Genomic DNA, 51,485 nt, shown 5'->3' on the forward strand with positions numbered 1-51,485 from the left:
CCGGCATAGACGCCCGCCTGCACCATCGACGGCGGTGCGCCGTTTTTCATCCGCGCCGCGAACTTCTTGGAGAAGGCGCGGGTCTGGTCGTTGAGATCCCAGTAGAAGGTCTCGGTGAAGCTCAGGCCCTGCGCGGTCTCGAGGCCGCTCGCCTTGTCGTCAGTAATGAAGACCAGCAGCGCCGCGAGCTTCTGGCCGCCCTTGGTGATGCCGAATTCGGCCGCCTGCTTGATCGAGTTGGTGGTGTCGCCGCCGGCGTTGGCCAGACCGATCACCTTGGCCTTGGATGACTGCGCCTGCAGCAGGAACGACGAAAAGTCCGCAGTGTTGAGCGGGGTCTTGACGCCGCCGACCACCTTGCCGCCGTTCGCCTTAATCACTTCCGTCGTGTCGCGCTCGAGCGCGGCGCCAAAGGCATAGTCGGCCGTCATGAAGAACCAGCTGTCCCCGCCGGACTTGACCATCGCCTGCCCGGTCGAATGGGCGAGCATGTAAGTGTCGTAAGTCCAGTGCACGGTGTTGGGCGTGCACTGCGCGTTGGTCAGGTCGGAGGTCGCGGCACCGGAATTGATGTAGACGCCGTTCTTTTCCTTAACGATGTTATTGACCGCCAGCGCCACGCCGGAATTCGGTACGTCGACGATGGTATCGACCTTGTCGATGTCGAACCACTGCCGCGCAATGTTGGAGCCGACGTCGGGCTTGTTCTGATGATCGCCGGAAATAATATCGATCGTCCAGCCCTTTGCCTTCAGGCCAGAATCCTCGGCCGCCATCTGCGCAGCCAGCGTCGAGCCGGGTCCGCCAAGGTCGGAGTAAAGCCCGGACTGGTCGCTCAGCGCGCCGATCTTGATGGTCTTGTCCTGCGCGGACGCGATGCCCGCTGTCGCCAGCGTCAGCGCGGTTCCGAGCAGTAATGCTGCGATTTTGCTTTTCATGATTAGTCCCCCTCCGGTTTTCTGGTGCGCCTGTCAGACGCCGAGATAGGTGTGCAGCTTGTCCATGTTCGCCGATAGTTCGGAATTGGCGAAGCCGTCAATGATCTTGCCGTGCTCAACAATGTAGTAGCGATCCGCCACGGTGGCGGCGAAACGGAAATTCTGCTCGACCAGCAGGATCGTGAAACCTTCCGATTTCAGCCGGGCGATGGTGTGCCCGATCTGCTGGATGATCACCGGCGCGAGACCTTCGGTCGGCTCGTCCAGCATCAGGAAGCGCGCGCCGGTGCGCAGGATGCGGCCGATCGCAAGCATCTGCTGCTCGCCGCCGGATAGTTTCGTGCCCTGGCTGTTAAGCCGCTCCTTGAGATTGGGAAACAGCTCGAAGATCGCATCGAGCGACAATCCGCCAGGCCGTACGATCGGCGGCAGCAGCAGGTTTTCCCGCACGTCGAGGCTTGCGAAGATGCCACGCTCTTCCGGGCAGAAGGCGATACCGAGCCGGGCAATCCTGTCCGACGTCGCCTTCGAGATGTCATGGCCGTCGAACTTGATCGAACCGGTACGCTTGCCGATGATACCCATGATCGACTTCAGCGTCGTGGTCTTGCCGGCGCCGTTACGGCCCAGCAAGGTCACCACTTCGCCCGGCTTCACGTTGAAATTGATGCCATGCAGGATGTGCGACTCGCCATACCACGCCTGGAGATTGTTGATCTCGAGTACCGGCTTTTCGGCCGTGGCTGACGTCGCGGGATCGACCATTGTCAACTCAGTCATGGCCTGCTCCCAGGTACGCTTCCTTGACGCGCGGGTCCTTGGTCAGATCGGCATAGCTGCCTTCGGCCAGCACCTTGCCGCGCGTCAAAACTGTAATGATGTCGGACAGATTGGACACCACGCTGAGGTTATGCTCGACCATCAGGATGGTATATTTCGCCGAAATCCGCTTGATCAGCGCGGCGATCTTGTCAATGTCCTCATGGCCCATGCCGGCCATCGGTTCGTCGAGCAGCATCATCTCCGGATCGAGTGCCAGCGTGGTGGCGATCTCCAAAGCGCGCTTGCGGCCGTAGGGCATCTCCACTGCGGGCGTCTGCGTGAACTCGCTCAGGCCGACATCTTCAAGCAGTTCCTCGGCGCGCCGGTTATACTGGTCGAGCACGTTCTTGGAGCGCCAGAAATCGAACGACGCACCATGCTGGCGCTGCAGTGCAACACGGACATTCTCCAGCGCGGTCAGGTGCGGAAACACCGCCGATATCTGGAACGAGCGCACCAGCCCCTGCCGAGCCACATCGGCCGGCGCCAACGCGGTGATATCACGGCCATTGTACAGGATCTGCCCTGCTGACGGACTCAGGAACTTGGTCAGCAGGTTGAAACACGTCGTCTTGCCGGCCCCGTTGGGACCGATCAGCGCGTGAATGGTACCGCGTTTGACCTTGAGATTGACATCGCGGACGGCGAAGAAGCCCGCGAATTCCTTGGTCAATCCGTGGGTTTCAAGAATGAACTCATCGGCCAAGCAAATTTCCCCCAGAAGCCTTTCCGTGCGTGTCGTCACGGGTGGCTATTTTTTCGGGCGGCCTGTTCCGGGTGCTTTCGCGCCCGTCCGGCTGCCTCAATCGGGAATATGCCGTCAACGACATGGTGAACGCAAGGTGCAATGCACCAGATTTTGTGGGCCGTTAGCCCCGGCAGCTTGGCCCTTAGTCGAATGGCGCCGTCGCCTTGCATGGTACATGCGGGTCACGCCCGCGCGACGGTCGGCGGAAAGCCGCTATTAATTGTATTATGATTGCTTACGGTATCGTAATGGATTGTTCGTCTCGAACGTCCACAGTACGGTATCCGACAGCACAACCGGATTGCAGCCGTGGATTTCCTGAGCGCCGATCCCTCCGTCGTGAAATCGATCCGGCAGCGCGATCTGCTGAATTGCTGGCTGCGGCTCTACGCCCGGCAGCAGTCCCTGCCGCGCATCGACGACTATCAACCGGAGCGTCTCGCAGAGGAATTGCCGGATCTGGTGAACTACATCGTCGATTCCGCCTCGCAGCCGCCACGCTTGATCATCGACAGCAGCGGCACGCGGATGTCGAACGCCTATGGCACCACCGGCAAGGGCCGTTATCTCGACGACTATGTCGGCCCGATTCTCGGCCCCTTGGTGCTGCCGATCTATGACGAATGCATGCGCCGCATGTTGCCGGTCTACACCGTCGCGATGGTTGACGACGTCAACGGCCGTGCCGTCGCCTATGAGCGCCTGCTGATGCCGTTCTCTGACGGCCACGGCGTCACGCACATCATGGCCTCGCTGAAAACTATCAGCGAGGACGGCGGCTTCGAAATCAAGAACCTGATGCGCGGCCACAAGATCCTTCCCACCCCCAAGATCCGCGCCGTGATCGACTGCAACCTGTTCCACCGCGCGCCGAGCCGCATTGTCGCCGACGATGTGGTGGAGATCGATTGAGACCTCAGCCGCAGCATCCGGCTACTTCACTTCCTTTTCGTAGATCTCCGGCCTGAAGCCGACCAGCAGCCGGCCGCCGAGGTCGAGCACCGGCCGCTTGATCATCGAGGGCTGCGCCAGCATCAACGCGATGGCGCGGGCTTCGGTGATGTCCTGCCTGTCGACCTCCTCGAGCTTGCGGAAGGTGGTGCCGGCGCGGTTCAGCAGCACCTCCCAGCCGACCGCCCTGGCCCAGCCGACGAGCCTGGCCTTGTCGATGCCTTCCGCCTTGTAGTCGTGAAACTGATAGGCGACGCCGTGGCTGTCGAGCCAGTTACGCGCCTTCTTCATCGTGTCGCAGTTCTTGATGCCGTAGATGGTGATCGCCTTGGCCATACCGTCCGCCTTGTTGAGAGCTTCGCCATCCATCGGACGCCGCCGGCCGCCGGGCAAGCCCTATCTGCCGCTGAACGACATTTCAGCGCGCTGCCTATCCTATGAGCTTGCCTGTTTTTGCGAACTTTGGTGAGGTCTGGGCGAGTAGAAGCAGTCAGGACCACCTTCAGGGGTTTGGGACATTGCTCGGCAGGGATCGATATTTCGTTCTGAAGCCGGCATCGCGCGATCTACCAGCCCTCTATCCAGGCGCGATATCCGGTTCGGTCCCTGACGGGGGAACGTCGAGTCGTTCGACGCCTCCGGCTATCCGGCGTGACGGCCACAAGCCGCCCTGCCAATCACCGGGAGTAGAAGCAGTCCTCGCACAAGCGGGACATTGCTCCTCTAACCTGCGGCATCAGCCGCGTTCGACGTTGGAGAACCACCATGACGGCTCAGAGCAACGCAGCCTACTCACTGGCCGAACTCAACCAGGAAACCAAATTCGGCGGCATCGGCAGCATCAAGCAGCGCGAAATCCGCAAGATCGACCTCGGCAATTTCGAGGCGCGCAGGCAGGAGATCGCCGACCAGCTATGGGAAGCCTCGACGCAGATCGGCTTCTTCCAACTCATCAACCACGGCATCCCGCAGGCGCAGGTCGACGAAGCCTTCGACATGACCGCGCGCTTTTTCGACCTGCCGAACGAGGAGAAGGCCAAAATGCCGCTCGGCCGCGGTACCAATGCCGGCTGGGAATACAAGAGCCAGGTCCGCCCCTCCACCGGGACCGCGGACAACAAGGAATCCTATCAGATCACGGTGCCGCGGATGGCCAAGCTTTGGCCCGACAGCGACGCCCTGCCCGGCTTCAAGGCCGCGATGCTGGCCTTCGAGCGCGCCAACTGGGCGGTCGGCATGAAGGTGCTGTCCTGCTTTGCCTTGAAGCTGGGTTTCAAGCCCGACTTCTTCACTGAAGCCCACGATCCGCAATCGACAGAATACCAGAGCACGCTGCGACTGCTGCATTATCTGCCGATGACCAACGCCAAGCCGGAAGACTTCACCGGCTGGCGCGCCGGCGCCCATACCGATTACGACTGCCTGACGCTGCTGCACCAGCGCACCGGCCAGGGCGGCCTGCAGCTTTGCCCCGGCAAGGAATCCACAGATCTGGAATGGACCGATGTCGAGCCGGCGCCAGGCGTCATCACCTGCAACATCGGCGACATGCTGCGACGCTGGAGCGACGACCAGTTGCTCTCGACGCTGCACCGCGTCCGGATGCCCGCGGCGGACGAATATCAGGGCCCGCGCTACTCATTGCCGTTCTTCTGCCAGGCCAACAGGGACTTCATGATCCAGGGTCCGGGCAAGGTCTACGAGCCGATCTCGGCGCATGACTACCTGCAGCAACGCATCGCCGCGAATTTCGCGGGATAACCCAGAGGTCCCGGATACAACGAAAAAGCCCCGCGGCTCGCGCCGCGGGGCTTTTGATTCATACGCCGCTCAATGCGCCATGATCGCCAGCAGCAAGAGCGCCACGATGTTGGTGATCTTGATCATCGGGTTGACCGCCGGGCCCGCCGTGTCCTTGTAGGGATCGCCAACGGTGTCGCCGGTCACCGCGGCCTTGTGGGCGTCCGAGCCCTTGCCGCCGAAGTGACCGTCCTCGATGTACTTCTTGGCGTTGTCCCAGGCGCCGCCGCCCGAGGTCATCGAGATCGCCACGAACAGGCCGGTGACGATAACTCCGAGCAGCATCGCTCCGACCGCCGAGAACGCCGCCGACTTGCCCTCCGCGCCGCCGCCGGCGATCGCGTAGATCAGGAAGTACACCACGATCGGCGACAGCACCGGCAGCAGCGACGGGATGATCATCTCCTTGATCGCCGCCTTGGTCAGCAGATCGACCGCCTTTTTGTAATCCGGCTTGTCAGTGCCCTGCATGATGCCCGGCTTTTCGCGGAACTGACGTCGCACTTCTTCCACGATGGCAGAGGCCGCGCGCCCCACCGCGGTCATGCCCATCGCGCCGAACAGGTATGGCAGCAAGCCGCCAAACAGCAGGCCGACCACCACATAGGGATTGTTCAGCGAGAAGTCCGGCAGCACGCCCTGGAAGTAAGGATACTTTGCGGCATTGGCGATGAAGAACTTGAGATCCTCATTATATGCCGCGAACAGCACCAGTGCGCCGAGACCGGCAGAGCCAATCGCGTACCCCTTGGTGACCGCCTTGGTGGTGTTGCCGACGGCGTCCAGCGCGTCGGTGGCCTTGCGGACTTCCTTCGGCAGCCCGGCCATTTCGGCAATGCCGCCGGCATTGTCGGTAACGGGGCCGAAGGCGTCGAGCGCCACGATCATGCCGGCCAGCGCCAGCATTGTGGTGGTGGCGATGGCGATGCCGAACAGGCCGGCCAGGCTGTAGGTGACCAGAATGCCGGCGATGATGACGAGCGCGGGACCCGCGGTCGACTCCATCGAGATCGCGAGGCCCTGGATCACGTTAGTGCCGTGGCCGGTGACGGATGACGCGGCGATCGACTTCACCGGGCGATACTGTGTGCCGGTGTAGTATTCGGTGATCACGATGATCAGCGCAGTGACGACGAGGCCAGCGACGCCGCATTCGAACAATGCGAGCCCGGTGTACTTCACGCCGGCCAGCGGGCCAAAGCCAATCAGCCACCAGATCACCAGAGCGACGCCGAATAGCGACAGCACGCCGGTGGCGATCAGGCCCTTGTACAAGGCGCCCATAATCGACTGGCTCGGCCCGAGCTTGACGAAGAAGGTACCGGCAATCGAGGTCAGAATGCAGATGCCACCAATCGCCAGCGGCAGCGTCATCATGTTGACCAGCAGCGGCGAACTCGCAAAGAAGATCGCGGCCAGCACCATCGTGGCGACCGCGGTCACCGCATAGGTCTCGAACAGGTCGGCCGCCATGCCGGCGCAGTCACCGACATTGTCGCCGACGTTGTCCGCGATGGTCGCAGGGTTGCGCGGATCGTCCTCGGGAATCCCGGCCTCGACCTTGCCGACCAGATCGCCGCCGACATCGGCACCCTTGGTGAAGATGCCGCCGCCGAGACGCGCGAAGATCGAGATCAGCGACGCGCCGAAGCCCAGCGCCACCAGCGCATCGACGACGATGCGGCTGTTGGCGGCGTGGCCGAGTACATGGGTGAGATAGGCGAAGTAGATGGTGACGCCGAGCAACGCCAGACCCGCCACCAGCATGCCGGTGATAGCGCCGGCCTTGAAGGCCAGTTCAAGGCCGCCTGCCAGCGAAATCGTCGCCGCCTGTGCGGTGCGAACGTTGGCGCGCACCGACACATTCATGCCGATGAAACCGGCGGCGCCCGACAGCACCGCACCGATCAGGAAGCCGAACGCGACCAGCATGCCGAGGAAGTACGCCAGCAACAAGAAGATCACGACGCCGACGATGCCGATGGTGAGATACTGACGCTTCAAGTACGCCTGCGCGCCCTCGCGCACCGCTTCTGCGATTTCCTGCATCCGCGCATTTCCGGCATCCGCCTTCATCACCGACGCCGTCGCCCAGATCGCGTATACGATCGAAAGTGCCCCGCAGAGCACGATCACCCACAATGCTGTCATGGAATGCCTCAGTCCTTCCTGCCCCGCGCCCGATTTTCGGACGCATAAAAAGGAGGCCTGCCCACACGTGAGGACGGCCTCTCGTAAGCCGAGCATGGCAAAATCGCCCACAGGGTGCAACGCTGCGAAAGGCTTAACCTTGGTATTTTTGAGAGGATGTAACGACTTCCTGACGGCTGGATGACAGCGTCAGAAGTGACTGTAGGACAGCCGTGTCAGCGCCATCGCCCCACCCTGCGCATCGAGGAAGCGCGGCCCGGAGGATCCCTCGACAATCCGGCCGATCGTGGTCACCGCGACGCCGGCCTGCCAGGCATCAGCCGCGAAAGCGGCGAAGCGCTCCTCGGGAACAGTGCATAGGATTTCATAGTCGTCGCCGCCGGACAGGATGGATTCTATGCTGGCCAGTCCGCGCTCCGCCAGAAACATGACCGGCGCCGACAGCGGCACCGCGGCCGCATCGATGTCGGCCGAGACGCGGGACACGTCGCACAATTTGGCAAGATCGCCGGCAAGGCCATCCGAGACATCCATTGCCGCACTGGCATGGTCGCGCACGACCCAGGCCAGCGCGCTGCGCGGCTGCGGCACGCGATAGCGCGACACCAGCAAGTCCCGCAGCGCGGGCTGATCCACCAATGCCGTCGCCACAGCGCCGCCGCGCAGCGCCGCAAGCCCAAGCGCGGCGTCGCCGATCGTGCCAGTGACCACCACACGGTCGCCGGCCGCGGCACCCGCGCGTCGCACCATTTTTCCCGTGGGCACGCGGCCGAAGGCGGTGACCGAGATCATCAGCGGGCCAGGCGTCGAGACCGTGTCACCGCCGAGCAGCGCGCAGCCAAACTGTGCCACGTCCTCGCCGAGGCCGCGCGCGAATTCGGCCAACCACGCCTCATCGGTGTCGCGCAACGCCAGCGTCAGCACGAAGCCGGCCGGCACGGCGCCCTTGGCGGCGAGATCGGACAGGTTCACGCGCAACGCTTTTCGCGCGATACTGTCGGCGGGATCGTCGGGCAGGAAATGCACGCCTTCGACGATGGCGTCGGTGTTAACGACGATATCCTCACCGGCCGACTTCAGCACCGCCGCGTCGTCGGTCAGCCCGAAGGCGCCGGGGTCGGTGGCAAGCGGCTTGAAGTAGCGGGCGATGAGGGAGTCTTCGCCGGAAGCCATGCTTCAGCTCCGCGAAAACTCGTCGTTGCGAAATTGCCGGGCGATCTGGTCGAGCACGGCATTGACCATGCCGGTCTCGTCACCCTCAACGAAGGCATGCGCGACATCGACATATTCGGAGACGATCACGCGCGCCGGGATATCCTTGCGATGCTCCAGCTCATAGGCGCCGGCCCGCATCACCGCGCGCAGGATCGCCTCGATGCGCTGCAACGGCCAGCCGCGCGACAGCGCGTCATCGATCAAGGGATCAAGCTTGTTCTGGTCGCGCACAACGCCCGCGACGATATCGCGGAAGAACGCTTCTTCGGCGGGCAGGTACTGGTCGCCCTCGACCTCGTTGCCGAGCCAATGGCTCTCGAACTCGGCGAAGATGTCGTTGATGCCGGCGCCGCCGATATCCATCTGGTACAGCGCCTGCACAGCTGCCAGCCGCGCCGCGCCGCGCTTGTTGGCCTTCTTTTCAGCCGGCTTGGCATCGACTGATTTCTTGTCGGACTTCTTGACGGTCGCCTTCTTGATCTCTGCCATGTCTCAGCTCTTCGCCAGACGGCGTTTGATCCGCAGCATCGCCAGCGCCGCCCGCGCCGCGTCGCCGCCCTTGTTGAGCTCGGAAGCGCGTGCCCGCGCCCAAGCCTGCTCGTCGGTGTTCACCGTGATGATGCCGTTTCCGAGCGGGATGCGGCGCTGCACCGCGAGGTCCATCAGCGCGCGCGAGGATTCCATCGAAACGATCTCGAAGTGGATGGTGTCGCCGCGCACCACGCAGCCCAGCGCGATCGCCGCGTCATAGGGCTCGTCGTTCTTCTCGGCGGCATCGAGCGCGATCGCGATCGCTGCCGGAATTTCCAGCGCGCCGGGCACGGTGAGGACCGTGTGGGTGACGCCGGCCGCGGTCAGTTCGGCGACCGCGCCTTCCATCATCGCGTCCTGGATATCGTCATAGAAACGGGCCTCGACAATCAGCACCCGGGCGCCGGAAATGTCGGTTTGGTCCTGCAACTGGGCGCGTCGCGCGTCTGCCATTATCTACCTGTTGTCATCATCTGAATTGGCATGCGTTTTAGGCGCAGCAGCCGGCAAAGCCAAGCTTTGCGGCTATTTCATTTCCGAAAGCCGCGCCGCGTAGCGCGCCATCAGGTCGACTTCGAGATTGACCTCATGGCCGGCCTGCCAGTCGCCGACAGTCGTCACGGACAGCGTATGCGGGATGATCAGCACCGAAAACGTCACGTCATCGACGGTATTCACCGTCAGCGACGCACCATCCAGCGTCACCGAGCCCTTGGTGGCGATGAACCGAGCCAATTCGCGGCTGGTGCGCAGCGTGAAGCGCGCCATGTCCGGCAGGTTATCTCGCGCCAAAATGCTGGCGATGCCGTCGACATGGCCGGCGACGATGTGGCCGCCGAGTTCGTCGCCGATCTTCAGCGCGCGCTCCAAATTGAGGCGGGTTCCGACCTTCCAGTGCCGGGCGGTCGTCATGCCCAGCGTTTCCGCGCCGGCATCGACCTCGAACCAGGTGCGATCGCCAGTCGTGCCGGAGCCGACCACCGTGAGACAGACGCCGTTGCAGGCGATCGAGGCGCCGTCGGCAATTCCCGTCTGGTCATAGCGGCACAGGATGCGCAGCCGGTGCAGCTGGCCCTGCGCCGTCGGCGTCAGGGTCTCGATTTCGCCGATGTCGGTGACAATGCCGGTAAACATCTATGCACGCTCGTAAATGGTCAGGGTGTCGTTTTCGATCGCTTCGCTAGCACGGGCCTTGAGGCAGGGCGACCCGGTGATCACCGATAGCGGCAATGCGTCCAGCGCCGGGACGCCGCCCCCGCCGATGTCATTCGCACCGCGAAACAGCCAGACCTCGTCGACCAGATCGGCCGCCACGAACGACGCCGCGACCTTCGAGCCGCCCTCGACCAAAAGCCGCGTGATGCCCTTCTCCGCCAGCGTCTTCAGCACGGCGGACAGATCCAGCCCCGGCGGCGGCGAGGTCGTCACCGGCACGCGCAGCACATGCCCGCCCGCCGCGCCGAGCTTCATCGCGGCAGGCGCTTCGGAGAGGCTGGAAGTCATCACCCACAAGGGATGGGCACGCGCCGAATGCACGAGCTTCGTGGTGCCCGGCAACCGCAGCGCGCGGTCGAGCACCACCCGCACCGGCGAGCGCGCCGCCATGCCGGGCAGCCGGCAGGTAAGTTCGGGGTCGTCCGAAAGCACCGTGCCGATGCCGACCAGCACGGCATCGCACTGCGCGCGCAATAGATGCACGCGCGACCGCACCATTTCGCCGGTCACCGCGACGGGCTTCCGCCCGGCAGCGCCGATCATGCCGTCCGGCGACACCGCGAGCTTAAGAACCACATGCGGGCGCTTGTCGCGGATGCGGCGGAAATGACCGGCGTGATCGTGTGCGGCATCTTCCGCACACAGCCCGACATCGACCTTGATGCCGACGGCGCGCAGGCGTGCATGGCCCTGCCCCGCGACTTCCGGATTGGGATCCTCGATGGCCGACACCACCCGGGCGATGCCCGCTTTGATAATCGCGTCCGCGCAAGGCGGCGATTTGCCGACATGCGAGCACGGCTCCAGCGTGACATAGAGCGTAGCGCCGCGCGCGGCGTCGCCGGCCTGCGCCAGCGCCACCGGCTCGCCGTGCGGCCGGCCGCCGGGCTGAGTCCAGCCGCGGCCGACAACGACGCCGTCCTTGACGATCACAGCGCCAACGGCGGGATTGGGCCAGGTACGACCCTGCCCGCGGCGGCCGAGCGTCAGCGCCAGTTGCATGAAGCGGCGGTCGGTCGCCTTCGCTTCAGCAGATTTTTCGGCATGCTGGTCTTCCAGGATGCGGAAGATCATTTTCGCAACGGGATTGGCTTCGGGTCGTCTTCGCCGGACAGTTCGCCAAGCACCGCCTCGAAATCCTTGGCCTCGCGAAAATTGCGATACACCGAGGCAAAGCGGACATAAGCGACGTCGTCGAGCTGGCGCAGATGCTCCATCACGATCTCGCCGATTGTCTCCGAGGAAATCTCGGCCTCGCCGCCGCTTTCCAGCTCGCGCACGATCGCCGACACCATCTTTTCGACCCGCTCCGGATCGACGGGCCGCTTGCGCAGGGAGATCTGCAGCGAGCGCACCAGCTTGTCGCGATCGAACGGCACCCGGCGGCCGGCGCGCTTGATCACCGTCAATTCCCGCAACTGCACCCGCTCGAAGGTGGTGAAGCGGAAATTGCAGGTAATGCAGACACGCCGCCGTCGGATGACCGCGGAATCTTCCGTGGGACGCGAGTCCTTGACCTGCGTATCCAGGCTATTGCAGTTCGGACATCGCATTCCAAAGACCCTTACTGATAGATCGGGAAACGGTCGGTCAGCGCTCTGACCCGCTCCTTGATGGCGGCCTCGACCAGCGGCGCGCTGCCGTCGCCGGACTGCGCCACCGCGCTCAGCACCTCGGCGATCATCTCGCCGGTCTGCTTGAACTCCGCGATGCCGAAGCCGCGCGTGGTCGCCGCAGGCGTGCCGAGACGGATGCCCGAAGTGATCCACGGCTTCTCGGGATCGTAGGGCACACCGTTCTTGTTGCAGGTGATGCCGGCGCGAACCAGCGCCTTCTCCGAAACGTTGCCCTTCAGGCCCTTCGGCCGGAGGTCGACGAGCATCAGATGATTGTCGGTGCCGCCCGAGACGATGTCGTAGCCCTGCGCGCGCAGCGTTTCGGCCAGCGCCTTGGCGTTCTCGACGACGTTCTTGGCGTAGACCTTGAAGTCGGGCTGCAGTGCTTCCTTGAACGCCACCGCCTTGGCGGCGATGACATGCATCAGCGGGCCACCCTGCAGGCCGGGGAAGATCGCCGAGTTCAGCTTCTTGGCGAGCGCCTCGTCATTGGTGAGGATCAGGCCGCCACGCGGGCCGCGCAGCGACTTGTGCGTCGTGGTGGTGGTAACGTGGGCGTACGGCACCGGCGAAGCATGCTGACCACCGGCGACGAGGCCGGCGAAATGCGCCATGTCGACCAGCAGGTAGGCGCCGACGCTGTCGGCGATCTCGCGGAAGCGCTTGAAGTCCCAGGCGCGTGAATAGGCGGAGCCGCCGGCGATGATCAGCTTCGGCTTCACTTCCTCGGCCTGCTTGGCCAGCGCGTCCATGTCGATCAACTGGTCGTCCTGGCGCACAGTATAGTGCGCCGGCTTGAACCACTTGCCGGACATGTTGACCGGCGAACCGTGGGTGAGATGGCCGCCGGCGGCCAGATCGAGGCCCATGAAGGTGTCGCCGGGCTGCAGCAGCGCCAGGAACACCGCCTGGTTCATCTGGCTGCCGGAATTCGGCTGCACGTTGGCGAAGGCAGCGCCGAACAACTTCTTGGCGCGCTCGATCGCCAAATTCTCAGCGATATCGACGAATTCGCAGCCGCCGTAATAGCGCGCGCCAGGATAGCCCTCGGCGTATTTGTTGGTCATCACCGAGCCCTGCGCTTCCATCACGGCGCGGCTGACGATGTTCTCCGAGGCAATCAGTTCGATCTCGTGACGCTGCCGGCCGAGTTCGCCCTGGATCGCGGCGGCGATCTCCGGATCGGACTCAGCGAGCGGAGCAGTGAAGAACGAGTCGGGCGCGGAAGCGGTCTTTGCGCTGGAATTGGCCGGGGACGTCATGGTGGCAATATCTCCACCGCCGCAGCCTGTTGCAGGGTGCGGGCGGTCACGGGTGGCGATCATAAGCGGCGCGCGCCAGATACCACATCTGGCCCGTTTGGCCAAGGTTTTGAGCCTAAAGGGCAATATTCAGGCAGCTGGAATGGTGCAATAGGGCAGATGCCACGCCTCAGGCGCGGTGCGGCATGTTCATGCCGCGCCGCAACCTGCTTTTGTCGCCCTCGCTTGCGATACCGCCGTCGGAATCAGCGCCCGGCAGGGGCCGAGATCGCCTCGCCCTCAAAACGGCCGTCATAGCCGCCGCCGTAGGACGGACCGCGGTTGAAGCCCCATTGATTGAGCGATTCGCGTGAATCGGCGGTAGTGCCGGTGTTCTGTTGCGGCGCCGGATTGCGCACATGGTGGCGTTGCGCCGCACTGGCGGCCGTCGCGAAGGACAGCAGGATCAAGGCCGAACCGGCCGCAGCCAAAATGATCTTCTTCATGACTTTCTCCGATGATCGTCGGCGCATTCGCGTCGGCCGTTTAACGCCAACCGCCGCGCATGCAGCCGTTGGTCGGACCATCAGATAAAGCTGCATCAGAAAAAGTTTAGCTCGCCTGCTATCACAAGCAGGCGAGCTAATTTGTTAGCCCGAGATGGCCTCTGGCTACATATTCAGCACCTGGCCATAGGCATCCAGCACGGCTTCCTTCATCGTCTCCGAGATGGTCGGATGCGGGAAGATGGTGTGGAACAGTTCCTCTTCCGTGGTCTCGAGATTCATCGCGACGACAAACCCCTGAATCAGTTCGGTGACTTCGGCCCCGACCAGATGCGCGCCGAGCAATTGCCCGGTCTTCTTGTCGAACACCACCTTGCACATGCCCTGATCCTCGCCCATCGCGATCGCCTTGCCGTTCGCGGTGAACGGGAAACGGCCGACGCGGATTTCGCGGCCGCTCTCCTTGGCCTTGGCTTCGGTGAGACCGACGGAGGCCACCTGCGGATGGCAATAGGTGCAGCCGGGAATGAGAAGCTTGTCCATCGGATGCGGGCTCATGCCCTTGATCTTCTCGACGCAGATCACACCTTCATGCTCGGCCTTGTGCGCCAGCATCGGGGGGCCGGCAACGTCACCGATGGCGTAGATGCCGGGCACGTTGGTGCGGCCGTAAGCGTCGATCACGATGCAGCCGCGCTCGGTCTTGACGCCGAGCTTCTCGAGACCAAAGCCTTCGATGTTGCCCACCACACCGACCGCGGAAATCACGCGGTCGAATTCCTGGGTCACCGGCTTCTTGCCGTCATCGATGGTGGCGACAACGCTGTCGGCCTTCTTGTCGAGCTTCGTCACCTTGGTGTTGGCGAGGATCTTGATGCCCTGCTTCTCGAACTGTTTTCGCGCGAACGCTGCGATCTCGGCGTCCTCGACCGGCAGGATCTGCGGCAGCACCTCGACCACCGTGACCTCGGCGCCCATTGTCCGGTAGAACGATGCGAACTCGATGCCGATGGCGCCGGAGCCGACCACCAGCAGCGACTTCGGCATCTTGTCCGGATTCATCGCCTCGAAATAGGTCCAGACCAGCTTCTTGTCGGGCTCGAGGCCCGGCAGCGCGCGCGGCCGTGCGCCGGTGGCGACGATGATGTGCTTGGCGGTATAGGCGCCCTCGCCCAGCGCGCCCTTGGGCGCGGCGGCATCCGTCTTCGCCACCGTGAACTTGCCAGCGGCCTCCAGCGTCGCCTCACCCCAGATGATGGCGATCTTGTTCTTGTTCATCAGATATTCGACGCCGCCATTGAGACGCTTCACGACGCCGCGCGAGCGGGCGATCACTGCCTTGATATCAAATGAGATGTTGTCTGCGGACAGGCCGTAGTCCTTGGCGTGCTGCATGTAGTGGTAGATCTCGGCCGAGCGCAGCAGCGCCTTGGTCGGAATGCAGCCCCAGTTGTTGCAGATACCGCCGAGATAGGCCTTCTCGACGATCGCCGTCTTGAAGCCGAGCTGCGCGGCACGGATCGCGGTCACGTATCCGCCGGGACCGGAACCGATCACGACGACGTCGAAGGATGTATCAGCCATGGGTATTTGCCTGTTTGTCGTTAGGTAATCGCACTGCTGTTTCAGCCGTCATTGCGAGGATCGAAGCGACGAAGCAATCCAGGAGGCCATGCACGCAAGGAAGACTGGATTGCTTCGCTGCGCTCGCAATGACGGTGGAGACGCCGGAGCGCATCACACCACCATCATGACCGGATTTTCAATCAGCATACGGAATGCGCTGACAAGCTCTGCGCCGAGCGCACCGTCAACGGCGCGATGGTCGCAGGACATCGTCACGCTCATGACATTGGCGATCTCGATCTTGCCGTTCTTCACGACGGCGCGCTGTTCGCCGGCACCGACCGCGAGGATGGTCGACTGCGGCGGATTGATCACCGCGGTGAAGTCCTTGATGCCATACATACCGAGGTTCGACACCGATGACGTGCCGCCCTGATATTCTTCGGGCTTCAGCTTGCGGGCGCGCGCGCGCGCCGCGAGGTCTTTCATCTCTGCCGAAATCGCGGACACCGTCTTGATGTGCGCGTTGCGAATAACCGGCGTGATGAGCCCGCTCGGGACCGAGACTGCGACACTGACATCCGACACCTTGTGCTTCAGCATCGCACCATCGGTCCAGGTCACGTTGGCATCTGGCACGCGCTGAAGCGCGACAGCCAGCGCCTTGATGACGAAGTCGTTGACCGAGAGCTTGTAGGCAGGCTTGCCTTCCTTGTTCTTCGGCGCCGATGCGTTGATCTCTTCACGCGCGACGAGAAGCTTGTCGATGTTGCAATCCACCGTGAGGAAGAAGTGCGGAATGTCGCGCGCTGATGTGGTGAGGCGCTGCGCGATGGTTTTGCGCATGCCGTCATGCGGGATGACCTCGTAGTCAGCTTCCTTGTAGAGCGCGCGGATCTGCTGATCGCTGGGCCCGGCTGGTGCGGATGGCGATGCCGCAAGCGCCTTCAGGCCGACGCCGGACTTCGCCGTTTCGACATCCTTGGCGATGACGCGGCCATGCGGGCCGGAGCCGTTGATGCGGCCGATCTCGATGCCGGCGTCCTTGGCGAGACGCTTGGCCAACGGCGATGCGAATACACGGGCACCATTGCTGGCAGGCGCGGCGGGGGCCGGCGCTGCAACGGGTGCTGGCGTCTTCGCGGCAGTTGCGGCCGGCGCTGCAGCAGCCTTCGGCGCTTCCTTGGTAACTTCCCTGGGCGCTTCAGCAGCAGCCGGCTTCGGCTTATCAGCCGCTGCCCCTGCCGCCTTCACATCCTCGCCGTCGCCGGCAAGCACCGCGATGATGGCGTTGACCGCAACGTCCTGGGTGCCTTCCGGCACCAGGATTTTGGCGATCGTGCCCTCATCGACGGCCTCGACTTCCATCGTCGCCTTGTCAGTCTCGATCTCGGCGATCACGTCGCCGGACTTGACCTTGTCGCCCTCTTTCTTGAGCCACTTGGCAAGGTTGCCTTTTTCCATCGTAGGCGACAGCGCGGGCATCAGAATGTTGATTGGCATTGTCAGTGACCTTGTTGCGACCGCGGCGTGGTGTTGCCCACGTCGGTCGGGCGCGCGATTTCGGCTTCAAACATTTCGACGATGCGGTTCAGCGCCTCGTCTTCGGAATATTCGCTATCGCGCGCATAAGCGCGCGCGGCATGGCGGGCGATGTCGACTAGCAGCATGCCCCACATATCGGGCTCCTCGAACGCGCGGGTGAACGCGATCGACAACCCGCCGTCGAGCACGAAGGCGCGCAGCACCTCGGTGGCGTCGTCGCGACCCATCACATCCGGCGGCAGTGGCTGTTCCTTCGGCCCGGCCATCAGATCACCGATAGCAAACGGCTTTGGCGGCCGCGACCACGTCGGCCACCGAAGGCAGCGCCAGCTTTTCGAGATTGGCGGCGTAAGGCATCGGCACGTCCTTGCCGGACACCCGGCCGACCGGCGCGTCGAGATAGTCGAACGCCTGCTCCATGATGCGGGCGGCGACTTCGGCGCCGACGCCGGACTGCTGCCAGCCTTCTTCCACCGTGACCGCGCGGCCGGTCTTCTTGACCGAGGCGATGATGGTCTCGGTGTCCAGCGGACGCAACGTGCGCAGGTCGATGACCTCAGCCTCGATGCCCTCTTTCGCCAGTTCCTCGGCAGCCTTCAGCGCGTAGTTCATGCCGTTCGACCACGACACCAGCGTGACGTCCTTGCCGGTGCGGGCGACCTTGGCCTTGCCGATCGGCACGATGTAGTCGTCGAGCTTCGGCACTTCGCCGGTGTGCCCGTAGAGCATTTCGTTCTCGAGGAAGATGACCGGATTGGGATCGCGGATCGCGGCCTTAAGCAGGCCCTTGTAGTCCGCGGCGGAATGCGGCGCGACGACCTTGAGGCCAGGGATCTGCGAGTACCAGGCCGAATAGTCCTGGCTGTGCTGCGCGCCGACGCGGGCGGCAGCGCCGTTCGGGCCGCGGAACACGATCTGACAGGTCATCTGGCCGCCCGACATGTACAACGTCTTGGCGGCAGAGTTGATGATCTGGTCGATCGCCTGCATGGCGAAATTGAAGGTCATGAACTCGACGATCGGCTTCAGCCCGGACATCGCCGCACCGACGCCGACACCGGCAAAGCCGTGCTCGGTGATCGGGGTGTCGATGACGCGGCGCGCGCCGAATTCCTGCAGCAGGCCCTGGGTCACCTTGTAGGCGCCCTGATATTCCGCGACTTCCTCACCCATGATGAAGACGTCTTCATCGCGGCGCATTTCTTCGGCCATCGCGTCGCGCAAGGCTTCGCGGATGGTCATGGTCACCATCTCGGTGCCCTCCGGAATTTCCGGGTCGAGCTCGACGGCTTTCACCGGCGCGACAGGCGCGGTGTCGACAGACTTGGCTTCAGCAACGGGGGCTGAAGATTCCGCGGCCTTCTCGTGCCTGGCCGGCGTCGGCTCAGCGGAGGCATCCTCGCCATCGGCCAGAATGGTGGCGATCGGCGTGTTCACCGCAACGTCGTTGGTGCCTTCAGCGACCAGGATCTTGCCGAGGGTGCCCTCGTCGGTCGCTTCGACTTCCATCGTGGCTTTATCGGTCTCGATCTCGGCGATCACGTCGCCGGACTTGATGACATCGCCTTCCTTCTTCAGCCACTTGGAGAGGTTGCCCTTCTCCATGGTCGGGGACAGCGCGGGCATCAGCACTTGAATGGCCATAGTAACTCCAGGTCGACTTTAAGCTGCGCGCTTAGCGATAGACATCGGTGTAAAGCTCGGACGCGTCAGGCTCGGGATCCTGCTGCGCGAATTCCGCGGATGCATTGACGATGTCGCGCACCTCGGCATCGATCGCCTTGAGGTCCTGTTCGCTCACGCCGGCAGCCAGCAGGCGGTTGCGGACCTGCTCGATCGGATCCTGATCGTGGCGGACTTTGTCGACCTCTTCGCGGGTGCGATACTTGGCGGGATCCGACATCGAATGGCCGCGGTAGCGATAGGTCTGCATCTCCAGAATGTACGGCCCCTTGCCGGCGCGGCACCATGCCACAGCCTTGTCGCCGGCTGCCTTGACGGCGCGGACGTCCATGCCGTCGACCTGCTCGCCGGGAATGTTGAAGGAGATGCCGCGCTTGGAGAAGTCGGTCTGCGCCGAGGAGCGCGTCACCGAGGTGCCCATCGCATAGCGGTTGTTCTCGATGATGTAGATCACGGGAAGCTTCCACAGCTCCGCCATGTTGAAGCTTTCGTAGACCTGGCCCTGGTTCGACGCGCCATCGCCGAAGTAAGCGAGGCTGACGAGGTCGTTACCGCGGTAGCGGTTGGCGAAGGCGAGGCCCGTGCCGAGCGACACCTGGGCGCCGACGATGCCGTGGCCGCCGTAGAAATTCTTGTCCTTGCTGAACATGTGCATGGAGCCACCCTTGCCCTTGGAGTAGCCTCCGCGGCGTCCGGTCAGCTCGGCCATGACGCCATTGGCATCCATGCCGCAAGCAAGCATATGGCCGTGGTCGCGATAGCCGGTGATCACCTGATCACCTTCCTTCAGCGCCATCTGCATGCCGACGACAATGGCTTCCTGGCCGATGTAGAGATGGCAGAAACCGCCGATCGCACCCATGCCGTAAAGCTGGCCCGCCTTTTCCTCGAAGCGCCGGATCAGCAGCATGTCGCGCAACGCGCGCAGCTCCTGCTCGCGGTTGAGATCGGGCAGCGACGGCTGGGTTACGCCATTGCCCGTTGCCTGCCCTGCGGGAGCGCTTTTCTTCGGTGCGGCCATAAGAATTCCGATGCGAGAGTGAATGGCCCTCTCTACTCCAACTCCAAACGGCTTGAAAGGGATTGCGCCCCACGGAAAGCGACAGCTGCCATGTTCAAGCCCTACAAATTGATATCGCACTGCAACAAGCGCAACTTTCGAAAGCGAATGGAAGGCGTTTTGAAATTTGCGGAAATGCAGCTGCGACAACTTCGCCGCGTGCGGAGCAAGGCTAGCCCGATCGACCGGCGAGTCTGGATTACTTTGTCGCAAAGGCTCCTCGCCTATACGACGCGGCGGTCCATTCGCTGACGAAAGCGGCGTCTCAGTTCTGCTGCTTGATGACTTTGACGAGATCGCGCGGGTGGGCGTAATCGAGCTGGAAACGAGCGCGCTCGTCGAGCATGTCGGGATCGAGGCCGCTGGAGCGCAGCGCCGAGACGCGCTGCTCGCCTTCGGCGCGCTCCTGCTTCAGCCGCACCAGCTCCGAGGTCAGTGCGACGATTTCCTGGTCGAGTTCCTGTCGAGCCGTGAGGCCGTATTTGCCGGTATAGGCATTGACGCCGAAATAGCCGATCATCATCGCCGCCAGCGCATAGAGCGCGAGCCCGGTGAGCAGGGATTTCAGGCGGGTGTGCTTGACCATCCCAGAACATGCGACGACCCGGTTAAGGCGAGCCTAACAACCGGGCCGAAGCGATGGCTGAAAAGCCTATTTCTTCTGCTTTTCGACCCAGGCGGCGAAGGCGTCGATGTAAGCCTGCAGCACCGGACGGATCGATTCCTTGATGATCGCGCCGTTCTCGTCGAACGCGTCGCCTATGCCGTTCAGGTAAATTTCCGGCTGCTGCATGATCGGACCGCTGATGCCCGGCAGGATCTGCTTCAGGCCCATCGCGGCCGCGACGCCGCCGAGCGGGCCCGGCGAGCTGGAGATGATTCCGGCCGGCTTGCCGAGGAACGAGCTCTTGCCATAGGGCCGCGACGCCACGTCGATGGCGTTCTTCAGTACGCCCGAAATCGCACGGTTATATTCCGGGGTCACGAACAGCACCGCGTCGGACGCCTGGATGGTCTCGCGCAGTTTCAGCCAGTCGGCCGGCGGCGTGGCTTCGAGGTCCTGGTTGAAGAACGAGATACCTTCCAGCGTCACGATGTTCAGCTTCAACGAAGCCGGCGCCAGCGTGCTGAGCGCCTTGGCGATGCGGAGCGAGAACGACTGCTTGCGCAGGCTGCCGACGATGACGGCAACAGAATAGGTGGTCATGAAAATTCCTTCGGTGGAGGCGCAACGCGCGGGATAGACGCCGCCAGCTGTCCCGCATCCCGCAACACGATGCAAGTGCATGGATGCACCGCCAATCGGCGCTGGGGCGAAAAGCGCGAAACCCCGCGGCCTGGATAACAACCGACCAAAACTTCTTCCAGTGCGAGGATAGAGCGCCCTACTCCAGCCGCTCCAGATTGCGCAGCGTCGGAAACAGCTTCATCCAGAGCAGCGCCACCGCGACCGTCCCGAGACCGCCCAGCAGCGCCGCGGGCATGGTGCCGAACAAAGCCGCGGTCAGGCCGCTTTCGAACTGGCCTAGCTGGTTGGAGGCGTTGATGAACAGGTAGTTCACCGCGCCGACCCGACCACGCATCTCGTCCGGAGTGGACAACTGCACCAGCGACACTCGGATCACCACGCTGATCGTATCGGCCGCGCCCATCACCGCGAGCGCGATCAGCGACAGCCACACAAGCTCCGACACCGCGAACACGGATGTCGCGAGGCCGAAGACGATGACCGCTTGGAACATCCGCATGCCGACCCGGCGCTTGATCGAGGTGCGCGCCAGCACGACCGTCATCAGCAGCGCGCCGACAGCGGGTGCGGCGCGCAGGAGGCCAAGGCCCCACGGGCCAGTCTGCAGGATATCGCGGGCGTAGATCGGCAGCAGCGCGGTGGCGCCGCCGAGCAGCACCGCGAACAGATCGAGCGAGATGGTGCCGAAGATCGCCGGATTGCGGCGCACGAAGCCGACGCCGGCAAACAGAGCGCCGAAGCTCGGCGGCTCCTTCGTGATGATCTGGCGCTCCAAGAGGATCGCACCGTTGAGCAATCCGCCGATCACCCAGAAACCGGCCATCAGCGCATAGGGCACGCCGGGCGACAGTGCGAAAGCGACACCACCCAGAGCCGGGCCGCCGATCGTCGCCAGTTGATAGATGCCGGTGGTCAGCGCCGTGGCCTTCTGCATGGTGCCTTCGGGCGCCACGCCGGGCAGCAGCGCCGCACCGGCCGGGCTCTCGAACGCGGTCGCCGCGCCGAACACGGCAACGGCGGCGAAGATTTCCGGCACGGTGATCCAGCCGGCGAAGCTGCCCCAAGCCAGATAGGCCGCGGCCAGCCCCTGCGCGATCTGGCAAATCTGCACGACCCGGCGGCGATCATAGCGATCCGCGGCGTGGCCGCCGGCAAAAACCAGCAGCAGCATCGGCAGGAACTGGACCAGCCCGACCATGCCGAGCTGAAACGCGCTGCCGGTCAGGTCATAGATCTGCCAGCCCACCGCGACCGCGGCGATCTGCGAGGAGAACCGCGAGAAGCTGCGCGACGCCACATAGAACATGAACGGCGGATGGCGCAGCAGCACGCTGGAGCCATCCGACACGATCGAAGAAATAGGAGGAGTAGCGGAGGTCATCCCGCCTTGTTCGGATTGATCAGGAACTTGGCGCCGGTGGCTCGCTTGGCATAGGCGTGCAGGTTGTCGATCTGCAGCACTTCCTGCAGCGAGATCACCTTGCTGTAGTGGCTGGCGAAGGTGGTCTTCAGCTCGCTGGCGACGCGCGCGCGTAGCCGCGCCGCGTCAACCTGGCCGATCTTCTGCAGGAACGGAAACAGCAGCCAGCCGCCCATGCCCCAGGCCATGCCGAAGGTCGGCGAGAACTCGATCGGCTTCGACTCCAGACGGCCGTAGACATAGACTTGCTTGTGGGTGGTCGAACCGTAGCGGCTGTATTCCTTCATCGCCTTGACGGCCATCACCTCCATTGCGGTCAGGATCTGGCCCTGCAGCTTGCCGCCACCGGTGGCGTCGAAGGCCAGCGTCGCGCCGGTGGCGACCAATGCCGCGACGAGATCGTCCATGAAGGTCGGCGACGCCGAATTGCAGATATATTTGGCGCCGAGGTCGCGCAGCAGCGCGACCTGTTCCTCGCTGCGCACGATGTTGACGAGATCGATGCCGTCCTTGAGGCAGATCTTGTTGAGCATCTGACCGAGATTCGAGGCCGCCGCGGTATGGATCAGCGCGGTGTGGCCCTCGCGGCGCATGGTCTCGACCATGCCGAGCGATGTCAGCGGATTGACGAAGCAGGATGCGCCTTCGGCCGCCGTGGTGCCGTCCGGCAGCGGCAGGCAGGCGGCGACCTTCATGGTGCGATACTGCGCGTACATCGCGCCGCCGATCATGGCCACCATCTTGCCCAGCAGCGCCTGCGCCTCGGGCGAAGCGCCCGCTTTGACAACGACGCCAGCGCCTTCATTGCCGACCGGCATCGATTCATCGAGCCGGCCGCCCATTGCCTTCATCGCGGTGGCCGGCACGGTCGCCTTCACCACCGGGGCGGCAGCGGTGCCGGAAGCTTTGGCGGTGGCGGGATCGGCGGCCCCGAGCAGCAGGCCGAGGTCGGAGGGATTGATCGGCGAGGCTTCGACGCGCACCACGACCTCGTCGGGACCGGGCTCCGGCAGCGTTACCGGCAGCAGCGACAATTCGAGTTCGCCGGCCGAGGTGATCAATGAACGCAGCTGCAGTCCGGTGGTGCCTTCGACGCCCATGGAAGTCTCCCCTTAATCTTTTCTGACCGGCGCTAGTAAATGCCCGGGATGATACGTTTTGTCTCTCGCATATAGGTACGATAATCCTCGCCGAAAGCCTCGGTGAGCATGCGTTCCTCGAAATCGATCCGGGTGAAGAACAGGATCGCGATCGCCACCAGCCCGCTCAACGCGGCAAAGGCGTTCGGCAGCAGGAACGCCTGCGCCAGCGCCCACAGCCAGAACGAGGCATACATCGGATGCCGTATCCGGCGATAGACGCCGCCGCGTACGATCTGATGGCTTTCGCGGATTTCGAGGCTCGCCGACCACTGCCGTCCCAGATCCTTGTGCGAGCGTCGAAACAGCCACAGCGACGCCAGGTAGACCACCGCACCGATCACCACCGCTGCATAGTTCAGATCATAGTCCAGCGCGCCCGGCCAGCCGGTGGCGAGCCACACCGCCGGCAGCACGACCAGCCCGATCGCCGCCACCGTCAGCAGGATGCGCTCGCGGCTCCAGCCGTGAACGCGCACCGTCGCGGTGCGGCGAGCTTTCCGCGCATAGGGAAAGCGGATCACGAACCAGGCGACGACGCCGATGGCCCAAATATAAATTCCGAGATGTGAAGCAGTCATGTGTTTCCGTTCAGGCCTTCAGGCGGCATGGACGGGTGCCCCGGCCGCCACTTTCTCTACGCCGGGCGCGAGCGGCACGTGATCGAACAGCAGCGCACCGTCCGCCCCGAAGCGGCCGACGCCGCCGTCCGGCGCGGTGATTTCGTCGAACGGCAGCGGGCCGCAGATCACCATGCAGTAGTCGTATTGCGAGCGCTGATCGTTGCCCATCACCATCTGGTAGTGCATCCGCATGAAATTGAAACGGTGCCGCTTGAACGATGCCGGACTCATCATCGTATGCATCTGCACGCGACGGATGTTCGGGCGTCCGTTGCCGCGCTCATGGCCGACGCGCTTCAGCGTGACGGGGTCGAAGCGGTAGAAGCTGATCGCGTCGTCACGGGCGTGGTACTCCGCCCAGCGGATGTCGCTGGCCGCCGCAACGTCCTGCGTCGCCGTGCGGACGCGGGCGCCGGCCGGATGCAGCGCGAATTTCGGAATCGTCGCGCCGACCGTGAGCACGCAGATCGTCGGGCCGTGCCGCGCCAGGTCGGGATCGAGTTTCAGCGCGCGCGAGACCGTTTCCATCACCAGCGCTGCACCGAGGCAATGGCCGACGATCACGATCTCCTCGGCATCGTTGGCGCGGGCGCGGGCGACCAGCACCTTGGCGAACTCATCGACGCGCGCATCCATCAGCGGCCGCTGGCCATAGACGTACTGTCGCGAAAAGATCCAGTCGTCGAACACATGGTTGATCGGCTTCTTCCAGCCGAGCCAGCGCAGCATGCCCGCGAATACCGCCAGCGTGATCACCGCACCAGCAATCCACGCCCCTGCCCCGTGCAGGCCGGCCAGCCGCGTCACACCGAAGCCGAGGCCGGCGCCAACAAGCGCAAAGCCCGTCACCCACAAATAGGGAAACAGGAAAAAGCCGGCATATTTCCAGCTCGACTTGATGAAGCGAAACAGCGTGCCGGTGATGATCCAGTCGATCAACGTCATCATCGACGCCGCCAGCCGTGACACCGGGTGCCGCAAATGGTCCGCGAGGATCAGGTCGTCCCAGCGCAGCATCTCGTAGCGCGTCTCGGTCGACCAGTTCGGGCCGGAACTGTGCGCCGACCACGACGAACTCACCTCGGTCGATTCGGGCACGCCCGGCGCCTGCGCGGAAACGCCCCAAGTCTTGGCAAAGCTCGACAGCGACCGCCGCAACCGCGCCAGTTGAGTCTCAGGCACAATCGGATCGTAACCGCCGATGTGGAAGACATGTCGACGACCGACCATAGCGCGCAAATTCCCAGTTACCGCAAGCGCCGAGATTAACTCGCCCTGTTTAGCAAATTCCAAGGCCATAACAAACCGGCCTCGGTCAAAACCGCGATACCGCGTGGCTGTCGCACGCGAGTCACATGCGAAGGTTTAATAGCGCCGGATTATCACAAAGCGCAGATTGCAGTACCGCGATGATTGACGGCCCTGCATGATGTCTGAACATGTCGGCGACTTTTTCAAATGAGAGTTCGTCATGCTACCTGCCCGTTCCCGTACCAGCTTGTTCCAAAGTTCCATTTCCGGCGCATTGTTGATGCTGTTCACGCTGCTGGCTTCGGTTGCCGGCAGCCATGACGCCAATGCCGCTCCCGCGCGTCGAGCGGGGCACGTTTACCTGATGCGCGGCATCTTCAACGTGTTTTCGCTCGGCATGGATCAGATCGCCTATAAGTTGCAGGATACCGGAATTGCCACCACGGTGGCCAATCATACGTCTTGGCGCGGACTGGCCGACGACATGATCACAAACTACCGTTCGGGCAATCGCGAGCCGATCATCCTGATGGGTCACTCGGCCGGCGCCGATGCCACGATCTCGATCGCGCGCAGGCTGCAGCAGGGCGGCGTACCGGTGGCGCTGATCGTCAACTTCGATCCGGTGAGCCCCGACCCCGTGCCACCGAACGTGAAGCAGGTCGTGAACTACTATGTGCCGGCCGGCTGGGGCGCCGCGGTTACCGCCGACAAGCAGTTCAAGGGCAAACTCGCCAACGTCAACGAAAACGCCACCACCAACCATTTCTCGATCGACAAGGATGACGGTCTGCAGCGCCAGGCTATCGCGCGCGTGCTGGCTGTAACAGGCGGCAACGCTCGCCGCGGGCCGGCGAAGAAGAATGCCGCGCAGCAAATATCGGCCGTGCCCGCGCAATAACAATCTCGATCATTACGAGTAACTTTTGCAACGCTGTCGTTCCGGGATGTGCTTCAGGCGGCGAAGCCGTTGAAGCATAGACCCGGAATCCAGAGTTGTTCATGCCATCTCGATGTTCCGGGTTCGCTCGCAGCTATCGCTGCTCGCGCCCGGAACGACAGCCGTTTTACGCCAGCGCCTTCAGCGCCGCTTTGCCGGCGTATTTCGCCTGCGTGCCCAGCTCCTGCTCGATGCGCAGCAGCTGGTTGTACTTGGCGGTGCGATCGGCACGCGCCAGCGAACCGGTCTTGATCTGCCCGCAATTCGTCGCCACCGCGAGATCGGCAATCGTCGAATCCTCGGTCTCGCCGGAGCGATGCGACATCACCGCAGTGTAGCCGGCCTTGTAAGCCATCTCGACCGCGGACAGCGTCTCGGTCAGCGTGCCGATCTGGTTGACCTTGATCAGGATCGAATTGGCGCGACCGTTCTTGATGCCGTCGGCCAGCCGCGTGACGTTGGTGACGAACAGATCGTCGCCAACCAGCTGGCACTTGCTGCCGATCAGATCGGTGAGCTGCTTCCAGCCGTCCATGTCGTCTTCCGACATGCCGTCCTCGATCGAGACGATCGGATAGGCCGACACGAGCGACGCTAGATACCTGGCCTGCTCGGAGATGCTGCGGGTCTTGTTCTCGCCGCCATAAACATAGGCGCCGTCCTTGAAGAACTCGGTGGCAGCGCAGTCCATCGCCAGCATGACGTCCTTGCCGGCGGAATAGCCGGCCTTGTTGATCGCAGCCATCACGAAATCAAGCGCGGCCTCGGCCGAGCCGATGTTCGGGGCGAAGCCGCCCTCGTCGCCGACATTGGTATTGTGGCCGGCCTTTTTCAGTTCGCCCTTGAGTGTGTGGAAGATCTCCGCGCCACAGCGCAGCGCCTCGGAAAACGATGACGCGCCGACCGGCATGATCATGAATTCCTGGAAGTCGATCGGATTGTCGGCATGCATGCCGCCGTTGATGATGTTCATCATCGGCACCGGCAGGGTGCGCGCCGAGGTGCCGCCAACATAGCGGTACAGCGGCATGTCGAAGGAATCTGCGGCGGCCTTGGCGAGCGCCAGCGAGACGCCGAGGATGGCGTTGGCGCCGAGCCGGCTCTTGTTGGCGGTGCCGTCGAGACCAATCATGATCTCGTCGATCTGGATCTGCTGCTCGGCATCCATGCCGCCGATCGCATCAAAGATCTCGCCGTTGACGGCCTCGACCGCCTTCAGCACACCCTTGCCGAGATAGCGGGCCTTGTCGCCATCGCGCAGCTCGACTGCCTCATGGGCGCCGGTGGAAGCGCCGGACGGCACCGCGGCGCGGCCCATTGAGCCATCTTCCAGGATAACGTCGACTTCGACCGTGGGATTGCCGCGGCTGTCGAGGATTTCGCGGCCGATGATGTCGACGATGGCAGTCATGAGAGCCCTCTTGGTGTTGAGTGGGTTGGCTGCCGCAGCTTCTACAGCATGGCCCCCGGCGGGAAAACCCCGCGCGAGGTGACGAGGGCCCGGAGATTGGGTAAGAACCACCGCAACGGAGACCTCAATGTCGAAAACGCCCCGCAAATCACCTAAATCCGCGCCCCTGCCCCCGGACCTGCAGCTCGGCCGCGCCGTGGAATGGCCGACCTCGCCCGAGACCGCCCAGATCGACCGGGTACCGAATCCGCAGGCCGACACCAATTATCTGGTGCGCTTCACGGCGCCAGAATTCACGTCGCTGTGCCCGATGACCGGCCAGCCGGACTTCGCGCATCTGATGATCGATTACGTGCCCGGCCAGTGGCTGCTTGAATCGAAGTCGCTGAAGCTTTACGTCGCCTCGTTCCGCAACCACGGCGCCTTCCACGAGGATTGCACCGTCTCGATCGGCAAACGCATCGCCGCCGAGATCAAGCCGAAATGGCTGCGCATTGGCGGCTACTGGTACCCGCGCGGCGGCATCCCGATCGACGTGTTCTGGCAGACCGGCCGCCTGCCCAAGGGCATGTGGGTTCCGGAACAGGGCGTCGCGCCCTACCGGGGCCGGGGTTAGCCCTTTTGCAGGATGGGTTGAGCATCTTCGCGAAACCCGTCCTGCGCACGATTGTTCCGGACCGGATTCAGCGCATGCACTCTCGCGGGCGGGGACGAGGCTGCCGCCGCTTCGTCAGGCCAAATCGCTCATCATCACGATCGAGACCTGTGCAAAGCCGTTGCGTGCGAAGAAATGATGCGCGTCGTGATTGTCCTTGCCGCTCTCGAGGAAGCACCGTTTGACGCCGTGCGCCCTGGCCTGCCCGAAAATCCAGTCGAGAAAGTTCTGTCCGACCTGCCTACCACGCAATTTGCTGTCGACGACAATGTCCTCCAGCACCACGAACGGAATTCGCGCCGTGAGCTCCCAGCTCACGATCGCAACGGCGACGATGTCTGAGCCAAGAAAGCCGCAGGCAACGCGTGCGCCGGAATTCCTGTCGCGCGGCACCAGCCCGGCGATTTCCTCGCGCAGCACGACTGCGAGATCAGGCGCCCATTCCGACGGCGACAGGGCCCGCCCCGACTGCAATTCCGAATGCGAGATGTAGGACGGGCCGACCTCGGCGGCGAACATCCGTGCCGCGTCATCGATGCGCGTCTCGTCGTCGAGCCAGTCAAAACGGATATCCAAGGCTTCCTCCGTCCTGCGACTCGCGCGGCGCCGGCCCATGCCGGCCGACTCTCATACAGGACAGTGGAGCTGTTCGCGAAACCCGTCCGGCGAAGCCGCTTCAGGCGGCCGGTACCTGGTTCTCGCGCAGGCCCGCGACCACCGCGTTATCGACATCGTAATCGTAAAGCGATTTGCGGAATGCCGCCGAACTGGCGATCTCGCGATCGCGCTGCTCGAGACTGGCATATTTCGAATCGTAGCGCAGTCCGTTCTGCCGCGCTTCGGCCTGGATCATGTCGGTGCGGACGCGGCGGAACGCTTCGTATTGCTGCAGCAGACGAACCACGTCGCCGGAGCCGCGGCCCTCGAGGAACCTGGCCAGCGCCACGCCGTCCTCCATCGCCTGGTTGGCGCCCTGGCCGAGATGCGGCAACATCGGATGCGCCGCGTCGCCGAGCAGCACGAGGCGTCCGCTGGTCCATGTCGGCAGCGGCTTGCGATCGTACAATCCCCACCAGAAGCAGCTCTCCACCTTGCCGAGCAGTTCGGTCACGCGGGGATCCCAGCCGGCGAACGAGGCCGCGAGTTCATCGCGGTCCCCGGCCGCCGACCACGATTCGACGGTTTCGCTCTTGGTCGGCACGAAGCCGACATAATTGAGCAACTGCCCACCGCGCACCGGAAACACCATGAAGTGCTTGCCGTCGCCCATCCACACCTGATGCGCCTCGTCACGCCACTGCGGAAGCTTGTCGCGGGAGATCAGGCCGCGATAGGCGCGTGACCCCGAATATTCCGGCGGCTGCGGATCGACCACATGCTTCTGCAAGGTGGAGTGAATGCCGTCCGCCGCGATGACGACGTCGGCTTCGAACACCTCGCCATTGGCGAAGCTCAGCCGCGCCGCATCGTCGCGCTGCGCGAAGCCGGTGCAGCGATGCCCGGTGCGGATCGCGTCGGGCGGCAGCGCCGCCGCGAGCGCATTCAGCAGGTCCGCGCGGTGCATGCCGTACATGCCGTTCCAGCCGCTGGAGTCGGTGGTGAGGATCGACCCGACGACGGTGCCGTCCATGCGGTAGTATTGCGACCCCGGCCCCACCCTGGCGCCGACATTTGCAAGGGCGTCGCGAAACCCCATTCGCTCCAGTTGCCGCAGGCTGTTCGGATAGACGAACACGCCGGCGCCGACTTCGCCTAGCCGTTCGGCCTGTTCGAACACCGTGACGTCGATGCCGCGGAAACGCAGCGAGTTCGCGGCGGCGAGACCGCCGATGCCGCCGCCGACGACGGCGGCGCGAAGCGGTCTGGATTTGGCAATCTGGTTCATAGGGTTCTCGTCAGTCGGTGAGCAGCAAGGTGTCGATCAGCGGGTGCGCGGCGGATAGCGGTAGGCGCCAAGCGAGGCGACAAGCACCACCGCGACCATCAGCGCGACGCCAAGACCGATCAGGCCGGCGGCGTAGGTGTGATAGAGGTCGTAGGCATGGGCCATCAGCCAGGGGCCGAGCCCCGAACCGAGCGTGAAGAAGGCCAGCACGCATCCATAGATCAGGCCGTAATGCTTCATGCCGAAGTAGCGTCCGGTCAGATAGGCCATGATGTCGCCCTCGGCGCCGATCCCCAGCCCGAGCAGCACCGCCGCCACGATGGCCATCGGTCCGATCGCGCCGAACCCGAGAATGCCCATACCGACCAGCGGGATGAGGAAGAAGAACGACGCCACCAGGGGACCCTGGTAGCGATCCAGCGCGAAGCCCGACAGCATGCGCCCGATGATCAGCGACAATCCCGATGCAGCGACCGCGGTGGTGGCGACGCCTGCCGAGATGCCGCGATCCGACAGCACCGGCACGATGTGCGCGATGGTGCCGTTGATCGCGGCGGCTGCCAGCATCATGGCGACGGACGCAAACCAGAACCGGTAGCCACTGATCGCCTCGCGCAGCGTCAGGCCGTCGGTGAGGACGGCTTCCGCCGCCCTGTCGCGCACCGGCCGGTCCCTGACGAACAGCGCCACCGCGGTGAAGCCGACCACGAACAGCAATGCGCCAAGGGCAAAGTAGGCCTCGCGCCAGCCATAGTTCGCCACGAAATAATGGGTGTACTTCGGCACCGTTGCGGCACCGATGCCGATGCCGGCCAGCGTGATGCCAAGCGCCAGGCCGCGCCGCGCATCGAACCAGGTGGAGACGGCGCGGGCATAGATCAGCGTCGAGTGGCCGGCGCCAAACAGTCCCAGAAAGCCGTACAGCACAATGAACGCCGTGAGATTGTTGCCGAGCAGACCAGCATAGGCCGTGGTCGCCGCGAAAAGTGCGATCGCCGGCAGCGCGATCCGCTTGACGCCGAACCGGTCCACCAGCATGCCGACGAACGGCATCATCACCGCGCCGGTGATATGCGAGACCACCACCGCCGTGGCCAGCGACCCGCGCGGCCAGCCGAACTCGGCGCTGATCGGCTGCAGCAGGACGCCGAACGTGAACAGGATGATCGGGCCGTTGCCCACAATCAGCGCCAGCGTCGAGCCGAACACCACGAGCCAGCCGGCGGAAGCACGCTCCTGATAGGCGGGTGTGGCGAGATGGTCCTCAACGGTCGAGCTTGTCATTTATCCTCCCAGTGCGCCTTTTTTGATCGGCGCTGGCGGCACGATAGGACGGGAGTATTTATTTGACAATTCAGCTTCGATTAATAAAGTAATATGAAATTCATATGAATGACGGACCCACATGAGCGTGACCTTCCGACAGTTGAGCGCGCTCCTGGCCGTCGCCGAAACCCGCAACTTCACGCGGGCCGCCGAACGGCTGCGCATGGCGCAACCGATGGTCTCCGGGCTTGTTCGCGAACTGGAAACCGAGCTCGGCTTTCGGCTGTTCGACCGTTCGACGCGCCGCGTCGAGCTGACCGAGGCAGCAACCGAATTCCTGCACGACGCCAGCCGCTTGATCGCCGATATGGAAGGCGCCGTCGGCCGCGCGCGCGACGTGGCAACGCGCCGTCGCGGCCGCATCACCGTCGGCGCGCCGCCGCTGCTCGCCGCGGGACTTCTACCACAAGTGATCGCCGAGTTTGCGAGGTCGTCGCCCGGCGTGTCGGTGACGGTGATCGATCGCTCGGTGTCGGTGATCTACCAGTTGCTGCGCGACGGCGAGATCGATCTCGCCGTCGGCACCTTTCGCCACAACGAGGACGGCATCGCGCGCATTCCGCTGGTCAGCTATCTGTTTGCCCTGCTCTGCCGTTCCGATCACCCGCTCGCAGGCAACGCGAGGCCACGCTGGAGCGACCTTGCCGGCGTTCCCCTCGTGGCGCTGCGTCGCGGCAACGGCATTCGCGAGCAACTCGAACGCGGTTATGCCGCGGCAGGACTGGACGCCGAACCGGCGTTCGAACTCGACCAGTTGACGACGATCATGGCCATGGTCGAGGCCGGCTTCGGCATCACCGTGCTTCCGCTCTACGCCATCAACGTGCTCGCCACGTCATCGCTGGTCGCGCGCCCGCTCGCCGACCCGCCGGTGACGCGCCAGATCGAGGTGGCGCATCGCGACGACCGTTCGCTGTCGCCGGGCGCGCAGGATTTCGTTCGCCTGCTGCGGACCGGCGCATTGAAGCTGCAGTCGCAAAGCGACGGCCTGCTCGGCGAGGCGTAACCGACCTGCCCGCAGCGGAACGGATCGGGGCAGCCCTCCGCCCGCTAGGCTGCCGCCGTCACCGACCGGATCGGCTTCAGCCATCTCGCGCAGGCAAAGCCCAGAGCGAAGATGATCGCCGCGCTGGTTAGCAGCGTCGGCAGTTTGCCGAGGTGCAGGATACCGAAGCCGTAGGCGATCGGTCCGACGGTCTGTCCGATGAAGAAGCAGCACGCGTGCAGCGACATCGCGCTGGCGCGGGCTTCCTCGGATAGTTCGCTGGAAAACACCTGCAACGAGCCGTGGATCATGTAGAAGCCCCAGCCCATGAACAGCAGGCTGACCGCCTGGACCTGCCAGGGCGGGCCGAAAGCGACGACCACGAGCTGGATCGCGATAACGATGCCACCCGAGATCATCATGCCGTTAACACCGAGCCGCGGCAGCATTTGCGGGACCGAGGCCGTGTAAAACAATCCGCCGACGGCGAAGCATGCCAGCACCAGCCCGGCGATCGACAGGCTGGTAACGCCGAGGTCGAACAGAAACGAAGCGACAAACGGAAACAGCCCGAGAATGCAGCAGCCCTCGATGAACACCGCGCCGTAGACGAAGCGCGTATTGGGGTGGCGGAAGATGCTGCGATAGCCGCTGCGCAGCACCGCGAGATCGACCTTGCCCGGCGGCTTCGGCAGCGTGGCCTTCTTGAAGCCGATCGACACGGCCGCCGAAGCCAGGATCGCCAGCGTGCCCAACACCGCCAGCACGCCGCGCCAGCCGAACATATCGCCAATCAGGCCGGACACGGTGGCGCCGAGCAGATTGCCGGTCATCGAGCCCGCCAGCACGCGGCTGATCGCCACCTGCCGCTTGAGCGGGCCGACGAGATCGGCGGTCAGGCTGAGCGTCACCGGGAATACCCCACCGGTGCCGATGCCGGCGAGCACGCGGGTGACCAGCAGCATCGGATAGGAAGTCGTCATGGCGCCAAGGATATTGGCGACGCCGAGCAGCACCAGGCAGGCCACCATCAGCCGCGCCTTGCCGAACATGTCGGCGGCGGCGCCGAGCGCCGGCTGCGTGATGGCAAAGGTGAAAGCCAGCGCCGACGACAGACCGGCGGCGATAGCGATGGTCACCGCCAGTTCGTCGGCGACGTGCGGTAACACCGGATCGAGCGCCCGCATCGACAGGGCGGCGGCGAAGGACGCCAGCGCGATGATGTTGAGAACCGGCGGCAGTCGCCCGCCGGCTTCGCTACTGGTCTCGGTCACATCAAACCGGCCGGGCTTTGGTCGTCGCCTTGGTCGTCTCTTTGGCGAGCGCGTCGAACGCCATCAGGTTGCGGATCAGCGCCTCGAAATCGCGCAGCGGCACCATGTTGGGGCCGTCGGACGGTGCATGGTCGGGATCGGGATGGGTCTCGATAAACACGCCGGCGACGCCGACCGCGACCGCAGCACGCGCCAACACCGGAACGAATTCGCGCTCGCCGCCGGACGACGTGCCCTTGCCGCCGGGCTGCTGCACCGAATGGGTGGCGTCGAAAATGACTGGCGCGCCGGTGGTGCGCGCCAAAATCGGCAAGGCGCGCATGTCGGACACCAGCGTGTTGTAGCCGAACGAGGCGCCGCGCTCGGTGACCAGCACCTGGTCGTTGCCGCCGCTCGTGAGCTTCGACACGACATTGGTCATGTCCCACGGCGCCAGGAATTGGCCCTTCTTGACGTTGACGACCTTTCCAGTAGCGGCCGCCGCCAGCAGCAGGTCGGTCTGCCGGCACAGGAATGCCGGAATCTGCAGCACGTCCACTGCTTCCGCCGCGCGGGCGCACTGCTCGATCTCGTGGACGTCGGTCAGCACCGGCAGGCCAAAGGTCTCGCGGATCTCGGCAAAGATGGGCAGCGCCTGATCGAGGCCGATACCGCGCGCGGCCGACGCGCTAGTGCGGTTGGCCTTGTCGAATGAGGTCTTGTAAACGAGGCCGATATTAAGCCGCGTCGCGATCTCCTTCAGCGCACTCGCCACTTCCAGCGCATGCGCCCTGCTTTCCAGCTGGCACGGCCCCGCGATGATCGACAGCGGCAGCGCATTGCCGAATTGCACGGAGCCAGCGGAAACGACCGCGGCGGCTGAGGTGATGGCGTTCAAGAGGTCTTCCTTTGTCGATGGCGACGGCTGCCGGATGGAGGGCGCGGGCTCACCCCATCCGGCGATGGCTGGTTACTTCAGCGCCGAGAAGGCGGTTGGCGCCAGCAACTGGCTGACGATGTTGCCGACGATCTGGCCGCTCTCCTCGGTCTTGGCGCGTGCCGAAATCCAGTCCGGATCGGACTGGAACGCATTCCACTTCGTCTCTCGCTCGGCCATCGATTCCCAAGCCAGAAAGTAAGTCAGTTCCTGGTTGGATTCGCCGATCAGCGTGGTGAAGAAGCCAGCCTGCTTGATGCCATGCTTGTCCCACAGTTTCAGCGTGACGTTCTGGAAACGATTCAACAATGCCGGCAGGCGGCCGGGCAGACAGCGATAGACGCGCATTTCGTAGATCATCGGTTTCCTCCGGTTTTGTGCAGGCGTTATAGCCGAGGGTTTTGGAACTGTCTTGCCGCTAACGCCTCATGGCCCTCTGCGTGGCTTGGCCAACGACCCATCAAATCGTATATACGATAAATGCGGGATTTTGGTCCGGCCAAGGAAGCGATCCATCTGGAGAAGCATCAGATCTCGCTGGCGCTGGGTCGATCTCACCGTTCGCGACATCATCGCCGGGTGATGCCAAGCGATCAACCTTGGGCGCGCGCGCGAAAGGGAGATGAGATGTCATGTCCCGTAAATTGAAACAGCCGGTGTTCGAAGACGACCACCCGGAGTGGACCGAGCAGGATTTTGCCAAAGCAAGATCGCCTACCGAGTTCAAAGCGAGACGCGGCCCGTAAAAAGCGCCGACCAAGGTTGCCGTGTCGATCCGGCTCAGCCCCGATGTGGTCGCGCACTTCAAGGCCAAGGGTCCGGGCTGGCAGTCGCGCATCGACGACGCCTTGCGCAAGATCGCGAAACTGAGAGCGAGCTAAGCGAGCCCTGCCCTACACCAGCCGGCTTTGCGCCGCCGCCGCCTTGATGAACGAGGCGAACAGCGGGTGCGGCTCGAACGGACGCGATTTCAGTTCGGGATGGTACTGCACGCCGATGAACCACGGATGGTTCTCGTATTCGACGATCTCCGGCAGCACGCCGTCCGGCGACATCCCGGAGAAACGCAGACCGTGCTGCTCGAGACGGTCCTTGTAGGCGGTGTTGACCTCGTAGCGGTGGCGGTGGCGCTCGGAGATTTCCAGCGCGCCGCCATAGACTTCCGAGACCTTGCTGCCGGCACGCAAGGCGGCCGGATAAGCGCCGAGCCGCATGGTGCCACCGAGATCACCGGCATTGTGGCGCTTCTCAAGCTCGTTGCCGCGCAACCACTCGGTCATCAGCCCCACCACCGGCTCGGTGGTCTCGCCGAATTCCGTGGAGTTGGCGTCCTTGATGCCGGCGAGGTTTCGCGCTGCTTCAATGACGGCCATCTGCATGCCAAAGCAGATGCCGAAATACGGCACCTTGCGCTCCCGCGCGAACCGCGCCGCGCGAATCTTGCCTTCGGCACCGCGCTGGCCGAAGCCGCCGGGCACCATAATGCCGTTGACGTGTTCGAGGAACGGCGCCGGATCCTCGTTCTCGAACACTTCGCTCTCGATCCAGTCGAGATTGACCTTCACCTTGTTGGCGATGCCGCCATGCGACAGCGCCTCGGTCAGCGACTTGTAGGCGTCCTTCATGCCGGTGTACTTGCCGACGATGGCGATGGTCACCGCACCCTCGGGATTACGCACGCGCTCGTTGATGTTATGCCAGCTCTGCAGCGCCAGCGGCCCCTTCGGCGTCAGGCCGAACGCGGCCAGCACTTCGTCGTCGAGGCCGGCGTCGTGATAGGCCTCGGGCACGGCGTAGATGTTGTCGACGTCGCGCGCCTCGATCACGGCGGTTTCACGGACGTTGCAGAACAGACCGAGCTTGCGGCGCTCTTCCTTGGGTATCTCGCGGTCGCAGCGGCACAGCAGAATGTCGGGCTGGATGCCGATCGAACGCAATTCCTTGACCGAATGCTGGGTCGGCTTGGTTTTCAATTCGCCGGCGCTCGGGATGAACGGCAGCAGCGTCAGATGCACGTAGATGCACTGGCCGCGCGGCAAGTCGTTCTTGATCTGGCGGATCGCCTCGAAGAACGGCAGGCCCTCGATGTCGCCGACGGTGCCCCCAATCTCGACCAGCACGAAATCGTACTCGTCATTGCTGTCGAGCACGAAATCCTTGATGGCGTTGGTGACGTGCGGGATCACCTGGATGGTGGCCCCAAGATAGTCGCCGCGCCGCTCCTTGGTCAGGATGTCCTGGTAAATTCGGCCGGTCGTGATGTTGTCGGCCTTGGTGGCCGGACGCCCAGTGAAGCGCTCGTAATGGCCGAGATCGAGATCGGTCTCGGCACCATCGTCGGTCACGAACACTTCGCCGTGCTGGTACGGCGACATCGTTCCGGGATCGAGGTTGAGGTAGGGGTCGAGCTTGCGAAGACGGACCTTGTAGCCCCGCGCCTGCAGCAGGGCACCGAGCGCCGCTGAAGCCAGACCTTTGCCGAGCGAGGAGACCACGCCGCCGGTGATGAATATGTACCGCGCCATGGGGTTCAACCTTTAAGGCCCGCAAACCGATTCGCAAAAGCGAATCGCAGCCGTCCGCCAAATTCGGGACAGCCTGTGGGTGACGTGAAAATTAAAACGATTGCAGTCCCTTGATGGGGACTGCTGATGCAGGACGGTAGGTTTCGTCCTGCATGGCGTCCCTGCATTATTGCGAACGCGGTGCCTGCGGGCCGCTCGGAGCCTGCGGTTCGTCGGCCTTCTTGAGCGAATCAAGCAGGCCACCGGAGGTCGGCGGCGTCAGGCCGCCCGGCTGCGAAACCGGTGCCGAGGTGCCATTGATGATCGAGGTCGGCTTGCGCTCGTAGCCGGCCAGCCAGGACAGAAACAGGCTGGTGACGAAGAAGCCAACGGCCAGAATACCGGTGGTCCGGGTCAAGAGGTTGGCCGTGCCGCGGCTCGACATGAAGCCGCCACCGCCGCCGCCACCGACGCCCAAGCCGCCGCCTTCGGACTTTTGCAAAAGCACCGCCGCGATCAGGGTCGCAACGATCATGAGATGGATGACGATAATGACGCTTTGCATCGGGTCCTTCCATCGCAAGCACGCTGCGCCGCTGGCCGGCTGCATTCGTCACTTGCGGGGTTTGAAGTCGAGGGCTGTCTACACGATTGCACAGGGGATTGTCACCCCCCGAGGGGCAGGAACGAACCGACAGACCGGCCGTCCGCGGATTGACCGACCAGTTGGTCGAGCCGGCCCCGCAACTCAGCTGAGCAGATCACGGACACCCCGCCGCAATTGCCAGGAAATCCGTAGCTTTCAGGCTTGCGCCGCCGACCAGGGCGCCGTTGACGTTCGGGACGGCCATCAGCTCAGTGGCGTTGGAGGGCTTGACCGACCCGCCATAGAGAATGCGCATCTTGCTGCCCTCGCCTTTGAAGCGCTGGATTAGATTTTCGCGGATAAACGCATGAACTTGCTCGATATCTTTCGCGGTCGGCGTCAGGCCGGTGCCGATCGCCCAGACCGGTTCATAGGCCACTACGACACTGGTGGAGGTGGCTCCATCGGGTAGCGAGCCAGCCAGCTGGGCGCCGCATACATCCAGCGTTTGGCCGGCGTCGCGCTGCGCCTGGGTCTCGCCGATGCAGACGATGGCAACCAATCCGGCGCGCCAGGCGGCCTGCGCCTTCTGCCGCACGACGGCATCGGTCTCGCCGTGGTCGGCGCGGCGTTCGGAATGGCCGACGATGATCGCGCTGGCGCCGAGGTCGGCGAACATCTCAGCCGAGAGATCGCCGGTGTGGGCGCCGGAGGCCTTGGCGTGGCAATCCTGCGCGCCGATCTGGATCTTCGATCCGACCGCCACCACCGCCAGGGTCATCACCAGGGTCGCTGGCGGGCAGATCATCAGGTCGGCCTTGCGCCAGAGATCGCCCTGCCCCGACATCATCTGGCTGAATTCGCCGATGGACTCCTTCAAGCCATTCATTTTCCAGTTGCCGGCAATCAGCGGCCGAATGGCGTCAGTCATGAGGAAGTCCTGCGGTAAGAGGAAGACGCTGGGCTAACAGAGCATGCGGATTTGCTCAAGCTCAGCCGTCCCTGTCGGCGGCCGCGAATGCGGCGCCGGCCAGACTGCCGCCGCGGCCAGCGGTCCCGGCAAAGCGACATCGCGCTGGCGGCTCCGATTCGGGGCTCCGGACTGCCGAAAGCCGAAGCTCCGCTTCAATCCGCCCCGTTCCCCCCGGTTGCGACGCGGCTTCTGCCACTTTATGGTGCGCGTCCCATCCGGCGACGCCCTTTTGCGGATTCTGCGGCAGGCGCGAGCTGGTTCCCCTCCTGACAAATAAGATGATCCCATGCTTCGCGGAATGCGCAACGCCTCGAAAAACTGGCTCGGCAAGACCGTCATGACCTCGGTGATGGTGGTGTTGATCGGCAGCTTTGCCGTGTGGGGGATCCAGGACATCTTCAAGGGCTATGGCAAATCGACGCTGGCGAAGATCGGCAGCACCGAGATTTCCACCGAGCAGTTCCGCCAGCTCTATACCGACCGGCTGCAACAGATCGGCCGCCAGTTCGGCCGGCCGTTGACCTCCGACCAGGCGCGCGCCTTCGGCGTCGACCGCCAGGTGCTGCAACAGGCCGTAGCCGAAGCCGCCCTCGACGAAGACGCCCGCCGCCGCGGCCTCGGCGTGTCCGACGCCGAGGTGATGCGCCAGATCGTGGAAGATCCGAACTTCAAGGGATCGACCGGCACCTTCGACGCGCCGCGCTTCCAGCAGCTGATCCGCTCGCTCGGCTATACCGAACAGCGCTACATCAGCGAGCAGCGCAAGGTCTCATTGCGCCGCCAGATCGCCGGCACCATCACCACCGGCTTCGAGCCGCCGAAGACGCAGATCGAGGCGCTCAGCCGCTTCCAGAGCGAGCAGCGCACCGTCGATTACGTCAAACTGGAAGCCGCCCAGGCCGGCGCCATCGAGACGCCCTCGCCCGAGGCGCTCGCGGCCTATTTCGAGGACCACAAGACGCAGTTTCGCGCGCCCGAATATCGCAAGGTCGCTTATCTCGTCATGACGCCCGAAGAGATGGCGAAGTGGGCGACGGTGTCCGACGACGATGCCAGAAAGGTGTTCGAGCAGCGCAAGGACAAGCTCTCGACGCCGGAGCAGCGCCAGATCTCACAGATCGTGTTCCCGAATGCGGAAGAAGCCGTGGCCGGCCGCGCCAAGCTCAGCAACAGCTTCTCGTTCGACGACCTCGCCAAGGAGCGCAAGCTCAGCACGGCCGACATCGATCTCGGCATGGTCGCCAAGGCCGGGATCATCGATCCCTCGGTCGCCGACGCCGCCTTCTCGCTGGCGTCGGACGCCATCAGCCAGCCGATCGCCGGCCGTTTCGGGATCACGCTTATCAAGGTCGGCAAGGTCCAGCCCGGCACCGAGCCGAGCTATGACAGCGTCGCCGTCGCCCTGAAGCGCGATCTTGCGCTGGAGCGCGCCCGCGCCGTGGTCGCCGACATGCACAACAAGATGGAAGACGAACGCGGCGGCGGCGCAAATGTCGTCGATGCCGCCAAGAAGCTCGGCCTGACCTCGGTCACGATCGACGCCGTCGACCGCTCCGGCCGCACGCCGGACGGCCAGCCAGTGGCCAACGTGCCCACTGGCTCCGACATCGTCACCAAGGCGTTCGCCAGCGACGTCGGCGTCGATAACGAAGCCATCCAGCTTGGCGGCGGCTACGTCTGGTTCGACGTACTCGGCGTCACGCCAGCCCGCGAGCGCCTGCTCGACGAAGTCAAGGATCAGGTCGCGGCGCGCTGGCGCGACGACCAGATCACCAGCCGGCTGCGCACCAAGGCCGACGAGATGGCGAAGAAGCTCGCCTCCGGCGCCAAGCTGGCGGACGAAGCGACAGCAGCCGGTCTCAAGGTCGCGACCTCCGCGCCGTTCAAGCGCGACGCCAACCCGCCAGAGCTGTCGCCCGGCGTGGTCCAGTCGGTCTTCCGCAGCGCCAAGGATGACGCCGGACAGGCGCCGGGTGCGACCTCCAGCGAGTGGATCGTGTTCCGCGTCACCGACATCAGCGCGCCGCCGGTCGATCTGGCCTCGGCCGAGCTGAAGACCCTGAAGGAGACCCTGCAGCGCGGCCAGACCGACGAACAGGTCGCGCAGTATGTCACCCGGCTCGAGGCTGTGATCGGCACCAAGATCAACCAGGAAGCCGTCGCTATCGCTACGGGCGCAGCAGCCGCCGATACGAACTAGAAACCAACGCCGTCATGGCGACCCCGGAGAAACGTTGGCCGGGCCAACGTTTCTCCGCAAAGGTCTTCGCCACGTCGGGCGAATTACTGGAAGCATCTGATGGATAATCTCAGGGCAATCATTGCCAAGGTCGCCACTGGCGCCACGCTGTCGCGCGATGAATCGGCGACTGCCTTCGACAGCATGATGTCGGGCGAAGCAACGCCGTCGCAAATGGGCGGGCTCCTGATGGCCTTGCGTGTGCGAGGCGAGACCGTCGACGAAATCACCGGCGCAGTGTCGGCGATGCGAAGCAAGATGCTGCGCGTCACCGCGCCCGCAGGCGCGGTCGATGTGGTCGGCACCGGCGGCGACGGCTCCGGCTCGGTCAACGTCTCGACCTGTGCCTCCTTCATCGTCGCCGGCTGCGGCGTGCCGGTCGCCAAACATGGCAACCGCGCGCTATCATCGCGCTCCGGCGCCGCCGACGTGCTGGCCGCGCTCGGCATCAAGATCGACATTACCCCCGAACAGGTCAGCCGTTGCATGGCGGAAACCGGCATCGGCTTTATGTTCGCGCCATCGCATCATCCGGCGATGAAGAATGTCGGCCCGACCCGCGTCGAGCTGGCCACCCGCACCATCTTCAACCTGCTGGGTCCCTTGTCCAATCCGGCCGGGGTCACCCGGCAGATGGTCGGCGTGTTCTCGCGGCAGTGGGTGCTGCCGCTGGCGCAGGTATTGAAGAACCTCGGCTCGGAACACGCCTGGGTCGTGCACGGCTCCGACGGGCTCGACGAGATCACGCTGACCGGCCCCACCTTCGTCGCAGCGCTGGAGAACGGCAACATCCGTTCGTTCGAGATCACGCCGGAAGATGCCGGCCTGCCCCGCGCCGGCCCCGACGCACTGCGAGGCGGCGATGCGCAGGCCAATGCCATTGCGCTGCAAAGCGTGCTCGACGGCAAGCCCGGCGCATTCCGCGACGTCGCTGTGTTCAATGCCGCCGCAGCACTGATCGTCGCCGGTAAGGCGAAGGACCTCAAGGAAGGCGTCGCGATGGGCCAGAAGTCACTCGACAGCGGCGCGGCGCTGGAGAAGCTCAAGCGCCTCGTCGCGGTCTCGAACGCAAAGGACTGAGTTATGTCCGACATCCTGAGCAAGATCGAAGCCTACAAGCGCGAGGAAATCGCCGCGGCCAAGCGCTCGCATCCGCTGGCTGAAATCGAGGCGCTCGCCAAGACCGCCTCTCCGCCGCGCGGCTTCATGACCGCGATCTATCGCAAGCTCGACAAGGGCGACTTTGCGCTGATCGCCGAGGTCAAGAAGGCCTCGCCTTCGAAGGGCCTGATCCGCGAGGACTTCGACCCGCCGTCGCTGGCGAAGGCCTATGAGGCCGGCGGCGCGGCGTGCCTCTCGGTTCTCACCGACACGCCCTCGTTTCAGGGCCATCTCGATTTCATGGTCGCCGCGCGCGACGCGGTGAAGCTGCCGGTGCTGCGCAAGGACTTCATGTTCGACACCTACCAGGTGGTGGAAGCCCGCGCGCATGGCGCCGACTGCATCCTGATCATCATGGCCGCGCTCGATGACGCCGCCGCCCGCGACATCGAGGACGCCGCCATCGCGCATGGCATGGACGTGCTACTGGAAGTCCACGACCAGCCTGAGCTGGAGCGCGCGCTGAACCTGCGCTCGCCGATGATCGGCATCAACAACCGCAATCTGCGCACCTTCGAGACCACGCTGAAGACCAGCGAGACGCTGGCGCCGATGATCCCGAAAGACCGCCTGATGGTCGGCGAGAGCGGCATCAACGCTGCCGCCGACCTCGCCCGCCTCGAACGCGTCGGCATTTCTACGTTTCTCGTCGGCGAAAGCCTGATGCGGCAGGCCGATGTGACCGCGGCAACCAAGGCACTGCTGAAGCGCGCGGATACGTCGATAGCGTCGAACTAACCGAGCGCGGTTCTTTCCCCGCTCCCGTTGCAGGAGAGGAGGGATCGAACATGCGAAGCGGATTCGAGGCTGCGCCTTTTTTGGAAACCTACAATCCGGGATATTGAGACCATGGCCAAAAAGTCGAAGCGCAATGCCGATACCCCTGCCCTGACGCACATCGATGCCGCCGGCGAGGCGCATATGGTCGACGTCTCGCGAAAACCTTCAACCGAGCGCATCGCGGTCGCCGAAGGCGTGGTGATCATGAGCAAGGCGACGCTGGAGCTGATCGTGTCCGGCAACGCCAAGAAAGGCGACGTGCTCGGCACCGCGCGGATCGCCGGCATCATGGCGGCAAAGCGCACCTCGGACCTGATACCGCTGTGCCATCCCTTGATGCTGTCGAAGGTCACGCTCGATATCGAGCCCGACAAGAAGCTGCCGGGCTGCCGCGTCCGCGCCTCCGTGAAAGTCTCAGGTCCGACCGGCGTCGAGATGGAAGCGTTGACCGCGGTGTCGATCGCCTGCCTCACGATCTACGACATGATCAAGGCCGTGGAGCGCGGCGTCAGCATCGAGGGGATTCATCTGATCGAGAAGAAGGGCGGCAAGTCCGGCCACTATCTTGTGACAGATAACGACGCCGACTGACAGCGCCCGGAGCGAAATGATAGCTCGGCAAAGACACGGCTTCTGGCTTGCAAAGAAAAAACCGGGACCGCCCGCGAGCATGGGGGTGAAAGCTGCGGCCCCGGGCCACATCAATCGATCAGGCGGGAGGATCGACATCCGACCGGCGAGCGTGGCGGGATCAGAACTATCAAACGCCGCGCGGCGATGTGTGAATGCGATTTACATAGCTACCCGGCGGGGGAATGATCTTGCGGGTAACCTAAACGCGCCGGGCAACAGCGCATCGCGATCGTCAGCGCGAACTAAGCTTCCCGGATTCAGCACCGTCCAGCATCGTGGAAAGCCGCAGACCCAACCGGCGATCAAGATTGGGCACACAGCGGTTCACACAAACCCACGCGCCGCCGCCGGTACCAGCGCAACGTATTTTGGTACCGGCGCAGGTCGCAATTATTTGATCATCGGACAGCCACCGTCCGCGATCGGCCGGAAAGCCTTTTCCGCCGGGATTGTGCTCAGCAGCTTGTAGTAGTCGTAGGGATACTTCGATTCCGAGGGTTTCTTGATCTCGAACAGATAGACCGGATGGATCACGCGGCCATCTGCGCGGATGGCGACTTCGCCGAACAACTTGTCCTTGCCCTTGAACGTCTTCATCTGCGGCACGGCATCCTTGGCGTCGTCGCTGCCCTTGGCGGCGACGGCATTGAGATAGGCCAGTGTCGGCGCGTAGACGCCGGCCTGGTTGCCGCTCGGCATCTTGCCGTTCATCCCCGGCCGCTGTGCGAACCGCTTGGCGAAGGCTCGGGTGTCATCATCCATGTCCCAGTAGAACGATTCCGTCAGCAGCAGGCCCTGCGCCGCCTTCAGCCCCATGCCGTGGACGTCGTTGATGAAGATCAGGAACGCCACCAGTTTCTGGTCGCCGTCCTGCATGCCGAACTCGCCGGCCTGCTTCACCGCATTGATGGTGTCGGCGCCGGCATTGGCGAGCCCTATCACCTTGGCCTTGGAATTCTGCGCCTGCAGCAGCAGCGAGGCGAAATCCGACGTGCCGAGCGGGTGCTTCGAGGAGCCGAGCACCTTGCCACCATTCTTGTTGATGTAGTTGGTGGCCTCCGCTTCGATACCCTGCCCCAGCGCGTAGTTCACCGTGAGGAAGTACCAGTCGCTGCCACCACGCTGCATCATCGCCGCCGCGGTCGTGTTGCCGGTCGCCCAGGCGTCGTTGACCCACTGGATCGTATTCGGCGAGCAATCCTTGCCGGTGAGGTCGGAACTGGCGGTTGAGGATGCCAGGAACGTCATCTTGGTGTTCCGCGCGATATTGTTGACGGACAGGCCCACCGACGAATTCGGCACGTCCACGATGGCATCAACCTTGTCAACCTCCAGCCATTTTCGCGCGATGCCAGAGCCGACGTCGGCCTTGTTCTGGTGGTCGGCGTAGACGATCTCGACCTTGATATTCTTGCCACCGCCGTTGAAGTCCTCCGCCGCCATCCGCGCGGCCTCCACCGAGCCCATGCCGTTGGTGTCCTGGAACACGCCGGAGATATCATTGAGCACGCCGATGCGAACGACATCATCGGATATCTCGGCCTGCGCTGAGCCTGCGATCACGACGGACGCCGCCGCCGCTAAAACTGTCTTGAAAGCATTCATCGTCTCTTCCCCTCTGGATTTGAAAACGCGGCCCCGGACGTTGCCGGGCGCGGTGGTCGGTCGAACTACACTTGCCGTTCCGGGAGCCGCAGCACGAGGCCGTCGAGTTCCGGCGTGATGGTGATCTGGCAGGACAGCCGGCTGTTGGGCAGTCGTTCGGTGGCGACGCCTTCCAGCAATTCGTCCTCGTCGTCACTGACAGGACCGAGCTTGCGGATCCAGTTCTCGTCCACATAGACGTGGCAGGTCGCGCAAACGGCGCTGCCGCCGCATTCGGCGACGATCTCGTCAATGCCGTTGCTCATGGCCGCCCGCATGGCGCTGTCGCCCTCGCCAGCCGCGATGCTCTGCGCGCGTCCGTCAGGATGAATGAAGGTAATGCTTGGCATCAGAAATCCTCAGGCCGGCGTGAAGGTGACCGGCAGGCTGTCGAGCCCGCGCAGCGTGTTGTTGAAGCGGCGTTTCAGAGGGCCGGTGATCTCGATGCGCGCGACCTTGCGTGCCAAAGCTGCCAGCAACACTTCGCCCTCCAGCCGCGCCACAAGTTGTCCGACGCACATGTGGATGCCGGAGCCGAAGCCAACATGGCCGGAGGTCTTGCGGGTGATGTCGTAGCGATCGGGGGCATTCCAGCGCCTGGGATCGCGATTGGCGGCGGCGAGGAACATCAGCACCTTCTCGCCCTCGCCTATCCGGCGGCCGCTGATCTCAACCTCGCGCGTGGTGGTGCGAAAGAAGGTCTGCACCGGGCTCTCATAGCGCACCGCCTCCTCGAAGGCGTTGCGCGCCAGCGAGACGTCGGCGCGCAGCCGCGCGAACTCTTCGGGATACCGCGCCAGACAATAGATTGCCGCTCCGATGCCGTTCACCGTGGTATCAAGCCCGGCAGACAGCAGCGAGCGCACCAGCAACGGCGCCTCCGTCGCGGTGATATCGCCGCTATCCACGCGCGCATGAATGCAGGCGCCGAAGCCACCCGGCGCCAGATTCTCGCGCTGGCACTGCGCGGCGACATAGGCTTGATGCGGCGCCGAGCGCGCAATCGCCTCTTCGCGCAAAGCGTTCGGCGGCCCGAAGGCGTTGAACACCAGCCCGGCATAGGGCAACAAGTTCTCGCGGCCCTCCTGCTGCAGCCCCATTGCATCGGGAAACACCGACAGCGGATAGGCTTCCGCCAGATCGGCCACCGCGTCGAAGCTGCCTTTCGCCAGCAGTTCATCGACCTTCGCCTCGGCGGCGGCGGCAAAGCCGTCGCGCAACTGCTTCATGACCGCCGGCGACAACACCTTGCTGAGCACCGCGCGCGTGCGGGTATGCGCCGGCGGATCAGCTTCCAGGATAATGCTGGCCGGCCGCCACGGCTTTTCCTTGGCGAAATCGCTCAAGCCCGCGCCGCGGCTGGAGCAGAACGTCAGGGGGTCGTTCAGCACCGCGTATACTTCCGCGTAGCGCGCCACCGCGAATACGTTCCATTTGTTGAGATACACCACCGGTGCCGTCTCGCGCAGCAGCTCGTGGGTGGGATACGGATCGGCGAAGAAGTCGAGCGCGAAGGGATCGACGTCGAGGCTGGGAATGGCGGACGTCGCATCATCGATCACGGTGTGCGGCGCGGGCGTGCTGTGGCTTGCTTGCGCCGGGCTCGGTGTGGTCATCATAGCCTCCCGAATTTTGTTGTTTGCTATTTTGCCGTGTATCTCTATGTCTCGTTCGCGCCGGTGCGCCGACCCACCCGGTCAATTCAACATGGCAGGCGGGACCTTCACGGCATGAGCAGAAACGGAACGAGCAAGACCGCGAAACCGAAGCATGCGGCGCCCGGCCAATTGCTCGATCTCGAGCGCTACGTCCCGGCCTTCGTCACCTTCATCGCCAACAAGCTGTCGCGCAGCGCCACCGCGTTCTACCAGAAGCGTTTCGGCGTCAACGTCACCGAATGGCGGATCATGTCGCTGCTGGCGATCGAGCCCGGCATTCCCGCGTCGCGGATCTGCCACGTCATCGGCTTCGACAAGGGACCGGTGAGCCGCACCCTCGCGCTGCTGCAGGGCCGCGGCCTCGTCGCTATCAATACCGATCCGAATGACGGCCGCAGCCACGCCATCGCGCTCACGGCGAAAGGCAAGGCCACCCACGATGTGGTGATCGTCGCCGCGCTGGAGCGCGAGCAAAAGCTGCTGTCCTGTCTCGATGCCGGCGAGCGCGAAGTATTGATCGACCTGCTGCGGCGCATTCACAGCAATCTCGGGGCGGTGACGGAACAGACGGAGTAGTTCGTTCGGAACAATCGGAGTCGATGGGCGTGCCGCCGCGCGCGCGTCCTCGGTTCCGGACCCGCGCATGCGGTCCATCATGGTCCACTCCATGCAGGGCGCGGCAGTTCAACTGCTCTGGGATGCGCCCTCGGATACAGGCTCTCACGGATTGGTTGCCTCGGCAACCAAAAATTCAGCGGGCGGCGATGCGGCGACGCACCACAACCGAGCACCTGATATGGAGCAATGCCCGCTCCGGCCATATCGCATCGCGCGCTTGCGGGCTGACCGCGGTTCATGTCACTTCGCCGGACGATGCCGCCACAGCGGTCACCACGCTCGGACTTCTGGAGAATGACTGATGGCCTTGATGCCGGTTGCAGGTGCGTTGGCCGCGGTGCTCGCGGACGCCGACGCGCTGCCCGAGGAGATGGTGGCGCTGGAGTCCGCGTATCACCGCGTGCTCGCGCGTGACGTCGCGTCGCGGCGGACACAGCCGCCGCAGGCGATGTCGGCAATGGACGGTTACGCGGTGCGCACGACCGATGCCGTCGTCGGCGCACGTCTCACCGTGATTGGCGAGGTCGCGGCCGGCCGACCGTTCGAGCGCGCGCTTGGCGAAGGCGAAGCGTTGCGCATTTTCACTGGCGGCGTGGTGCCGGATGGCGCCGACGCCGTCGTGATCCAGGAAGACACCACGCGCGACGGCGCGATTGTCATCGTGAACGAAGCCGCCAGCATGGCGAAGCACATTCGTCCGGCCGGCGTCGATTTCAACGAAGGCGACGTGCTGCTGCGCAAGGGCCGCCGGCTCACCGACCGCGACCTCTCGCTCGCCGCCGGCATGAACCATCCGGAACTGCCGGTGCGTCGCCGCCCGGTAATTGCGGTGCTCGCCACCGGCGACGAGTTGGTGATGCCTGGCGCTATCCCCGGCCCCGGCCAGATCGTACTGTCCAACGGCTTTGCGCTGCGCGCGCTGGCGCGCGCAGAAGGCGCCGACGTGATCGATCTAGGCATTGCCGCCGATACGCTTGAATCCACCACTGCGGCGATCCAGCGCGCCATCGATGCCAGCGCCGATATCCTCGTCACCACCGGCGGCGCCTCAGTCGGCGACCACGATCTGGTCAAGCAGTCGCTGGAAGCCGCCGGCGTCGAAATGGCGTTCTGGCGGATCGCCATGCGCCCGGGCAAGCCGATGATGAATGGCCGCCGCGGAGAGATGCGCGTGGTCGGCCTGCCCGGCAATCCCGTGTCGTCCTATGTCTGCGGCTTCCTGTTCATGGTGCCGTTGATTCGCGCGCTGTTGGGCCGCAGGGACGTGAATCACGCGATCGAATCGGCGGTGCTCGGCCGCGATCTTCCGGCCAACGATCAGCGCGAGGACTATCTGCGCGCCACGCTGATTACCGGCGACGGCGGCGCCGTGATAGCAACGGCGGTGACCAAGCAGGACTCCTCGCTGTTGGGAAATCTCGCTGCCGCGCAGGGACTTCTGATCCGCAGGCCGTTCGCGCCGGCGGCGCTGAAAGGCTCGCTTTGCGAATTCATGCGGCTGCCGATCTAGCTGCTTGCCATTTTGTTGACGGGAAATTAAGCGTTGCGGAACACATATGGAACAGATAGTGTTCGTTCATGATTTGTTTCGAGACGATGCGGCGATTGCCTCATCCTGAAACCGACTGATACCGATGCGGCGGCTGAACCCGTCAACGAAGGATGGCTCCAGATGCTCACGCGCAAACAGTATGAACTTCTGAAATTCATCGACCAGCGCCTCAAGGAAGCCGGCGTGCCACCCTCCTTCGACGAGATGAAGGACGCGCTCGATTTGCGCTCCAAGTCCGGCATTCACCGTCTCATCACCGCGCTGGAAGAGCGCGGCTTCATCCGCCGGCTGCCGAACCGCGCCCGCGCCATCGAGGTGATCAAGCTGCCCGAACTCGGCGTCAGCACCGCAGCGCCCGCCGCCGGCCGCCGCGGCTTCACGCCCAGCGTCATCGAAGGCACGCTCGGCAAAGTTCGCCCGATGTCCGGCAACAGCAATAACAATCAGGGCGGCGACATCGACGACGACAGCCGCCGCTCGGTCTCCGTGCCGGTGATGGGCCGCATCGCCGCCGGTACGCCGATCGAAGCGCTGCAGACCCGCAGCCACACCATCAGCGTGCCGCCCGACATGCTCGGCTCCGGCGAACATTACGCGCTCGAAGTGCGCGGCGACTCGATGCAGGACGCCGGCATTCTCGACGGCGACATGGCACTGATCCAGAAGAACGAGAGCGCTGACACCGGTGACATCGTGGTCGCTTTGATCGACGAGGAGGAAGCCACGCTGAAGCGCTTCCGCCGCCGCGGCGCCTCGATCGCGCTGGAGCCCGCCAACACCGCCTACGAAGTCCGCATCCTGCCGCCCAACCGGGTCCGGATTCAAGGCAAGCTGGTCGGCATCTATCGCCGCTACTGAGCGACGGCCTCATCGGCCAGCACGTCGGCCTCGGGCGGCGTCGCATCGACCGGGCGGCTAACAGGCCGGCTTGTGCCAGGTGACGGCTCCGCCGCGTCGACCGCCGCCGGCGACCACGGCCGATCGACGCCTTTCGGCCGGATTGCCGTAGCCGTGAAACCGTTCCCGTTTCTGCGCAAGATTATCGCGCCGCTAATGCGCAGGCTTTCCGCGTCCATCACCTGAGCCGCGCAGTCCACCGGCGGCTGCTTCAACGTAACGATCAGCGCGGCACGCACGCAATCATCCGCGAATGCCTCGGGCTGCAACACCAGCGCCGCCAGCGCGCCGTCAGCGAAATGCGCGACGCAGCCGATGTCGTCACAGGCGACGCCGTCGCTTAAGGAGGCGTCGTTCGACAACCGCGCATCGGCGTCGGCGGCAAGCCACTCTTTCAACAAAAACGCGTCCTTCGCGCTGCGCATCAGATGCAGCCGGCCATCGCGGCCGCGCACCGCGACGTTGTGGCCATCGCCAGATATCAACACATCCGGCGGCTTCACCGCGAGCGCCCAGCCAATCGACAGCGCGAGCACGCCGGCGCCGGTCCAGCGGAGCGGCGTGCGCAGCAATCCGAGCAGGATGATCCCGGAGGTCGCGGCGATCAGCGGCCCCTGCCCGAACGCCGCCATCCGCCCGATCGCGCCCGGCAGTGCCGCGACCCATTGCGTCACCACGATCATCCAGAGAATGCCGACATCCATCAGGCGCCAGAACACGCCGTCAAAGCCGAACGGCATCGCGGCGAGGCCCAGCAGTCCGGCCGGCATCACCAGAACCGAGACCACCGGCATCGCCAGCAAATTGGCGAGCACGCCGTAGGGCGTGATGCGGTGAAAATGGAACGCGGCATAGGGCGTTGTCGCCAGCCCAGCGACCAGCGAGGCCAGCGCAAGCATGGCAATCTCGCGGCCGCCCCACAATGCGGCGCGCGCCGTGGCGGAATGATCCGGCGACGCCAGAAGGATAGGCATGCCGCCCTGCACCAGGGCGACAAGGCCCAGCGTCGCGGCGAACGACATTTGAAAACTCGGATGCACCAGCGCTTCCGGCATCGCCAGCAGCACGATCATCGCCGCCACCGCCAGCGTGCGGAACGTCACCGCACGACGATCGACCATGACCGCGATCAGCACCACCGCCGTCATGAAAAACGATCGTTGCGTCGCGACCTCGGCGCCCGACAGCAGCAGATAGAAGGCGGCGGCCACCAGGGCAGCCACCGCCGACCATTTCTTGATCGGATAGGCTGCGGTCAGCGCCGGAAACAGCGCCAGCAGCGCCCGCACCGCAAAGAACACGACGCCGGCGACGACCGCCATGTGGTAGCCCGAGATCGACAGCACGTGGCCGAGGCCGGAGATGAACATCGCATCGTTGACCGGCGTCGTGATCGCATCGCGGCGCCCGGTCAGAAGCGCGGTCGCGATCGCGCGCCGGTCGCCGTCGAGCACGGTGCGGATCCGCGCGTCGATCGCATCCCGCAGGTTCTGCATCACGGCCGAATAGCGCAACGCCCATCCGCCGGCGGCCGGCGGTTCCGCGGTCCTGATCGCGCCCATCGAGAAGCCGGACGCT

The 51,485-nt window shown here is 64.1% G+C and carries 50 protein-coding genes and 1 pseudogene; 13 read left to right on the forward strand and 38 right to left on the reverse strand.

All coding sequences use genetic code 11. The features are described from left to right. From JWQ24_RS11215 to JWQ24_RS11225, 3 genes are all read right to left on the reverse strand, one after another. Positions 1-938 (reverse strand): ABC transporter substrate-binding protein (locus JWQ24_RS11215; protein ID WP_299807619.1); only part of this gene is annotated, 938 nt, incomplete at its 3' end. 33 nt (positions 939-971) lie between these two features. Next, on the reverse strand, positions 972-1,718 hold the full coding sequence (locus tag JWQ24_RS11220; protein WP_299807621.1) for an ABC transporter ATP-binding protein: 747 nt from the start codon (positions 1,716-1,718) through the stop codon (positions 972-974). Then, the gene (locus JWQ24_RS11225; protein WP_299807623.1) at positions 1,711-2,466 is read right to left on the reverse strand and encodes an ABC transporter ATP-binding protein; all 756 of its coding nucleotides are present in this window, start codon (positions 2,464-2,466) and stop codon (positions 1,711-1,713) included. The genes JWQ24_RS11220 and JWQ24_RS11225 overlap by 8 nt, the downstream gene beginning before the upstream one ends. A gap of 351 nt (positions 2,467-2,817) precedes the next feature. Here JWQ24_RS11225 and JWQ24_RS11230 point away from each other — a divergent pair, with 351 nt between their 5' ends. Continuing rightward, positions 2,818-3,420 carry a PAS domain-containing protein gene (locus JWQ24_RS11230; protein ID WP_299807625.1) on the forward strand — a complete coding sequence of 201 codons (603 nt, stop codon included), beginning with the start codon at positions 2,818-2,820 and terminating at the stop codon, positions 3,418-3,420. Between the two features lie 21 nt (positions 3,421-3,441). Here JWQ24_RS11230 and JWQ24_RS11235 read toward each other — a convergent pair whose 3' ends face one another. Further along, complete coding sequence (locus tag JWQ24_RS11235) at positions 3,442-3,828, reverse strand: ArsC family reductase (protein ID WP_299807627.1); 387 nt, start codon at positions 3,826-3,828, stop codon at positions 3,442-3,444. Positions 3,829-4,224: 396 nt separating this feature from the next. Here JWQ24_RS11235 and JWQ24_RS11240 point away from each other — a divergent pair, with 396 nt between their 5' ends. Next, positions 4,225-5,220, forward strand: a complete 996-nt coding sequence (locus JWQ24_RS11240; RefSeq protein ID WP_299807630.1) for a 2-oxoglutarate and iron-dependent oxygenase domain-containing protein — start codon at positions 4,225-4,227, stop codon at positions 5,218-5,220. Between the two features lie 69 nt (positions 5,221-5,289). Here JWQ24_RS11240 and JWQ24_RS11245 read toward each other — a convergent pair whose 3' ends face one another. From JWQ24_RS11245 to JWQ24_RS11340, 20 genes are all read right to left on the reverse strand, one after another. Continuing rightward, positions 5,290-7,410, reverse strand: a complete 2,121-nt coding sequence (locus JWQ24_RS11245; RefSeq protein ID WP_299807632.1) for a sodium-translocating pyrophosphatase — start codon at positions 7,408-7,410, stop codon at positions 5,290-5,292. A gap of 189 nt (positions 7,411-7,599) precedes the next feature. Next, positions 7,600-8,583: a thiamine-phosphate kinase gene (gene thiL / locus JWQ24_RS11250; protein WP_299807633.1), complete on the reverse strand. Its 984-nt coding sequence runs from the start codon at positions 8,581-8,583 to the stop codon at positions 7,600-7,602. Between the two features lie 3 nt (positions 8,584-8,586). Then, on the reverse strand, positions 8,587-9,114 hold the full coding sequence (gene nusB / locus JWQ24_RS11255; RefSeq protein WP_299807634.1) for a transcription antitermination factor NusB: 528 nt from the start codon (positions 9,112-9,114) through the stop codon (positions 8,587-8,589). A gap of 3 nt (positions 9,115-9,117) precedes the next feature. After that, positions 9,118-9,609: a 6,7-dimethyl-8-ribityllumazine synthase gene (gene ribH / locus JWQ24_RS11260; protein ID WP_299807636.1), complete on the reverse strand. Its 492-nt coding sequence runs from the start codon at positions 9,607-9,609 to the stop codon at positions 9,118-9,120. A 72-nt stretch (positions 9,610-9,681) separates the two neighbouring features. Further along, on the reverse strand, positions 9,682-10,290 hold the full coding sequence (locus JWQ24_RS11265; protein ID WP_299807638.1) for a riboflavin synthase: 609 nt from the start codon (positions 10,288-10,290) through the stop codon (positions 9,682-9,684). Further along, entirely contained in the window at positions 10,291-11,445 is a 1,155-nt protein-coding gene (gene ribD / locus JWQ24_RS11270) for a bifunctional diaminohydroxyphosphoribosylaminopyrimidine deaminase/5-amino-6-(5-phosphoribosylamino)uracil reductase RibD (protein WP_299807640.1), read from the reverse strand. It abuts the gene before it with no gap. Then, positions 11,442-11,924: a transcriptional regulator NrdR gene (gene nrdR / locus JWQ24_RS11275; protein ID WP_299807642.1), complete on the reverse strand. Its 483-nt coding sequence runs from the start codon at positions 11,922-11,924 to the stop codon at positions 11,442-11,444. Before nrdR ends, ribD begins: the two co-directional genes overlap by 4 nt. A gap of 11 nt (positions 11,925-11,935) precedes the next feature. Then, entirely contained in the window at positions 11,936-13,249 is a 1,314-nt protein-coding gene (glyA, locus tag JWQ24_RS11280) for a serine hydroxymethyltransferase (protein WP_299807644.1), read from the reverse strand. 245 nt (positions 13,250-13,494) lie between these two features. Beyond that, positions 13,495-13,734 (reverse strand): hypothetical protein, encoded by a 240-nt coding sequence (locus tag JWQ24_RS11285; RefSeq protein ID WP_299807646.1) that lies wholly within the window; start codon positions 13,732-13,734, stop codon positions 13,495-13,497. Positions 13,735-13,899: 165 nt separating this feature from the next. Next, a complete protein-coding gene (gene lpdA / locus JWQ24_RS11290) occupies positions 13,900-15,318 on the reverse strand; it encodes a dihydrolipoyl dehydrogenase (protein ID WP_299807648.1) in 1,419 nt (472 codons plus the stop codon). Positions 15,319-15,471: 153 nt separating this feature from the next. After that, the gene (locus JWQ24_RS11295) at positions 15,472-16,803 is read right to left on the reverse strand and encodes a pyruvate dehydrogenase complex dihydrolipoamide acetyltransferase (protein ID WP_299807650.1); all 1,332 of its coding nucleotides are present in this window, start codon (positions 16,801-16,803) and stop codon (positions 15,472-15,474) included. Positions 16,804-16,805: 2 nt separating this feature from the next. Continuing rightward, the gene (locus JWQ24_RS11300; protein ID WP_299807652.1) at positions 16,806-17,111 is read right to left on the reverse strand and encodes a DUF5076 domain-containing protein; all 306 of its coding nucleotides are present in this window, start codon (positions 17,109-17,111) and stop codon (positions 16,806-16,808) included. Between the two features lie 4 nt (positions 17,112-17,115). Continuing rightward, positions 17,116-18,489, reverse strand: a complete 1,374-nt coding sequence (locus tag JWQ24_RS11305) for a pyruvate dehydrogenase complex E1 component subunit beta (protein ID WP_299807654.1) — start codon at positions 18,487-18,489, stop codon at positions 17,116-17,118. Positions 18,490-18,520: 31 nt separating this feature from the next. After that, positions 18,521-19,549 (reverse strand): pyruvate dehydrogenase (acetyl-transferring) E1 component subunit alpha, encoded by a 1,029-nt coding sequence (gene pdhA / locus JWQ24_RS11310; protein WP_299807656.1) that lies wholly within the window; start codon positions 19,547-19,549, stop codon positions 18,521-18,523. 304 nt (positions 19,550-19,853) lie between these two features. Next, a complete protein-coding gene (locus JWQ24_RS11315) occupies positions 19,854-20,174 on the reverse strand; it encodes a septum formation initiator family protein (protein ID WP_299807658.1) in 321 nt (106 codons plus the stop codon). Between the two features lie 66 nt (positions 20,175-20,240). Next, entirely contained in the window at positions 20,241-20,795 is a 555-nt protein-coding gene (locus JWQ24_RS11320; protein ID WP_299807660.1) for an NAD(P)H-dependent oxidoreductase, read from the reverse strand. 178 nt (positions 20,796-20,973) lie between these two features. After that, positions 20,974-22,218, reverse strand: coding sequence for an MFS transporter (locus JWQ24_RS11325; RefSeq protein WP_299807662.1), 1,245 nt, complete (start codon positions 22,216-22,218; stop codon positions 20,974-20,976). After that, positions 22,215-23,357: a zinc-binding dehydrogenase gene (locus JWQ24_RS11330; RefSeq protein ID WP_299807664.1), complete on the reverse strand. Its 1,143-nt coding sequence runs from the start codon at positions 23,355-23,357 to the stop codon at positions 22,215-22,217. Before JWQ24_RS11330 ends, JWQ24_RS11325 begins: the two co-directional genes overlap by 4 nt. A 32-nt stretch (positions 23,358-23,389) precedes the next feature. Then, positions 23,390-23,977: a protein-S-isoprenylcysteine O-methyltransferase gene (locus tag JWQ24_RS11335; RefSeq protein ID WP_299807666.1), complete on the reverse strand. Its 588-nt coding sequence runs from the start codon at positions 23,975-23,977 to the stop codon at positions 23,390-23,392. An 18-nt stretch (positions 23,978-23,995) separates the two neighbouring features. Beyond that, positions 23,996-25,201, reverse strand: a complete 1,206-nt coding sequence (locus JWQ24_RS11340) for a hypothetical protein (RefSeq protein ID WP_299807669.1) — start codon at positions 25,199-25,201, stop codon at positions 23,996-23,998. Positions 25,202-25,490: 289 nt separating this feature from the next. Here JWQ24_RS11340 and JWQ24_RS11345 point away from each other — a divergent pair, with 289 nt between their 5' ends. After that, complete coding sequence (locus JWQ24_RS11345; RefSeq protein ID WP_299807671.1) at positions 25,491-26,171, forward strand: thioesterase domain-containing protein; 681 nt, start codon at positions 25,491-25,493, stop codon at positions 26,169-26,171. 166 nt (positions 26,172-26,337) lie between these two features. Here JWQ24_RS11345 and eno read toward each other — a convergent pair whose 3' ends face one another. Further along, a complete protein-coding gene (gene eno, locus JWQ24_RS11350) occupies positions 26,338-27,621 on the reverse strand; it encodes a phosphopyruvate hydratase (protein WP_299807672.1) in 1,284 nt (427 codons plus the stop codon). 127 nt (positions 27,622-27,748) lie between these two features. Between eno and queF the strand changes: the two genes are divergently transcribed. After that, positions 27,749-28,237, forward strand: a complete 489-nt coding sequence (gene queF / locus JWQ24_RS11355) for a preQ(1) synthase (RefSeq protein WP_299807674.1) — start codon at positions 27,749-27,751, stop codon at positions 28,235-28,237. A gap of 114 nt (positions 28,238-28,351) precedes the next feature. Here the strand turns inward: queF and JWQ24_RS11360 are convergent, their stop codons facing one another. The 3 genes from JWQ24_RS11360 to JWQ24_RS11370 all read right to left on the reverse strand — a co-directional run bounded on the left by JWQ24_RS11360 (position 28,352) and on the right by JWQ24_RS11370 (position 31,445). Beyond that, positions 28,352-28,852, reverse strand: coding sequence for a GNAT family N-acetyltransferase (locus JWQ24_RS11360; RefSeq protein WP_299807676.1), 501 nt, complete (start codon positions 28,850-28,852; stop codon positions 28,352-28,354). Between the two features lie 100 nt (positions 28,853-28,952). Next, positions 28,953-30,161 carry an FAD-dependent monooxygenase gene (locus JWQ24_RS11365; RefSeq protein ID WP_299807678.1) on the reverse strand — a complete coding sequence of 403 codons (1,209 nt, stop codon included), beginning with the start codon at positions 30,159-30,161 and terminating at the stop codon, positions 28,953-28,955. A 36-nt stretch (positions 30,162-30,197) separates the two neighbouring features. Then, positions 30,198-31,445 (reverse strand): MFS transporter, encoded by a 1,248-nt coding sequence (locus JWQ24_RS11370; protein ID WP_299807680.1) that lies wholly within the window; start codon positions 31,443-31,445, stop codon positions 30,198-30,200. A 121-nt stretch (positions 31,446-31,566) separates the two neighbouring features. On the opposite strand from JWQ24_RS11370, the gene JWQ24_RS11375 reads away from it, so the two are divergent. Continuing rightward, on the forward strand, positions 31,567-32,493 hold the full coding sequence (locus JWQ24_RS11375; protein ID WP_299807682.1) for a LysR family transcriptional regulator: 927 nt from the start codon (positions 31,567-31,569) through the stop codon (positions 32,491-32,493). Between the two features lie 44 nt (positions 32,494-32,537). On the opposite strand, the gene JWQ24_RS11380 is transcribed toward JWQ24_RS11375, so the two are convergent. From JWQ24_RS11380 to JWQ24_RS11390, 3 genes are all read right to left on the reverse strand, one after another. Continuing rightward, positions 32,538-33,746: an MFS transporter gene (locus tag JWQ24_RS11380; protein WP_299807684.1), complete on the reverse strand. Its 1,209-nt coding sequence runs from the start codon at positions 33,744-33,746 to the stop codon at positions 32,538-32,540. A 1-nt stretch (position 33,747) separates the two neighbouring features. After that, a complete protein-coding gene (gene kdsA / locus JWQ24_RS11385) occupies positions 33,748-34,623 on the reverse strand; it encodes a 3-deoxy-8-phosphooctulonate synthase (protein WP_299807686.1) in 876 nt (291 codons plus the stop codon). A gap of 72 nt (positions 34,624-34,695) precedes the next feature. Further along, the gene (locus JWQ24_RS11390) at positions 34,696-35,022 is read right to left on the reverse strand and encodes an NIPSNAP family protein (RefSeq protein ID WP_299807688.1); all 327 of its coding nucleotides are present in this window, start codon (positions 35,020-35,022) and stop codon (positions 34,696-34,698) included. Positions 35,023-35,294: 272 nt separating this feature from the next. Between JWQ24_RS11390 and JWQ24_RS11395 the strand changes: the two are divergent. Then, a pseudogene (locus JWQ24_RS11395) lies at positions 35,295-35,543 on the forward strand (BrnA antitoxin family protein). A gap of 12 nt (positions 35,544-35,555) precedes the next feature. Here the strand turns inward: JWQ24_RS11395 and JWQ24_RS11400 are convergent. The 3 genes from JWQ24_RS11400 to tpiA all read right to left on the reverse strand — a co-directional run bounded on the left by JWQ24_RS11400 (position 35,556) and on the right by tpiA (position 38,683). Next, the gene (locus JWQ24_RS11400) at positions 35,556-37,187 is read right to left on the reverse strand and encodes a CTP synthase (protein ID WP_299807690.1); all 1,632 of its coding nucleotides are present in this window, start codon (positions 37,185-37,187) and stop codon (positions 35,556-35,558) included. A 166-nt stretch (positions 37,188-37,353) separates the two neighbouring features. Then, positions 37,354-37,731: a preprotein translocase subunit SecG gene (secG, locus tag JWQ24_RS11405; protein WP_299807692.1), complete on the reverse strand. Its 378-nt coding sequence runs from the start codon at positions 37,729-37,731 to the stop codon at positions 37,354-37,356. 196 nt (positions 37,732-37,927) lie between these two features. Beyond that, complete coding sequence (gene tpiA, locus JWQ24_RS11410; RefSeq protein WP_299807694.1) at positions 37,928-38,683, reverse strand: triose-phosphate isomerase; 756 nt, start codon at positions 38,681-38,683, stop codon at positions 37,928-37,930. A 328-nt stretch (positions 38,684-39,011) separates the two neighbouring features. On the opposite strand from tpiA, the gene JWQ24_RS11415 reads away from it, so the two are divergent. From JWQ24_RS11415 to moaC, 4 genes are all read left to right on the forward strand, one after another. Next, positions 39,012-40,925 carry a peptidylprolyl isomerase gene (locus JWQ24_RS11415; protein WP_299807696.1) on the forward strand — a complete coding sequence of 638 codons (1,914 nt, stop codon included), beginning with the start codon at positions 39,012-39,014 and terminating at the stop codon, positions 40,923-40,925. A gap of 99 nt (positions 40,926-41,024) precedes the next feature. Then, on the forward strand, positions 41,025-42,044 hold the full coding sequence (gene trpD, locus JWQ24_RS11420; protein WP_299807698.1) for an anthranilate phosphoribosyltransferase: 1,020 nt from the start codon (positions 41,025-41,027) through the stop codon (positions 42,042-42,044). Positions 42,045-42,047: 3 nt separating this feature from the next. Next, positions 42,048-42,863, forward strand: coding sequence for an indole-3-glycerol phosphate synthase TrpC (gene trpC, locus JWQ24_RS11425; RefSeq protein ID WP_299807700.1), 816 nt, complete (start codon positions 42,048-42,050; stop codon positions 42,861-42,863). 111 nt (positions 42,864-42,974) lie between these two features. Then, positions 42,975-43,496 (forward strand): cyclic pyranopterin monophosphate synthase MoaC, encoded by a 522-nt coding sequence (gene moaC, locus JWQ24_RS11430; RefSeq protein ID WP_299807702.1) that lies wholly within the window; start codon positions 42,975-42,977, stop codon positions 43,494-43,496. 432 nt (positions 43,497-43,928) lie between these two features. Here moaC and JWQ24_RS11435 read toward each other — a convergent pair whose 3' ends face one another. The 3 genes from JWQ24_RS11435 to JWQ24_RS11445 form a co-directional block, all read right to left on the reverse strand. Then, on the reverse strand, positions 43,929-45,143 hold the full coding sequence (locus tag JWQ24_RS11435) for an ABC transporter substrate-binding protein (protein WP_299807704.1): 1,215 nt from the start codon (positions 45,141-45,143) through the stop codon (positions 43,929-43,931). A 65-nt stretch (positions 45,144-45,208) separates the two neighbouring features. Beyond that, positions 45,209-45,532, reverse strand: a complete 324-nt coding sequence (locus JWQ24_RS11440) for a 2Fe-2S iron-sulfur cluster-binding protein (protein ID WP_299807706.1) — start codon at positions 45,530-45,532, stop codon at positions 45,209-45,211. Between the two features lie 9 nt (positions 45,533-45,541). Then, positions 45,542-46,798, reverse strand: a complete 1,257-nt coding sequence (locus JWQ24_RS11445) for a cytochrome P450 (RefSeq protein ID WP_299807708.1) — start codon at positions 46,796-46,798, stop codon at positions 45,542-45,544. A gap of 114 nt (positions 46,799-46,912) precedes the next feature. Here JWQ24_RS11445 and JWQ24_RS11450 point away from each other — a divergent pair, with 114 nt between their 5' ends. The 3 genes from JWQ24_RS11450 to lexA all read left to right on the forward strand — a co-directional run bounded on the left by JWQ24_RS11450 (position 46,913) and on the right by lexA (position 49,868). Continuing rightward, positions 46,913-47,416: a MarR family transcriptional regulator gene (locus JWQ24_RS11450; RefSeq protein WP_299807710.1), complete on the forward strand. Its 504-nt coding sequence runs from the start codon at positions 46,913-46,915 to the stop codon at positions 47,414-47,416. Positions 47,417-47,759: 343 nt separating this feature from the next. Further along, positions 47,760-48,968, forward strand: coding sequence for a gephyrin-like molybdotransferase Glp (gene glp, locus JWQ24_RS11455; RefSeq protein ID WP_299807712.1), 1,209 nt, complete (start codon positions 47,760-47,762; stop codon positions 48,966-48,968). Positions 48,969-49,130: 162 nt separating this feature from the next. Further along, positions 49,131-49,868, forward strand: coding sequence for a transcriptional repressor LexA (gene lexA, locus JWQ24_RS11460; protein ID WP_299807714.1), 738 nt, complete (start codon positions 49,131-49,133; stop codon positions 49,866-49,868). On the opposite strand, the gene JWQ24_RS11465 is transcribed toward lexA, so the two are convergent. Continuing rightward, a partial coding sequence (locus tag JWQ24_RS11465) for a ComEC/Rec2 family competence protein (RefSeq protein ID WP_299807716.1) occupies positions 49,862-51,485 on the reverse strand: 1,624 nt, incomplete at its 5' end. The two genes, lexA and JWQ24_RS11465, sit on opposite strands and share 7 nt — an antisense overlap.

It is taken from the genome of Tardiphaga sp. (assembly GCF_028290495.1).
Classification (GTDB): Bacteria; Pseudomonadota; Alphaproteobacteria; order Rhizobiales; family Xanthobacteraceae; genus Tardiphaga.

Excerpts from the sequence above, each read along its gene's own strand:
- JWQ24_RS11295 (WP_299807650.1), bottom strand. The coding sequence starts at position 16,803 with ATGCCAATCAACATTCTGATGCCCGCGCTGTCGCCTACGATGGAAAAA.
- JWQ24_RS11330 (WP_299807664.1), bottom strand. The coding sequence starts at position 23,357 with ATGGGCGTCGAAGGCACCACCGGACTGCAGCTGCGTTCATTGATCACC.
- JWQ24_RS11365 (WP_299807678.1), bottom strand. The coding sequence starts at position 30,161 with ATGAACCAGATTGCCAAATCCAGACCGCTTCGCGCCGCCGTCGTCGGC.
- trpD (WP_299807698.1), top strand. The coding sequence starts at position 41,025 with ATGGATAATCTCAGGGCAATCATTGCCAAGGTCGCCACTGGCGCCACG.
- JWQ24_RS11435 (WP_299807704.1), bottom strand. The coding sequence starts at position 45,143 with ATGAATGCTTTCAAGACAGTTTTAGCGGCGGCGGCGTCCGTCGTGATC.
- trpC (WP_299807700.1), top strand. The coding sequence starts at position 42,048 with ATGTCCGACATCCTGAGCAAGATCGAAGCCTACAAGCGCGAGGAAATC.
- JWQ24_RS11440 (WP_299807706.1), bottom strand. The coding sequence starts at position 45,532 with ATGCCAAGCATTACCTTCATTCATCCTGACGGACGCGCGCAGAGCATC.
- eno (WP_299807672.1), bottom strand. The coding sequence starts at position 27,621 with ATGACTGCCATCGTCGACATCATCGGCCGCGAAATCCTCGACAGCCGC.
- JWQ24_RS11415 (WP_299807696.1), top strand. The coding sequence starts at position 39,012 with ATGCTTCGCGGAATGCGCAACGCCTCGAAAAACTGGCTCGGCAAGACC.
- JWQ24_RS11285 (WP_299807646.1), bottom strand. The coding sequence starts at position 13,734 with ATGAAGAAGATCATTTTGGCTGCGGCCGGTTCGGCCTTGATCCTGCTG.
- JWQ24_RS11450 (WP_299807710.1), top strand. The coding sequence starts at position 46,913 with ATGAGCAGAAACGGAACGAGCAAGACCGCGAAACCGAAGCATGCGGCG.
- moaC (WP_299807702.1), top strand. The coding sequence starts at position 42,975 with ATGGCCAAAAAGTCGAAGCGCAATGCCGATACCCCTGCCCTGACGCAC.
- JWQ24_RS11445 (WP_299807708.1), bottom strand. The coding sequence starts at position 46,798 with ATGACCACACCGAGCCCGGCGCAAGCAAGCCACAGCACGCCCGCGCCG.
- ribD (WP_299807640.1), bottom strand. The coding sequence starts at position 11,445 with ATGATCTTCCGCATCCTGGAAGACCAGCATGCCGAAAAATCTGCTGAA.
- secG (WP_299807692.1), bottom strand. The coding sequence starts at position 37,731 with ATGCAAAGCGTCATTATCGTCATCCATCTCATGATCGTTGCGACCCTG.
- JWQ24_RS11370 (WP_299807680.1), bottom strand. The coding sequence starts at position 31,445 with ATGACAAGCTCGACCGTTGAGGACCATCTCGCCACACCCGCCTATCAG.
- JWQ24_RS11305 (WP_299807654.1), bottom strand. The coding sequence starts at position 18,489 with ATGGCCATTCAAGTGCTGATGCCCGCGCTGTCCCCGACCATGGAGAAG.
- nusB (WP_299807634.1), bottom strand. The coding sequence starts at position 9,114 with ATGGCAGAGATCAAGAAGGCGACCGTCAAGAAGTCCGACAAGAAATCA.
- JWQ24_RS11245 (WP_299807632.1), bottom strand. The coding sequence starts at position 7,410 with ATGACAGCATTGTGGGTGATCGTGCTCTGCGGGGCACTTTCGATCGTA.
- JWQ24_RS11300 (WP_299807652.1), bottom strand. The coding sequence starts at position 17,111 with ATGGCCGGGCCGAAGGAACAGCCACTGCCGCCGGATGTGATGGGTCGC.
- nrdR (WP_299807642.1), bottom strand. The coding sequence starts at position 11,924 with ATGCGATGTCCGAACTGCAATAGCCTGGATACGCAGGTCAAGGACTCG.
- lpdA (WP_299807648.1), bottom strand. The coding sequence starts at position 15,318 with ATGGCTGATACATCCTTCGACGTCGTCGTGATCGGTTCCGGTCCCGGC.
- tpiA (WP_299807694.1), bottom strand. The coding sequence starts at position 38,683 with ATGACTGACGCCATTCGGCCGCTGATTGCCGGCAACTGGAAAATGAAT.
- glp (WP_299807712.1), top strand. The coding sequence starts at position 47,760 with ATGGCCTTGATGCCGGTTGCAGGTGCGTTGGCCGCGGTGCTCGCGGAC.
- JWQ24_RS11345 (WP_299807671.1), top strand. The coding sequence starts at position 25,491 with ATGCTACCTGCCCGTTCCCGTACCAGCTTGTTCCAAAGTTCCATTTCC.
- JWQ24_RS11390 (WP_299807688.1), bottom strand. The coding sequence starts at position 35,022 with ATGATCTACGAAATGCGCGTCTATCGCTGTCTGCCCGGCCGCCTGCCG.
- glyA (WP_299807644.1), bottom strand. The coding sequence starts at position 13,249 with ATGACGTCCCCGGCCAATTCCAGCGCAAAGACCGCTTCCGCGCCCGAC.
- JWQ24_RS11335 (WP_299807666.1), bottom strand. The coding sequence starts at position 23,977 with ATGACTGCTTCACATCTCGGAATTTATATTTGGGCCATCGGCGTCGTC.
- JWQ24_RS11325 (WP_299807662.1), bottom strand. The coding sequence starts at position 22,218 with ATGACCTCCGCTACTCCTCCTATTTCTTCGATCGTGTCGGATGGCTCC.
- JWQ24_RS11320 (WP_299807660.1), bottom strand. The coding sequence starts at position 20,795 with ATGACCACCTATTCTGTTGCCGTCATCGTCGGCAGCCTGCGCAAGCAG.
- JWQ24_RS11315 (WP_299807658.1), bottom strand. The coding sequence starts at position 20,174 with ATGGTCAAGCACACCCGCCTGAAATCCCTGCTCACCGGGCTCGCGCTC.
- pdhA (WP_299807656.1), bottom strand. The coding sequence starts at position 19,549 with ATGGCCGCACCGAAGAAAAGCGCTCCCGCAGGGCAGGCAACGGGCAAT.
- JWQ24_RS11240 (WP_299807630.1), top strand. The coding sequence starts at position 4,225 with ATGACGGCTCAGAGCAACGCAGCCTACTCACTGGCCGAACTCAACCAG.
- thiL (WP_299807633.1), bottom strand. The coding sequence starts at position 8,583 with ATGGCTTCCGGCGAAGACTCCCTCATCGCCCGCTACTTCAAGCCGCTT.
- JWQ24_RS11235 (WP_299807627.1), bottom strand. The coding sequence starts at position 3,828 with ATGGATGGCGAAGCTCTCAACAAGGCGGACGGTATGGCCAAGGCGATC.
- ribH (WP_299807636.1), bottom strand. The coding sequence starts at position 9,609 with ATGGCAGACGCGCGACGCGCCCAGTTGCAGGACCAAACCGACATTTCC.
- queF (WP_299807674.1), top strand. The coding sequence starts at position 27,749 with ATGTCGAAAACGCCCCGCAAATCACCTAAATCCGCGCCCCTGCCCCCG.
- JWQ24_RS11375 (WP_299807682.1), top strand. The coding sequence starts at position 31,567 with ATGAGCGTGACCTTCCGACAGTTGAGCGCGCTCCTGGCCGTCGCCGAA.
- JWQ24_RS11220 (WP_299807621.1), bottom strand. The coding sequence starts at position 1,718 with ATGACTGAGTTGACAATGGTCGATCCCGCGACGTCAGCCACGGCCGAA.
- JWQ24_RS11400 (WP_299807690.1), bottom strand. The coding sequence starts at position 37,187 with ATGGCGCGGTACATATTCATCACCGGCGGCGTGGTCTCCTCGCTCGGC.
- lexA (WP_299807714.1), top strand. The coding sequence starts at position 49,131 with ATGCTCACGCGCAAACAGTATGAACTTCTGAAATTCATCGACCAGCGC.
- JWQ24_RS11265 (WP_299807638.1), bottom strand. The coding sequence starts at position 10,290 with ATGTTTACCGGCATTGTCACCGACATCGGCGAAATCGAGACCCTGACG.